We start from the raw sequence: 51,919 nt of genomic DNA, 5'->3' as shown, positions 1-51,919 counted from the left end.
GCCAAGAAGCTCCAGAAGCTCCCCTCGGAGTACTTCCGCGACAACTGGTACGCGACCTTCTGGTTCGAGACCGGCCGTGGGCACCTGCAGCACCTCGTCGACCAGGTCGGCGAGGACAACATCATGTTCGAGACGGACTTCCCGCACCCGACCAGCCTGCACCCGGACCCCATCGGGATGGTGAGCGAGAAGATCTCCACCCTGCGTCCCGAGACCCAGCGCAAGGTCATGGGCGAGAACGCGGCGAAGCTCTACCGGATCTGATCCGGTCGACGGCGCCTGGTCGCCTTTCCTGAACCGCGACAACCGCGACAACCGCTATAGCCGCTGTCCGGACCGGTGCCGTCCCACGGTCCGGATCGCGGTGTCGGCGCGCCGGTCAAGGCCGCGGGTGCCCAACGGGCCGGCGGCCAGCCGCCGGCTGTCCGGAGGCGCCGGCCGGATCCGGCGCGCGGCCGGCCGCGCGCCGGCTCAGAGCGTGATCTCCCAGATCTGGCCGACGAGGTCGTGGCCGAAGGACCGGTGGGGTTCCGAGGCGGTGAGGGTGAATCCGGCGCGTTCGTAGAGGCGACGGGCGTCGGTGAGGACGCTGTTCGTCCACAGGCGCATCCGGCGGTAGCCGGCCTGGCGGGCGAAGCGGAGGCATTCGTCGACCAGGCGCGCGCCGATGCCGAGGCCGCGGGCGGCCGGGTCCACCAGGAGAAGGCGTAGCTGGGCGGTGTCCTCGGCGTGCCGGACGCAGAAGACACAGCCGGCCGGCTCGCCGTCGAGCTCGGCGATCCAGGCGGCCTCGCGCCGGGGGTCGGCCCCGGCGGCGTAGTCGCTCACGATTCTGGCGACGAGCGCCTCGTAGCTGGCGTCCCAGCCGAACTCCTCGGCGTAGATCTCGGCGTTGGCGCGGATCACCCAGCCCAGGTCGCCGGGGCGCGGTGCCCGGATCACGACGAGGTCGGTCCGGCGGCGGCCGCCCAGGACGTCCTGGACGGTCCGCATGGCGCCCAGCAGGCGAAGCTGGTCGGCCTCGCCGAGCGCGTCCAGGAAACCATGGGCGCGCTGTTCGGAACGCCGGTCCAGCTCGGCGAACGCCGCCCGGCCGCGCGCGCTCAGCCGGATGTCGCGACGTCGGCCGTCCCGCGCCGAGGGTGCCGTCTCGGTGAGGCCGTCGGCGGCGAACCGGCGCAGGATGCGGCTGAGGTAGCTGGCGTCCACGTCCAGCTCGCGGCGCAGCTCGGCGGCCGAGCCGCCGTCGCGCTGGGCCAGCTCGTAGAGGACGCGCGCCTCGGTCAGGTTGTACGGGGTGTCGAGCAGCCCGCCGCGCAGCACACCCACGGCGTCCGTGTAGAAGCGGTCGAACCGGCGTAACGCGGCGACGCGCTCGGCCGCGCCACCGGGCCGGTCGGCACCGGGTTCGGTGATCGTCGTCATGGACTGAGGCTAACAAATAGTGGACTGGGTCCACTATCGGGATGCCCGTCGCGTGAGCCGCGGAGTCTCAGGGCAGCAGGAGGCAGCTGTCGCCGAACTCGTGCCAGAGGTAGCGCTCGCGCACGGCCTCGCGGTAGGCGGTGGCGACGAGGTCCTGGCCGGCGACGGCCTCGAGAAGGTCGAGGTGGGAGGCGCCGGGGGCATGCCAACCGGTGATGAGCCCGGTGACGACGCGGGCGGGGCGGTCCGGGCCGAGGACGAGGTCGGTCCAGCCCGAGACGGGCCACACCGTCCCGTCCGGGCCGGCGGCCGACTCCAGGGCGCGGGTGACGGTCGTGCCGACCGCGACCACCCGGCCGCCCCAGCGGCGGGTCGCGTTCACCAGCCGCGCGGTGGCGGCGCCCACGTGGAAGCGTTCCGCCTGCGGCGGCTCGCCCGGCTCCTGCGACGAGACGCCGGTGTGCAGCAGAACCGGCGCGACGAGGACGCCGCGCGTGACCAGGTCGGTCACCAGGTCCGTGGAGAACGGCCGCCCGGCGCTGGGCATCTCCGCGCTGCCGGGGTCGCGGCCGAACACGGTGCGGTACGCCTCGATCGGCTGTGACTCGGGCACGTACGCGTAGCGGATCGGCCTTCCCACGTGCCACAGATACGGCACGACCCCGCCGTCGACCGGCACGCTCGCCCGCCACAGCCGGCGCTGCCCGGCGGGAAACGGCTCGCGGACCGTCAGCCGGACGCCATGCGGCAGCCAGATCCGTTCGCCCGGCCGCAGGTTGGCGACGGGGCCCGTGGCGGTCGCGCCCGCGGCCCGGACCTCCACGACCCAGTCGCCGTCGTCGAGGGCGGTCGCGAAGTGGACGACCACCGCCGGGTCGCCGTCGTCGCCGCCGGGCCCGTCGGACCCGCCAGGCCCGTCGGCGGGGAGGCTCCCATCGGCACGCGTGCCGTCCACGGCCGCCGGGAGCGCGCCGGAGGTGTTGACGACCACCAGGTCGCCGGGCGCCAGGTGCTTGCCGAGGTCGGTGAACCGGGCGTGCCGGACGCCGTCCGGGCGCGCCACGAGCAGGCGTACGCCATCGCGGCGCTCCGGCGGCGCCGAGGCTGACAGGTCGGCCGGCAGTTCGAACGCGACGGCGCTCATCGCGCGGTCCCCGCGGTCTCCTGGGCCGCCGCCGTCGCGAGGTCGGCGGCGCGGTGGCGGCCCCCGTCGAGGCGCAGGTCGAGCAGCCGCAGGATCGCCGGCACGACCTGCTCGGGCGGAGGCCGGTCGGAGATGTCCTCGCCGGGGAACGCTCGCTGGTGCATCTCGGTCCGCATGTCACCGGGATCGAGGGCGTACGCGCGCACACTGGGCTCCTCGGTGGCGAGAACGGCCGTGAGATGGTCGAGCGCGGCCTTCGACGGCCCATACACGCCCCAGCCGGCGTAGGCCTCGACCGCGGCGTCCGAGCTGATCGTGAGCACCGTGCCGCCGCTCGCGCGCAGCGGCGGGAGCAGGAGTTGGAGCAGCGCCAGCGGCGCGATCACGTTCGTCTCGTACACGGCGCGCACCGCGTCGAGTGGCGCGTCGGCCAGCCGGGGCAGCGGGCTCGGGCCGAGTTCGCTGGCATTGGCGACGAACAGGTCCAGACGGCCGAGGTCCGCCGCCGCGTCGGCGAGTGCCCGCCGGTGGTCCGGGTCGGTGACGTCCCCGGCGACCGGGAGAAGGGATGGGGTCGCCGCGGCCGCGGCGGCCAGCCGCGCCGCGTCCCGGCCGTCGACGACGACCCGCCAGCCGCGTTCGGCCAGCGCGCGGGCCAACGCGAGGCCCAGCCCGCGCGAGCCGCCAGTGATCAGTGCTACGGGGTGTGAGGTCATGCGGCGATCGTCATAGCTGAAGCTCGCTTGAGGTCAAGAACTCAGCGTCAAGAATGAGGCCGAGAAGTGGATCATCGTGCGGGCCGGATGCCCCGCGACACCGAGTGCCGCCTTTGAGGGATGGGTGGCGAGGCTGGTGCTGACCAGCCCGGTTGTCGACGCAACATCGATCGCACTCGCCGTGGCAGGTTCTCGGGATTGGCTACTCGCGGTCAGGCTCGTGACGATCGGGGCGATGGGCGGATCGGATCGATGACCGTTACGCGGTAACTGATTGCTATCGTGCTGGATGATCTGTTCGGGCATAATTTGTCTTTTTAGCTCGTTCCGTGCTACCTATTGCCTGCCGGTGAGTCCTGAGATGGGAGAATGGTGATCACAGCGGAGATGGCGCATGAACACGCGCATCACGACGTCCTGTTCGTGGCCCTCTCCCTGGGGCTTGCGCTCGTCGGCTCGTTCGCGGCGTTGGTCAGCGCCATCCGAATTCCGCGCGCCAGCGGCGGGAGCCGCCGGCTCTGGGTTGCCGCGTCGGCCGTCTCCCTCGGCGGCGGCGCCATCTGGGCCATGCACTTCATGGGGATGCTCGGCTACCACGTCGCCGACCGGAAAATCGCCTACGACCTCCCGCTGACCGCCTTCTCGCTGCTGCTCGCCATCGGCGTCTCGGCTGTCGGTATGAAGATCGTCGGAAATGACCCGGGCAGCCGGCCGCGGCTTGTCTTCAGCGGCGCCCTGGCCGGTCTCGGGGTCGGCGCGATGCACTACACCGGCATGGCGGCGATGCGGGTGGGCAGCACCGTCCGCTACGACCCGCTGCTGGTCGGCGCGTCGATCGCGATCGCCGTCGTGGCCGCGACCGCCGCGTTCTGGATCCTTTTTCGGGTGCGCACCGGCGCGCATGTCGTCGTGGCGTCGGTCGTGATGGCCGCCGCGGTGTGCGGAATGCACTACACCGGGATGGCCGCGACCACGGTCCCGGTCACCGAGAACGTGTCGCCAGTCAGCGGCGCCGATCCGATCGCGCTCACCTTCTTCGTGTGCGTGCTCGCCTTCTCCGTGCTGGCGCTCATCATCTTCGCCGCTTTCGGCGGCCTGGCCGACTCCGGCGGCGCGTTCGCGCCTTCGGCGCGTCCGGACGCGGACCAGCGGCCGGACACGCCGAAGGCGGGCTCCGTGTTCACCTCGGCCAACACGAACTCGCACCGCGCCGCGCGTCGCTCCTCGCCCATCCTCTGAACTGGGATCTCTCCGGCTCCGGTTTGTTTCCGTTCCTGTCGGCGCGCATTACCGCGGCCGGCGGGCTCAGCCGGGCGGCGCGGCCGTGGAGGGCGCCAGGGCCGGCTCGGAACCGGCGGGAACAGCGACGGGACCGGCGAGAACAGCGGCGGAACCCGGAGGAGCGGTGGCGGGCTCGGCGGGGACAGCGGGAGCCTCGGCCGCCTCGCGCGCCGCGTTTTCCAGGTTCTTGGCGACGTTGGGGAGCAGATTCTCGCGCGCGGAGGCGATCCGCTCGAGAACCCAGTAGATCCCGGTGGCGGCGACCACGGCGAGCGTCACATGCAGCAGCAGTGCCACGGCGACCCCGGTGATCGCCGCGATCCGCCAGCGTCGTCCCCAGCCGGCCGCCAGCGCGGCCGGGACCCCGACCGCGCACGCCGCGCCCAGCCCGAGCTCGGCCCACCACGGCCGGTCGCCCATCCAGGGCAGGACGTCCCAGACGTCGAGCAGGTCCAGCGTGGCGAGGCCACCCAGCCCGACCACCACCGTGCCGGTGAGCACCATCAGCGCCCGCCACCACGCGCGCCGCCGCGGCGCGACCCACATGGTCGCCAGCGCGACCGCCGTCCAGATCAGCCAGCGGCGGACGAACGGCGTCCCCAGATGCTTCATGGCGTCCCGGAAGATCCGGTCCGCCTCCTCCCGGGTGACCGACGGGCCGTCGTGGGTCGCCGCCTCGCCGTCGGTCACGATGAGCCCGTCGTGCAGCAGCACCGCCGGCAGGTGCGAGCCGAGGCCGGGCACGAGCCAGGCGAACATCGGCGGGATCGACGCCAGGTCGGTGCGGAACGCCGCCGGATCCCTGGGCACGATGAACGGCTTGTCGTATGCCGGATCCCAGTAGCCGAACCGGCGCGCGATCTGGAACTCGTTCCCGACCTGCCGCAGCACCAGCACGATCTCGCCGGTGGGCGTCGCGGCGGCCGTCGCGCCGTGCACGTCGCGCGCCGCCGCGTCCACTTCCGCGTCGGCGTCGAAGAAGCCAATCCACCCGTCCATGGATGCTCCCCGTAGCAGACCTGCGCCAGCCGCCCACCGGATGCCGATCATGCCATGGCGGTGGGGCCCCGCGGGAACGGTGTCGGCCACCGGCCAGCGCGTGGCCCGGGGCGCCGACGCTTACCGCGATCCGTGTCACACCGCGTATCCGCGCTCGTGGCTCACGACCACGGAGCGGACACCTGCCGCGGGCCCGGAGCGGGCCCGGAGGAGGAACCGCCAACTCGTGATCCAAAGACCGCGCCTCGGCCGTCAGGCCGCCCGGCGAGACGGCGACGAGGCCTCCCCGGGAATCCGGGGAGGCCTCGCGGTTCTGTCAGTCGCCGGTCGGCGTGGGTCAGCCGCCGACGGCGTGGCCGCGGCTGAGGAACTTCTTGTAGGCGCCGTTGGTGTAGGTCGACCAGGCCTTCGGGCCCTGCATCTGGCAGACCTTCTTGGCGGCCCAGGCGTTGGTGCTGATGTCGTACAGGTTGCGCTTGCCGACCCAGTCGCCGTGGGCCCAGAGGTTGACCTGCCACAGGCCGCGCGAGTCCTCGATGCCGGTGGCCCGGGCATGGGTGTTGCCGTTCGACTCGGCGAGCGCGATGGCGACCCAGGTCGCGGTGGAGACGCCGCGGCAGCCGGACAGACCGGCGTTCTTCGCCGCGTTGGCGATGGTCCGGTCGGAGACCGTGGCGGCGCTAGCCGGAGAGGCAGCCATCAGACCACCGGTGGTGGCGAGGGCGCCCGCGGTCGCGATCGCGGCGACCCGGCGGCGGAGGCTGCTCTTGCGGTTGCGTCGGATGGACAAGAAGAAACTTTCCCGCTGTGCCTACGGAATGGCGCTCGGTGATGGGGCGTGAACCTCCGGTGATGCGGCTGCCGTGCCTTGCCGCGCCACCTCGGCGAATGAGCGCGCATGACCCAGGCCGGCTGGCCTGGGTTACCCGGGGAACGCCGGCAGGCATTCGCCCGGCGGAACCCGGATGGGTTCCTCCGCTTCTGCCTCGCGATGGTGAGAGGACATGGACCGGGGACGTGGGCAGAACTCGGCGTCGTCCCCGGCGATTCACCCGGCCGGCTTCTTTCGTCCGACCGAGGTGGCATCAACCTAGGTCGGGCTCCGGCTCGCTGGCAAGCACTCTCCGTATCGAAAGATGAAGCAGAGCGTTCACCTTGCGCATCTTCTGCTGCCCCACAGTGGCTCAGTCGCTCACCCTATGTCCGACGTCACGTTTGAGAGGGCGAGTTAGTGGCCATGCGAGTGGCCAGCCGGATGCGCAAAGTGCTGAAGAGGGCGAGATCGTGAATCTCCTGGAGCCTGGCTGGGCCTCAGGAGACGCGCGGGCCGGACCGGACTGGACCAGGCCAGAGCCGTGCTGGCGGCGGCGCCGTCGATCTCCGTCCGAGGGGGCGGTCAGCCCGGTCCGTATCGCCTGCGGCGGGAGAGCGGCTGTGATTCGCTGGCGGGCGGTGAGCGTGGCCCGGCCGGCGCCGGGTGTCCGGCCGCGTGTGACGGAGGGTGGCCGAATGTCCGCAGACCCCCAGCCGCTGACGATCGGCGGGCTGCTGCTGCGCGCGGCGCGGGAGCGCGCAGAGCACGAGTACGTGGTGACGCCGACCGACCGGCTCACCTATGCCGAGGCCGAGCGCCGCTCGGCGGTCGCCGCCCGGCGGCTGCTGGGCGCCGGGGTGGGCAAGGGCGCGCGGGTCGGCCTGTTCTTCACGAACGACACCGAGTGGATCACCTGGTGGCTGGCCGTCTCCCGGATCGGCGCGCTGGCCGTGCCGCTGTCCACGCTCTACGCCCCGGCCGAGATCGGCAAGGTGCTCAGGCTCGCGGACGTCGGCCTGCTGGTCGCCCCCACCAGGGTGCTCAGGATCGACGTCGCCGAGCGGCTCGAAGCCGCTCTCGGCGGCCTCGCGGGCCAGCGGGCCGGCCGGCTCGCGCTGCCGGCGGCGCCCTACCTGCGTCGCGTCGCGCTCACTGGCCCATCCGACCGCCCCTGGGCGACCAGCTGGGACGTGCCCGGCGAGGACGACGTGCCCGGCCAGGACGGGGAAGGCGCCGGCCTGGTGCCCCCGGAGGTGCTCGCCGCCGTCGAGAACGAGGTCACGCCGGCCGATCTGGCCATCATGATCCACACTTCCGGCTCGACGGCCGACCCGAAGGGTGTGCTGCACACCCACGGCACCATCGTCCGCCAGACGTCGACCTGGCCGGCGGCCGTCCGCTCGATCGCGGGCACCGGTATGGCGCCCCGGATCCTGTGCGCCATGCCGTTCTTCTGGATCGGCGGCATCCTCGCCGCGACGGGCGCCCTGCACGAGCCGGCCACGCTGCTCGTCCTCCCCCGGCTGGAGGCCGGCGGCGGGCTGGACCTGGCCGAGCGCGAACGGGCGAACGGCGTCGTCGGCTGGCCGGCCTTCACCCAGCAGCTGCGCGAGCACCCGACGTTCCCGAGCCGGGACCTGTCCAGCGCCCCGATGCTCACCGACGGCCCGCTCGACCTCGCGATGAAGGACGTTCCCGACAGCTTCCCCATCCACCGCAGCCTCACCGAGAGCGGCGGCGGCTTCGCCTTCACCGACATCGCCATCGTCGACGAGGCCGGTAACCCGGTGCCGGCCGGGGAGACCGGCGAGCTGCTCATCCGCGGGGTGGGCGCGATGGCCGGCTACAACAAGCGCGAGCGCGCCGACGTCTTCGACGCCGATGGCTGGTACCACACCGGCGACCGCGTCTACCGCCTGGCCGGCGACCCGCGGCTGTTCTACGTGGGCCGCGCCACCGAACTGATCAAGGCCGCCGGCGCCAACGTGTCCCCGCTCGAGGTCCAGGCCGTCGTCGAGTCGTTCGACGACGTCGCCCAGTGCGTCGTCCTCGGCCTCGAGCATCCCTCCCGCGGCGAGGAGGTCTGCGCCGTCGTCGTCGCCGCCGGCGGCCTCGACCTGGAGTCCCTGGCCTCCCGCGCCCGCGAGCAGCTCTCCAGCTACAAGGTCCCCACCCGCTGGATCCTCGCCACCAGCGCCCAGATCCCCACCCTCCCCTCCGGCAAGCTCAACCGCCGCCTCCTCCAGTCCTTGATCACCGACGGCACCCTGAAGTGACGTCGTGTTAAGGAATTCCCGCCTCTCCTCGTCCAACGAGACGCTCGGAGCGGATCCAACAGCCGGCGACTTCGGAGTTCGAGTCCTCGTTGCCACACTGGTGCCGTCAGGCGATCTGGCTGATTACTCGAAGTGACAGGTTGCTGGCTACCGAAGTGACGACTGGTGGCGTCGCGAGGCCGGGCCCTACCGAAGGTGTCGATGTACCTCGGCGGCGAAGCGGGGAAGGCCGGTGCGTTCGAGGAGAGGGAGCAGGCCGGCGATGGTGGTGGGCTCGCGGCGGTACGAGGCTGCCTGGTCTTCGAGGACCTCGACGGTGAGAGCGGGGTGGAGGTCCAGTTGGTCGAGGAGGAAGTCGTCGGGATGGATGGCGACGACGTCGTACGGCTTGAGCGCGGGCTCAGGGAAGTCTCGGAGGTTGAAGGTGACGATGATCTCTGCTTTGGCGCGGACGGCGGCGGCCAGGACGTGGCGGTCCTTGGGATCGTTGGTCATCCCGTCGACGAGGTGCTCATAACCGGTCACAGCCGCGTCGGGAAAGTAGCGGCGCATGTTGCCGATGCGCCGGTCGACACGCTCAGCGGGGAGCCCGGCGTCGATGACGTTGCGCCGCAGCTCGTCGAGGATGTCGGCCGACCACAGGGGCCGGTAGGCGTCGGCCTCGGCGAGGCGGAGCAGGGTGTCGCAGAGGTAGGCCGGGTAGAGCACGCAGGTGTCGAGTAGTGCTGGCAGGGTCACGGCCGTCTTCTCTCACCGGGTGTGTTTTGGTGTGGCGGTCAGGTTGTAGAGATCATCCTCCTCGGCGTCGGTGGCCATCTGGTTGAGGGCCTGACGGCGTTCGCGGCGGGTGCGATCGCGGTAGTCGAGGATGTCGCGGAGCATGACGCGGCGGTGGCGACCGCGCATCGTGTAGGAGATCTCGCCGTCGGTTAGCAGCCGGACGAGGGTAGGCCTGGAGATGTTGAGCAGGTCGGCGGCTTCCTGGGTGGTGAGCATGGTGTTGTGCGGGGCAATCGTGATCGCCAGCCCCTGCGACAACGCCGTCACGACGTCGCGCAGCACGCCGTAGAGCTCATCGGGGATGTCCATGTCCGAGCCGTCCGGGCCGACGAGCCGTGCCCGCGCGGGCTCCTCCACGCGGGCCAGCCGGCGGGCGAACCGGGCAAGATCGGAATCATCCGTGGGCGGCAGCACGGTTCTCTCGCGAATCATGGCGACCATGACCTCAGGTTACGTCTAATCGAAAAAATCGCAAGCCGATGGTAGGGGGCGGTTGGGGATCCGCCGTCCTACCCGACCGAGGCCGACGCCTGGCGGCGGGTGCGGGGCTATCTCCTCGACGGATCGCGGACGCGACCAGACCGTTGGCGGGATCTCGCCGGGTTGGCGCAGGTCTCACGCGACTCGCGATCAAGGCGGGAGGGTGGGAGGGCGCGCTGGGTAGGATGGTCGGCCGCGGGCCGTCCGCGACGCCGCGGGCGGCATACCGGATAACAGGCGCACCGGGCGACCCCGGCGCCGGGCGACAACCCTGGCGCTGGGCAACCCTGACACCGGGCAACCCTGCGACGAACGGCGGACATTGAAGACCTACGGAGACATAGCCGCGCTCACCGGTCCGGGCCGTCGGCGGCTGCTGGCCCGGCTGCGGGCGGTGGAGCCGAGCGTCACGGACGTGGCCGCCGAGTACATCCACTTCGTCGACCTCGACGGCGAGCTCGCCCAGGACGACGAGGACCGCCTGCGTGGCCTGCTCACCTACGGCGAGCCGTTCGACGGCGAGCGGTCCGGTTGGACGCTGGTCGTGCTGCCCCGGCCGGGCACGATCTCACCCTGGTCGTCGAAGGCGTCCGACATCGCCGCCTCCGCGGGACTCACGACCGTCCGCCGGATCGAGCGGGGCACCATTTACTATCTGACCGCCACCGGCCCGATCGACGAGAAGACGGTCGCCGCGCCGCTGCACGACCGGATGACCGAGATCGTCGCCGGCTCGGTCGCCGCCGCGGACGCGCTGTTCGCCGCGGGGCAGGCCCGGCCGCAGGCCGACGTGGACCTGCTCGGCGCGGGCGTCGACGCGCTGGCGGAGGCCAACCGCGCGCTCGGCCTCGCGCTCAGTCCTGCGGACATGACCTACCTGGCGGAGCAGTATGGCCGGCTCGGGCGCAACCCGACCGACGTCGAGCTGATGATGTTCGCGCAGGTCAACAGCGAGCACTGCCGGCACAAGGTCTTCAACGCCGACTGGGTGATCGACGGGGAGCCGCGCGAGCGGAGCCTCTTCTCGATGATCAAGAACACGTGCGCGAGGTCCGGCGAGAACGTCCTGTCGGCCTACTCCGACAACTCCGCCGTGCTGCGCGGCGACGTGGCGTCGTGGTTCTTCCCGGACCCGCGCACCCGCGAGTACCGGCGCCACAGCGAGCCGGCCCACATCCTGGTGAAGGTCGAGACCCACAACCACCCGACCGCGATCGCCCCCGGCCCGGGCTCCGCGACCGGCGTGGGCGGCGAGATCCGCGACGAGGGCGCCACCGGCCGCGGCGCGACGCCCAAGATGGGCCTTTCCGGCTACACGGTCTCGCACCTGCGCATCCCCGGCGACGAGGGTTCCCCGTGGGAAGGCCCGGAGCACCGCCCGAACCGGATCTCCTCCCCGCTGGACATCATGATCGAGGCGCCGCTCGGTGCCTCCGGCTACAACAACGAGTTCGGCCGGCCGAACCTCGTCGGCTACTTCCGCGCCTACGAGGCCGACGGCGGCCCGGCCGATGGGCGCTGGGGCTACCACAAGCCGATCATGATCGCGGGCGGTGCCGGCAACGTCCGCGCGGCGCTGGTGAGCAAGCGGCGGCTGGAACCGGGTGACCTGGTCGTCGTCCTGGGTGGCCCGGCGATGCTGATCGGCCTGGGCGGCGGCGCGGCGTCGAGCATGCAGACCGGCGCCGGCGACGAGGACCTCGACTTCGCCTCCGTGCAGCGCGGCAACGCCGAGATGCAGCGGCGCGCGCAGGAGGTCATCAACGCCTGCTGGGCGCGGGACGACGCCAACCCGATCATCTCGATCCACGACGTCGGCGCCGGCGGCTGGTCGAACGCGCTGCCCGAGCTGGTGCACGACGCCGGCCGGGGCGCCGTCTTCGAGCTGCGGGACCTGCCGAACGCCGACACCGGCATGTCGAGCCTGGAGATCTGGTGCAACGAGGCGCAGGAGCGCTACGTGCTCGGCATCGCCGCCGCGGACCTGGACCTGTTCCGCGAGCTCTGTGAACGGGAGCGCTGCCCGTTCGCCGTCGTCGGGACGGTCACCGAGGAAGCGCGGCTCGTCGTGCGCGACCGGCTGTTCGACCGTGCGCTCGGCCGCGCGCCGGTCGACGTCCCGATGTCGCTGCTGTTCGGCGAGGCCTCCCGGCAGACCCGCCACGCCCGGCGCGGCGCGGTGCCGGTCGCCGGCTTCGACGAGTCCGGCATCGAGCTCGCCGAGGCCGCCACGCGGGTGCTGCGGATGCCGGCCGTCGGCAGCAAGAAGTTCCTGATCACGATCGGTGACCGGACCGTCGGCGGCCACACGGTGCGCGACCAGCTGGTCGGGCCGTGGCAGGTCCCCGTCAGCGACGTCGCCGTCACCGCGTCGGCCTACGGCAGCCGTACCGGCGAGGCACTGGCGATGGGTGAGCGCACCCCGCTGGCCACGGTCAGCGCGCCGGCGGCGGCGCGGATGGCGGTCGGCGAGGCCGTCACGAACCTGGCCTGCGCGGCCGTCGCCGACCTGTCGAAGGTGGCGCTGTCGGCCAACTGGATGGCGGCCGTCCAGGTCGACGGCGAGCAGGCCGCGCTGTTCGACGCGGTCCAGGCGCTGGGGGAGGAGTTCTGCCCGGCGCTCGGCGTGCCGATCCCGGTCGGCAAGGACTCGACCAGCATGCGCACCGTCTGGTCGGACGACGCGGGCGACCACGCGGTCACCTCGCCGGTGTCGCTGATCGTCACGGCGGCGGCGCCGGTCGCCGACGTGTCCCGGGTGCTCACGCCGCGGCTCGCCCGCGACGAGGCGAGCACGCTGATCCTCGTCGACCTGTCCGGCGGCCAGGCCAGGCTGGGTGGCTCCGCGCTGGCCCAGGCGTACGGGCGGCCGGGAGCGGCCGTCCCCGACGCCGACGCGGCGACGCTCGCGGCGTTCTTCGCCGCGACGCGCCCGCTGGTCGCCGACCCCGACGTGCTCGCCTACCACGACCGCTCCGACGGCGGCCTGTTCGCGACGCTGGCGGAGATGGCGTTCGCCGGCCGGGCCGGCGTCGACGTCGACCTCACCGGACTGCCCGGGACGCTGCTCGGCAAGCTGTTCACCGAGGAGCTGGGCGCCGTCCTGCAGGTCGCCGACGCCGCCGTCACCCGGGTGACCGCGGCCCTCGCGGCGGCGGTCGGCGAGGAGAACGTCCACGTGCTCGGCCGGCCGACCACGCGGCAGCGGGTCGTGCTGCGCCACGGCGGCGAGGTCGTCCACGAGGCCGGCCGCGCCGACCTGGAGCGGACCTGGGCGACGACGAGCTACCTCATCCAGCGGCTGCGCGACAATCCCGACACGGCCGACGCGGAGTTCGCCGCGATCCTCGACGACGAGGACCCGGGGATCGGCGAACGGGTCACGTTCACGCTCGACCGGCGGTCGTACCCGCGCCGGCCGCGGGTCGCGGTGCTGCGCGACGAGGGGGTCAACGGCCAGGTCGAGATGGCGGCCGCGTTCGACGCGGCCGGCTTCGACGCCGTCGACGTCCACATGACGGACCTGCTCGCGGGCAGGGTCTCGCTGGACGCGTTCAACCTGCTCGCCGCCTGCGGGGGCTTCTCCTACGGAGACGTGCTCGGCGCCGGCGCCGGCTGGGCGAAGTCGATCCTGGCGCACCCGGATCTCGCCGCCGCGTTCAGGGCGTTCTTCCACCGGCCGGACACGCTGACACTCGGGATCTGCAACGGCTGCCAGCTGGTCGCGGGCCTCGGCTCGCTGATCGAAGGCGCGACCGGGTGGCCCACGCTGCTGCCGAACCTGTCCGAGCGGTTCGAGGCGCGGGTGTCGAGCGTGCTCATCGAGGCGTCGCCGTCGGTCCTGCTCGCCGGGATGGAGGGCTCGGTGCTCGCCGTGCCGGTCGCGCACGCCGAGGGCCGGATGGAGTTCGGCCAGGGCCCCGGCGCGGTGGCGGCCCGCTACGTCGACAACCACGGCAAGCCGACGCAGGACTACCCGGCGAACCCGAACGGTACCCAGGGCGCGGTCGCCGCCGTCACGTCCGACGACGGCCGCGTCACGATCATGATGCCGCACCCTGAGCGGGCCTTCCTCACCCAGCAGCGTTCCTGGCTCCCGGTGGGCGCCGGCGCCGCCGGCGGGGACGGCGAGCTCGGCCCCTGGTCGCGCCTCTTCCAGAACGCCCGCGCCTGGCTCGGCTGACATCGGCCCGCATCTGGCCTGGCTGACATCGCCCCGCGCCGCCGCCCGACGCGGCCGGGCGGCGGCTGGCGGCTCCTCGGCCCACGGATCCAGCCGCGCGGTGCCGGGTGCCGTACCGGGGCGTCCTAGCCGGCGTCGGCGGTCGTCACGTGCCGGCTGGAACGGTCGGCCGGTCTGACGGCGCCTGGCCAGGCGATGGCCACCGCCACCGCGGCGGCCAGTGCTCCCAGGGCGAAGGGCGCGCGCACTCCCGCGGCCGCGGCGAGGGCCGAGGCGATCGGCCCGCCGAGGGCGGTGCCGCCTAGCAGGACGAGCGCGAACAGCGACATGACCCGGCCCATCATCGCGGGCTCGGCGGTCTGCAGCAGGGCGATCACGGACATGAGGAGGAACGACCACGCGACGCCGGCGACCGTGAGGCTGATGAGCGCGACCAGCACCGTCGGAGCCGCCGCCGTCACGATCATCGCGGTCGCCATGACCAGGTTCGCCCGCGCCACGGTGTGCCGGCCGGGCAGGCCCCGGGCGGCGGCGACCAGGGTGCCGACGAGGCTGCCCGCCATCGACACCGTGAAGGCGGTGCCGATGAGGGAGGCCCCGCCGTCGAAGGAAGCCCGCATGAAGATCGGCACGCTGACCTGGAAGGTGAAGGCGAAGGTGGCGACCACGGACAGGGCGAGCAACGGCGTGCGGAGGCGAGGCGTGTGCCACAGATAGCGGAAGCCGTCGCGGATCTGCCGAGGCGCCCTCGCCAGCCGGGGTGAGGGTCCGACCCGGATCGTGGCGAGCAGCGCGACGTCGGCCAGGAAGGACGCCGCGTTCAGCGTGAACGTGGCGGTGACGCCGACCTGGGTCACCATCAGCGCGCCGAGTCCGGACCCGGCCGTCATGCCGATCAACATGACGGTTCCGCTCAGCGCCGCCGCGCCCGGTGCCTGGGCCGGCGGCACCAGCATCGGCACCAGGGCCCGCCGGGCCGGCGTGTCCAGCGCGTTGATCACACCCCAGAGCGCGCTGAGCAGACAGACGACCGGCAGCGTCAGGCCGCCCGTGAGGGAGACGGCGGCGTACGCCAGCGCCGTCAGGCCGAGCCCGGCCTCGGCGGCCATCAGCAGCCAGCGGCGGTCGTACCGGTCGGCGATCGCTCCGAACCACGGTCCGAGCAGCAGGCTGGGCAGGAACTGCAGGGCCACCACCCAGCCCATGGCCGCCGGGGCGAGCTCCACCACCACCCAGGCGAGCGCGACCACCTGTGCCCAGGAACAGGGCACCGACACCAGCTGGCCGAGCAGGTAGCGCCGGAATGGGGACGAGCGCAGCGGGAGCAGCACGGACGGTCCGGCCATCAGAGGGTGAAAAGAGCCGCGACGGCGAGGGCGACGCCGAAGACATAGGTACCGATCGCGGAGAACAGATGAATCGGTGTGGGGCGCCCGTGGCCCTTGTGGGTGAGCATGTTGTAGGCGTGCAGCACCCGCACGACCGTGGCGCCGACGATCAGTGGAATGGCCACGGCGGCCGGGCCGCGGGCGCCGACGAGCAGGAACAGGACGATCAGGGTCGGCACGTACTCGGCCTGGTTGGCGTGCGACCGGACCGCGATGAAAAGCGGGCTCGTCGGGTCGGTTGGCAACTGTGAGCCGCCGGCTTTCGCGGTCGCGCCCCGCAGCCGGGAGACGTTGAACCCGAGGGCGAACACCATCGCGCCCAGGATCGCCGTGCAGATGATCGCGGTGGTCATGCGACTCCCCTTTGTTCGCGCGTGCCCAGCACGCTGTCGACGAGGTCGGCGCAGAGGGTCCAGCCGAGCAGGGCGTCGGCCTTTCGCAGCGCGCCAACGCTGGTGACGTTCACCTCGATGAGGTGGGGTCCGATCACGTCCAGCCCGGCGAGATGGATGCCGTGGAGGCGAAGGTCCGGCGCGAGCCGTGAGCAGATCTCACGGTCGCGGCCGGTGATCGGCGCCTGCGCGGCCGGGGCGCCGATCCGGAAGTCGCCGGCCTCCGGGTAGCGGTAGACCGCGCCCACCGGTTCCCCCGCCACCACGAAGATCCGCTTGTTGCCGGCCGAGACCTCGGGCAGATACCGCTGCGCTACGACGGCCTGGCGGCCGTCATGAGTGGACATCTCCAGCAGGGACGCGAGGTTGGGGTCGTCGCGGCGCAGCCGCAGGACGCCCCGGCCGCCGAAGCCGTCCACCGGCTTGACCACGATCGCGGCGTGCTCGGCGAGGAACGACCGGATGGCGCGCGGGTCGGCGGTGACGATGGTCGGCGGGACCAGGTCGGGGAAGTGCAGCGGCAGGACGTGCTCGCCGCAGGCCCGCAGGCCGCGCGGGTCGTTGACCATGACGGTCCCGGCCGGGTCGACCAGATCCAGGATCATGGTCGCGGTGAGGAACGTCGCGTCGAGCGGCGGCTCGGTGCGCATGAAGACGGCGGCCGCGTCGTCGAGCCAGAGGTGCCGCGACTCGCGGGCGGTGTACCAGGCCTCGGCGACCGTCCACCGGTGACCGCCGCCTGGCCGGGACGGGGCGAGCAATAGCCGGCGGGCCAGTGCGCGGGCCCGGCCGTCCACGGCTTCGAGCAGGCGCGCTTCGGTGACCCACACCTGCGCGCCCCGGTCCTGCGCCGCGTGCATGAGGCCGACGCTGGTGTCGGTCGACGGGTCGAGAGCCTCGAGTGGATCGGCGACGAACACGATCTTCATGACGCCGCTCCGGTGAGCGAGGCCGCTTCGGTGAGCGTGGCCGCCGCGCCCCCGAGCGCCGGCTCGGCCGCGTGGGCGATCGAGAGGAGGTCGGCGGACTCGGGCGAGTGGCCGGCCGCCGCCTCGTCCCACGCCCGCGCCTGATCTCCGATGCGCGGCAGGAGCAGGTCGAGCGCGTCTCGCCGGGCCCGCGGGTCATGGAGCAGCGCCGCGATGGTCGCGATCGCCACACCCGCCCGTTCGATCGGCTGCGCGTCGAGATAGCGCACCTCGAGATAGCCGCCTCGCGGGCGTACCGGCGGGAAGAGCGTCGACAGGTGACAGGCCGGGTCGGCCGTCTCCCGGATCGGCAGCCGCGCCGCCGCGCTGGCGAAAGCGCCATACGCGCCCACCGGGTCCACGGGGTCCAGGTGGCGGCCGTCGTAACCGGTCCGCGTGAGGTCGACGCCCTGCCAGATCCGGGTGCGCGCGCCCCTGATACCGGCGGGCCGGCCGTCCAGCGTCGGCGAGTTGGCGAAGGCGGCGGCAAGTGGCGGGCCCGCGAGATTGGCGACGAGCCACTGCTCGCGTCCGGCCTGGCCCGCGCGCAGGTCGACGGTGACCTGCAGCGAGGCGGTGAGGCGCATCATGCGACGGCCATCAGGCCCGGTCGCGTCGAACAGCCGCTGCATGGCGAGGTAACGCGGCGACGCCACGCGAAGCGGCACCTCGTGGCAACAGTGGTACGGGTTGGTGCCGGCGGCGACGAGGCGGATTCCGTTACGCGCCGCGATGGCCTCGGCCCGCGCCACCAGCCGCCGGACGTCGTGGACGAGCGCGCCGACCGTCGGCCGGGGCGCCGGGCTCAGCTCCAGCTGCCCGCCCGGCTCGAATGTCGGGACGGCCTCGCGCACGAAGGACGGGTCGAACGCGGCCGCCAGAACGGCGGGATCCACCGGCCGTGGCCGCGCGCCGTCCGTCACCGGAATCAGCTCGATTTCGGCGCCGACCCGTCCGGGGTGACGCGCCGGGGCGAACATCGCCTGGACGGCTGCCTTCAGCTCCATGCGGTCACCCTCGCGTGACCTGGCGGTCTCGACCTCAGTACGAGTACGGAACCGAGCACTGCATGTCCGCCGGGCGGCCGCGACGCGACGCCGTACCCGTGGCGACGGGCCGCCTCGCCGGCGAACTCGCCGCCGGCGCGCACCGCGGTCCGGCTGTTCGTCATGCCCTGATCGACCGGTCCGGCGACCTCGGCTCTCGGGAAAGCGCGCGGGCGGCAGACTTGGAGCGGAGGCGGACCCGACGAGCCGCGCTGTCGGCCGCATTCTCGGCCGGAATGCTCGTGACGTCCTGGAGAGGAGCGAGGGTGGGGGAACCGGGGCTGGTGGGCCGCCGGCGCGAGCGGGTCGCCATGTCCGGCTGGCTTGACGCGGCCTTCGGTGGGGCTCCCGCGCTGGTGCTGTGCGGGGGTGAGCCGGGCATCGGCAAGACCCGGCTGGCCACGGAGGCGGCCGACCTGGCGGCGGCGGCCGGCGCGCTCACCCGATGGGCGCGGGCGCACGAAGGCGTCGGTACCCCTCCTTTCTGGTTGTGGAGGCAGTTGTTGCGTTCCGACTTGGCGGGGGAGGGGAGCGGCCCGCCCGATCTGCCGACGATGATCGAGGCGTACTCGGAGGCGGATCGGTTCGCGCTGTTCGACGCCGTCGTCCGCCGGGTGTTCGCGCTCGCCGAGCGTCGCGGCCTGCTGCTGGTGGTCGAGGACGCGCAGTGGGCGGACGAACCCTCGCTCCTGCTGTTGCGCTACCTGGCCCGCGAGCTGCGGGGCGCCCGGCTGCTCGTCCTGGTCACCTACCGGACCGTGGGCGCCGGTGACGCGGCGGCGTGGCGCGGCGTTCTCCCGGACCTGGGCCGGGAGCCGGTGACCATGCAGGTGCCGCTGGCCGGGCTGGACGAGGCCGAGACCGCCCACCTGGTCCGGGCCGTCACCGGCGCGGCCGTGGCCGACGACGTGGCGAGTGACGTGCACCGGCGGACCAGTGGCAACCCGTTCTTCGTCCGGGAACTGGCCCGGATGCTGACGACGGACGTGACCCTGTCCGGCCGGCGGCTGCCGGCCTCACTCGTCGACGTGGTGGGGCAGCGCGCGGCCGGCCTGTCCGAGCCGGCCCGCCGGATGCTGGGGGCGGCCGCGGTGCTGGGAGAGCAGTTCTCCGTGGCGACGATCGCGGCGATGGTCGCGACGTCACCGCTGGGCTGCCTGCCTCCGCTGGAGGAGGCCGCGGGCGCGGGCCTGGTGGTCGCCGCTGACACTCCAGGGGACTGGCGATTCGCCCACGCGCTGGTGTGCGAGGCGATCGAGGCCGACACGCCCGCCCAGGAGCGGGTGCGGCTGCACCGGTCCGCGGCCGAGGCGCTCGAGCGCGTCTACGCCGAGCAGATCGACGACCGGCTGGCGGACATCGCGCGGCACTGGGCCGCGGCCGCGCTCGATGACCCGGCGCCGGCGGTGGCCTGGGCGCGGCGGGCGGCGGCCGCGGCCCTGCGCTCGCTCGCGTACGAGGAGAGCGCCCGGCTCTACCAGGTCGCGCTTGACGCGGGTGGGCCGACGATCGACCAGCGGCTGCGGTGCGACCTGCTGATCGGCCTAGCCGGCGCCCGCTGGCGGGCCAGGGACATGGAGCTGTGCCGGGCGACGACCACGGAGGCCATCGCGCTGGCCCGCCGGATCGGCCGCGCGGACCTGATCGCCGAGGCCGCCCTCGGTGTCGAGCCCGTCGGCACGATGACCTGGGACCTGGAGGTGCGCCGGTGGTGTGACGAGGCGCTCGCCGGGCTCGACCCGGCTGACCTCGCCCGCAGGGCGCGCCTGCTCGCCAGGTCGGCCGAGGCCTCCGTGTACCTGAACGACAGCGCCGCGGCGGAGGAGGCCAGCCGCGAGGCGCTGGCCCTCGCCGACGGCGTCGACGATCCCATCGTGGTGATCGCGGCGCTGAGGTCGCGCCAGCTGTGCCGCAGCGGCCCGGAACATGTGGACGAGCGCGGCGGGATCGCCGACCGGATGACCGAGATCGGGCGCGCGCTGCGCCGCCCCCGGGAGGAGATGTGGGGCCGGCTGTGGCGGATCGACACCTTCTGGGAGCGCGGCGACCTGGCGGCCGTCACGGCCGAGCTGCCCCGGCTCGGCTGGTGCGTTGACCAGGTCGGCGGGCCGATCGCCCGCTGGCACCTGCTCGTCACGCGCGCGGCGCTCGCTGGCGCGTTGGGCCGTTACGACGAGGCACTCGAGGTCAGCCGCGTAGCGTACGAAACGCTCCCGGCAGCCAACCACCCGACCGCGTTCGGCGTGTACTCCGCGCTGCTGGTTGTGGTCGCCGCGCACGTTGGCCACGAACGGGTGGCCGCCAGCCAGCCGCCGGACCTACCGACCTATCTGACCCCTGCCCGGGGCGAGGCCCGAAATGCGCCCTTTCGCGGTCACCTCGGGACGGCGTACCAGCTCGTCCTCGCCGGCCGGCGGGAGGACGCCCTCGCCGTCTACCTGCGCGCCGGGCCAGTGGACAGCTGGCCGCCGCCGGCGCCCTACTGGCGGGTGCCGATCCGGGTCCTTGGTTCGCGGGTCGCGGTCGCGCTCGGCCGGCGGCCCGACGTCGAACGCCTCTACGACCCGCTGCTCGCCGAGCGCGGGCGGTTCGCCGTCGGGGGCGCTGGGACGGCCAACTACCTGGGTCCTGTGGAGCTGCACCTGGGCCAGTCCGCCGCCTTCCTCGGCCGGCTCGACGACGCCGTCGTGGACCTCGACGCCGCTCTCGCCTACTGCCGCGCCGCGGGCGCGGCCGGCTTCGCCGTCGAGACCGCGTGCGAGCTCGCCGCCGCCCTGACCCGCCGGGCCCATCCTGGCGACCTCGACCGAGCCCGCCAGCTCCTCGACGAGGCAGAGCAGGCCGCCGGCCAGCTCGGCATGGACCCCTGGGCAAGCCGGGCCCGCGACCTGCTCGCCGCCATGCCCAGGGCGGCGGACGCCCGGCCGCCGGCCGCCAGCCCGCTGTCGCCCCGGGAGGCCGAGGTCGCCGAGCTGGTCGCAGGGGGCCTGACGAACCGGCAGATCGCCGCGAAGCTGTTCATCTCCGAGCGCACGGCGCAGACCCACGTCCAGCACATCCTGACCAGGCTCGGCTTCTCCTCGCGAACCCAGATCGCGACCTGGGTCTCCACCCGGCACCAGCCTCCGGGGCCCTGAGGCCCACGTCGACCGCCGCGCCGCCGGGACCCAAGCCGACATCACGACGACGGCCCGACCCCGGCCCGGGTGGTGACGCCTTCCGCGTCGGCTCAGCCATCGACGAGGCCATCGGCGAGGTCATCGTCGTCGGAACAAGCCTCGGCCCGGGCTCGTGTTCGCGACGGAGCGAGCTCACGGCTGATAGCCGGACGCCGGTGTGCCGGGAGGGTTGTGGACGCCCGGCCGGCCCGCCGGGTTCGGGACGCAGACCTCGGCCTCGAGCCCGTCGGGGTCACGGAAGAACAGGCTGAGGGTCGGACCGAAGTCGGTGACGAAGCCGTCGGAGGCTCCACGGGCGACGAGCCGTTCCCGGATGACGCCGAACGCCTGGGGCGAGGCGGCCCGCAGGCCCAGATGATCGAGACGGCCGCGGCCGAACATCGGTGTCTGACGCCCAGCCTCCGTGTTGCCGGGTATCTCGTAGATGTTAAGTCCGGTGGTCGGGCCGACCTGGAGGAAGGAGATCCGGCCTCCGCCAGGCCCGGGGACCTCATAGCGGACGGTGGCGTCGAACACCTCGCGATAGAAGGCGTGCAGCCGCTCGGTGTCCCGCGTGAGGACCGCCACGTGGTCCACACCGTTCAGCAAAGCCCCTGGGTTTCCCTCGGATTCTTCCTGAAGCTGTTCCGGCGCCATGTCGCGCCTCCTTCGAGTTTGGTGAGAAACGACACCCGGTGACGCGGATCGCTTTCCCGGGGTTTACCTGGACCAGGCGTGAAAGCCCGCCCCGTCGCCGGGTCCGGCTTCTTGTGGCCGGGGCGCACCCGTCTGCCGGCCGGGGCTAGCCGCTGACGGACGCGCCGAGGGAAGCCGTGCTGGCGGCGGGTTGCGCGCCCGGCGTCGCCGTGGGCGCGGTCGGGTCGGGGAGGCCGGCGCGCAGGATGCGCGCGGCGCAGGCGCCGAAGCCGACGAGGAGCAGGACGGTGGAGATGACGCCGGTGACGGGTGCCCCGAACGGTCCGCCCACGAGGTAGCCGACGGGGAGCGCGACCGCGAACGGCCAGGCGACGACCTTCGCGCGGATCAGCGCGATCGCGAGCAGGACGAAGGCCGCCAGGCCGCCCGCCAGACCGACGACCAGGTAGACGATCATGACTGGCGGCTCGAAGAAGGCGTCCAGAAGGTCGACGGCGGCCTGGCGGTCGGCGGCGCGCGCGGCGGCGGCGTACACGGCGTCGGTGGCCACCACCATGCCGGTCGCCGCGCCGACCATCGTTCCCAGCCAGCCGGCCCAGGTGGACAGCGCCCGGGCGCCGGGCCGGGCCAGCAAGGCGATGAGGACGATCGCGACGGGGAAGAGCAGGGCGCCGAGGTTGAGGACGAGCAGGGCGTCCGTCCGTCCGGGGTGGGCGGCGAACTTCTCGACGGCGTCGAGGTCGGAGTCACCGCCGGCAGGCGCCGGGTGGACCGCTATCGACATTCCATAGCAGACGGCGACGATGACCAGGCAGGCCACGGCGAGGTAGCGGCCCGTGGTGCGGGTAGGCATGGGGTCTCCTTCGGGTGGGATCGGTGGTGACGGCGTCGGCTCAGCGGACGTCGAACTCGACGGCGGCGAAGCCTCCGGCGAAGTCCGGCGGGCTGCCGAGCGGGCTGACGACGAGGTAGCGCCCGGCGGGCAGGTCCGCCAGGCCATAGCCGGGCGAGCGACCCTGTGGCTGAACCGCGGAGATGATGTCGGTGCTCGACTCCAGGTCGGTGGTCCCGTCCGCGAGGCCGGCCGCGGTCGCGGTGGCCCCGTCCTTGACCTTGGCGAACAGCAGGACGAAGCCAGCCTTCGCGGGCTCACCCTGGTTGGCGAACGTGATGGAGACTGGCCCGGCGGGAACGGACGCCGGCAGGCCGGTGAGTGTCCCGGCGTCGTTGGTCACGGCGAGCGTGGGGTAGCCGCAGTTGTCGGCCATCCAGGCGTCGACGACCTGGCCCGCGGCGAAGAGCCCACTGCCTTCGTAGTCGATGGGTTGACCCCGCCTGGCGGTGGCCAGCACGGAGTCCAGGACATCGACCTCGTTGATCAGCTCGGCGGGGACGTTCGCGCGCAGCGTGGCGGCCAGCGGCTCGGCGTCCGCCGCGAAGTCCTGGAGCTTGCGGGCGGTCGGGGCCGGGGCCCCGGGGTCGGACCCCGGGAACTCGAGGGCGTTGAGCGCGATTTCCGCGGTGCAGGCGGCCTGCACGTCGCCTCCGGCCGCGGTCGTGGCGGCCGGGCTGGCGGTCGTGGCGGTGTCCGGCTCGCCGGAGGCCGAGGAGCAGGCGGTGGCCGCGGCGAGGGCCACGGCGCTGAGCACGGCGGTGAGCACGGCGGTCGCGCCGCGGCGGCGGGCGATGGGAGACATCAGGGGTGCGCTCCTGAACTGGTGGGGCAGCGGGGCGTCGGATCTGGATTTCTTCGGAGCTTCGGTCTTTCCTGCCGCCGCCCATGACCTCGCGAGGGTCACACGGGGACGGGGCGCGGCGTTCGGGAGGATCATGGCCGTCGCCGTGTGGAGCGGGCATCCGCCGAACTACGTATCGGGCCTACGTATTGCCGGCGTCCGCGGTGTTCGTCACCGGAATCAGCCCGATCTCGGCGCCAACCCATCCGGCCGCCGTGCCGGGGCAAAGATTGGCGGGACAGCCGCCGTCAGGTTCATACCGCCACATTGGTGCGACCTCGGCGCGCCGGCCTCAGTATGAGTACGCAATCGAGCACTGAATCCGGGTCGCGGCGCGGGGCGCCGTCATCGTGGCCGTGAACGGACCGTCAGGCGGACTCGTATCCTCAGGCAGGAATCTGAGGCAGCCACGCGTCCGACCGGCTGACCGAGGCACACGCTGGCGGAGACACACGCTGGCGGGGCACACGGCGGCCGAGGCACACGGCGGCGCCGCCCGGTCTGGTGTCAGCCCGCCCTGGCGTCATGAACGGTCCGGGCCGGAACGGCAGGCCGTCCCCGGTGGAAGAGCCTGCTCCCGCGAGGCTGGTGTCAGGGCCGCCAACGCGCGACGAGCTCGGTCCGGTTGACGCAGCCGAGCTTGGCGAGGATGGAGCGGACGTGGCTCTCGACGGTGCGTTCGCTGAGGACCAGCCGCGCCGCGATCTCCCGGTTGGGCAGGGCCTGGACGACGAGGGCGGCCACCTCGTGCTCCCGCGGGGTCAGCGGGTCGGTGGCTCGGCGGGCGGCCGCCAGGTCCGCGAGCAGCCGGTCGGCGCGGGCCAGCGGGCCGGGCATGTCCAGCCGGCGCGCCTCGGCCGCCGCCGCGACCGCCAGCGTCGCCGCGGCCTCGGGCTCCTCGAGACGGCGCAGCACGTCGGCGAGGGCCAGCCGGCCCAGCACGACGTGGGGGCGCGCGCCGAGCGCGGTGTCCCGCGCGATCGCCTCCCGCAGGGCCGACTCGGCCTCGCGCGGCTGCCCCGCGTGGCTCAGCGCGCGTCCGTACAGGCCCTGCACGGAGCCGGTGAAGAAGACCGTGGGCATTCCGATCGCCCCGGGGTAGGCGGCGTAAGGCTTCAGGTGGGTGGCGAGGGCCTCGGCGGCCGGAGGGTCCCCGAAGGCCTCGACCAGGTCGATCAGCAGCACCAGGACGCCGCCCCAGCGGACATCGACCACCGGGTCGTCGAGCAGCCAGCGCAGGCGCTCATACCAGGCCATGGCTTCCTCGCGGCGTCCGTCGAGCAGGAGGAGGTTGGCCCGGAAGGCCGTCATCAGCGGGGAGGGCGGGACTGCCTCCAACGCCGGCCAGAAGTCGTCCGCCAGCTCGGAGGTGTCCGCGCGCAGCATGGCCAGATAGGCGGCGAAGGCGTGGCTCAGGCCGGCCGCCTGGGCGTCTCCGGCCCGCGAGCCCAGCCGGTGCGCCTCGAGGTTGGCCGATCTCGCGGTGGCGAACCTTCCCTCGAGCACGGCTCGGGCCGCCACGCCGCGCAGCCGGTGCCAGCTCGCCAGCGGGAGGCCGCTGCGGTCCGCCAGCGCCGCGACGGCGGCCATCGACTCGTCCACGAGGTCGAGGCGGCCGAGCTGGTAGGCGGCCCGGATCCGCCACTGCTGCCCGAACAGGGCGGACAGCGGCTGGCCGAGCCGCTCGGCCTGCTCGATGGCGGTCGCGGCCAGCCGCAGCCGCTCCTGGGCGTCGTCCGGACCGGTCAGCAGCATCTCGCGGGCGCGGGCCGCGTCCAGCAGCGCCTGGGCGTCGCCGCTCGCCCGCGCGAGCTCCAACGCGTCGTCGACGTGCTGGCGGGCCGCCTCTCCCGACGCGGTCTCGCTCAGGATCGCCGCGAGCTGGGACAGCAACTGGGCCCGTACCGCCGGCGGCTGCGGCGTGGCGAGCGCCATCCGGCACAGCCGGGGAACCGCCTCGGTGACCAGCGGGAAGTTCACCCAACGCACCACCAGCGCCGCCGCGGCCATCAGGTCGCCCCGGCCCGCCCGCTGGGCCGCCTCGGCGGCCTGTTCGCAATGCCGGAGCGCCTCGGCCAACGCTCCGGCCAGGTAGTAGGCGCGGGCCAGCTCCAGCGTCGTCTCCGCGAGTTCCGGGTCGCCGGCGCCGGCCTGTCGCGCCGCCTCCACCGCGGCGAGCAGGTGCGTCGCCGCGTCGTCGTAGGCCAATGCCCTGACCGACTCGGCGGCGGCCCGCCTGGCCCACTGGGCCGCGCGCCGCCGCGCCTCCTCGTCGCGGCCGGCCCGGCGCCAGTGGCCGGCGACCTCGGCGGCGAGCCCGGGAACCGTTGACGGCCGCGCCTGCAACGCGACGGCGGCCCGCCGGTGGATCTCGCGCCGCTCCGCCGCGCCGAGGAGGTCCGCCAGCCCGTCGGCCAGCAGCCCGTGGGCAAACTCGAATCCCCGCGCCTCGGCGCCGGCCGGCGAGGCCGTCCGGGTCAGCAGGCCGGCCCGGTACGCGGCGTCCAGTGCCCGGGCGGCCGTCGACCCGTCGACACCGGCGACCTGGCCGACGAGTTCGGCGTCCGTCGCCTCGCGCAGCAGCGCGGCGACCTGGGCGACGCGCCGGGCGGGCTCCGGTAGCTGAGCCAGCAGCGCCTCGACGAGATCACGTATCGCGACCGTCCCAGGGGCACCGGCGTCGCGGGCCGCGGCGTCGAGCAGGAGGGGCAGCCCGCCGCTGCGGCGCGCGACCTCCTCGGCCCGCGCGGTGGAGGAGGCCAGAGGGCCGAGCGAGGCGAGGTAGTCGCGGACCGCGGCGGTTGTCAGCGGACGCAACGGCACGGGCTGGACACTGTCCAGCCTGGACAGCTCACGCGCGGCGTCGCCCGCCTCATCCGGCAGGGCGCGTAGCGTCGTGATCAGCAGGAGGCGGCTGTCGACGATTCCGCCGGCGACCTGCCGCAGCAGCTCGACGCTGTTCGTGTCGGCCCAGTGCAGGTCCTCCAGCACGATCACCAGCGGTTCGGCGGCGGCGCTCAGCACCGCGTCGGCGGCCCCGGCGAGGGCGGCGAACCGCATCGCGGCGGCGCTCGCCGCGTCGTCGGGCGCGTGGCGAGTGCCGGCGCTCTCGAGCAGATCCAGCGCGGCGGTGAATCCCGCGGGCCGGCCGCTGTGGCGGGCGAGGGCGCGCAGCGCCTGCTGCCAGGGCCACAGCGCGGGCGCGGCATGGTCGGCCGGGCAGTAGCCACGGCCGACCGGCACCCGCGCCGGCGCGCCCGCCGGACCGGCCTGTGCCCGGGCGTCCGGCGGCGCGTCCGGCCGCAACGCCTCCTCGACCAGCCGGGTCTTGCCGATACCGGCGGGGCCGGTCACCAGCACGACTTGGCCCCGGCCCTCCGCCGCCGTCCGGGAACATGAACGCAGCAGCGTCAGCTCGTCCTGCCGCCCGACGAACGGGCGGTCCTGATTCCGCACATCCCAAGAATGAGGCAATGCCGGCCGGTTCAGCGCCACGATCCCACGCTGGGCACCGTGGACGAGGGGCACCCTAGCGAACGTTCCACAGGCGCACGGTCCTGTCGTTGCCGCCGCTGGCGAGTATGCGCCCGTCGGGGGAGAAGGCCAGGGTCTTCACCCAGGTGGTGTGGCCGGTGAGCGGGGGCCCCGCCGGGCGGCTCGCGGCCGGGTCGGTGACGTCCCACACGCGGACGGTCTTGTCGACGCCCGCGCTGGCCAGCCGCCGGCCGTCCGGGGAGAACGCCAGGGCGGACACGCTGCCGCTGTGGCCGACCAGCCGTGGCTCGACCAGCTGGGGGCGCGGCGTGACCGCGCCGCGCGCCGGCCCGGCCAGCCGGAACCGGCGGTTCGCGCCCAGCTCCCACAGGCACACCGTCCGGTCGACACCGCCGGTCGCGGCCAGCAGGCAGTTCGGCGCGAACGCGACCGACCAGACAGCGCCGTCGTGCGCGTCCAGCGTCGGCTCCAGCGGGCGCGGCCGGCTGGTGGAGACGTCCCACAGCCGCACGGCCTTGCTGGCGACGCCCCCGGCGGTCCGCCCGGCGTCGTCGCACGCCGCGATGATCTGCCCGTTCGGCAGGAAGCCGACCGCCCGCGCCTGCCCGAGCCCGCCACCGAGCGCCGGGCGGAACTCCTTCGGCGCGGCCCGGCCGTCGACCTCCCACAGCCGGATGACGCCGTCCTCGCCGCTGCTGGTCAGGATCCGCCCGTCGGGGGAGAAGTCGAGTGTCCACACCCGACCGGTGGAGCCGTGCAGCGGCGGGCACAGCGGCCGTGGCTTCGCGGCGGCGAGATTCCACAGGCAGATGGTCCGGTCCGCGCCGGCGCTGGCCAGGACCGTGCCGTCCGGGGAGAACGCCACCGCCTCGACGCGGTCCGCGTGGCCGGAGAGCGGTCTGCCGAGCGGCTGGACTTTGGCGGGGTCGGATGTGTCCCACAGCCGGACCCGCTGGTCCGTGCCGCCGCTGGCCAGGACCCGTCCGTCCCGGGAGAAGGCCACGGCGACCACCCATCCGGTGTGACCGCGCAGTGGCTGGCCGAGAGCCGCGCCGCCCCGCGCCGGTTGCGCCTGGCCAGGGGGCTGCTTCGCCGGTGTCGCCTTCGCGTCCGGCGGCCTGGCGGCTTGTGGCTTGTCCTGGGGCGCGGCGGGTGTGGCCGGCGTGATCGGTGTGACTGGCGTGATCGGCTGTCTGGGCGGCGCGGCGTCGGCGGGCCGCGGCTGCCCCCCGGCCGGCGGCTTCGCGTCCGCCACCACTCGTGGCCGGGCCGGCGCGGCGTGTGGCGTCGGCCCGGCCGCCGGCGCGTCCCGGACGCAGGCCCACAGGCGGACGAGGTGATCGTTGCCGGCGGTGGCCAGCAGGGAGCCGTCCAGGGAGAAGGCGACCTGGAAGACGAAGCTGGTGTGCGCCTCCACCGGAGGGCCGGACCGCGGCGCCGCCGGGTCGGTGAGGTCCCAGAGCCACACCGCGTGGTCGTCGCCGCAGGCCAGCACCGACCCGTCAGGGGAGAAGGCGACCGTGCGGGCGCCGCCGTCGTGGCCGACCAGGGGCGGGCACGCCGGTCGCGGCGCGGCCGGGTAGGCGACGTCCCACAGCATGACGAGCCCGTCTTCCGCGGCCGTGGCCAGCAGGGTCCCATCCGGGGAGAAGGCCAACGCGTGCACCCGCCTGCCATGGGCCGTGAAGGGCAGCCCGAGCCGGCGCGTGGCCGGCTGGTTCGTCGGGCCGAACAGGCAGACGGTCCCGGCCTTGCTGGCGCAGGCGACCATGCGGCCGTCGGCGCTGACCGCGACGGCCGTCAGCTGGCCGATGGCACTGGAGTCGATCGGCACGGCGACGGGGGCCGCGGGCAGCGTGACGTCCCACAGTTCGAGCTGGCTTCCCTTGCCTGCCACCAGGCGGCGCCCGTCCGGGCAGAAGACGAGGGACGCGACCTTGCCGGTGGTGCGCGGCGGCGTGCCGACCGGGCGCGGCCTGCTCCGGTCGGTCAGGTCCCACAGCCGCGTCGTCCGGTCGTCGCCACCGCTGGCGAGCAACCGGCCGTTGGCGGTGACGGCGAGCGAGCGGATCGCCCCGGTGTGGCCGGTGAGCGGCGGGCCCAGCGGGGCCGGGGCGGCCGGGTTGCCGAGGTCCCACAGCCGCACGACCTGGTCGTGGCCGGCGGCGGCCAGCGTCCGCCCGTCGGGGGTGAACACCACCGTGTGCGGATTGGTCAGCCCCTTCAACGGCTGGCCGAGCGGGCGCAGCGTGGGCGCTCCGGGCCGCGTCGCGGCCGTGGGGCGAGGGGGCGAGGGCTGGGTGGGCTGGTCGGCGGCGCGCCGGCCGTCCTGGTCGGCGGCCGGCGGACGTGGGGACGCGTGCGCGGGCGGGATGGTGGGCGCCAGGGCGCCGGCCGGCACGGCGGCGGTCTCGCCCGCCGGGCCCGCCTTCGACGAGGGCCCTGCCTTGGCCGCGGCCGGAGCCGCCGGTGTGGCGGTGGCCGCCGGTGTCGGCGCTGGCTTCGCCGCCGGCTCCGGCCGCGGGCCTGGGCCAGGTGGCTCGGGCTGGCTCGGCTGGCGCGCGGCCGTGGGGCTCGTCGCGGCGTCCCTGACGGGGTCGGACAGGCGCAGGCCGATGCCGGAGCGGGCCAGCCATCGAGGGCCGTACACCCGGCCCGAGGCGGCGGCGAGCTCGAGGGCGAAGGCGCGGGCGGACGGCTGGCGCGCGGCGGGGTCCTTGGCCAGCGCGCGCAGGATGACCTCGGCGACCGGCACCGCCACGCCCGGCGGCGCGGTGGGCGCCGTGTGGATGTGGTGGTACTGGTAGGCGTACGTCGGCAGCGCCCCGAACAGCCGCGCGCCGGACAGCAGCTCGTACAGCATGCCGCCGAGGGCGTACAGGTCGGTCGCGGGGCTCAGCCGGCCCTGGATGATCTGTTCCGGCGCCATGTACGGCACCGTTCCGACGAGCGCGCTCGCGGTCGCTGCGGAGCCGTCGAGGATCTTCGCGATGCCGAAGTCGGCGACCTTCACCACACCGTCGCCGTCGAAGAGGACGTTGGCCGGCTTGATGTCGCGGTGCAGCACGCCCTTGGTGTGCGCGTGGTGGAGCGCCTCGGCCACCGCGAGGCCGACCGCGCACGCGGCCTCGCCGGACAGGCCGGCGCGCCGGCTGGTCAGCGTCCCGCCGGCGAGCATCTCCAGGATGATCAGGCACAGGTCGTTCTTCTCGAAGGCCTCGTACACGCGGACGACGTGCGGATGGTCGAGGCCCGCGAGCAGCCGCCCCTCGGCCAGGAAGGCCGTCTTGGCCTCCGCGCTCGTCTCGGAGCGGACCTTGATCGCCACGGGGCGTTCCAGGACGCGTTGCCGCCCGGCTATGACCACTCCGAACCCGCCGGCGCCAAGCTGCTCGCCGAGCTCGTAGTTCGGCAGTGCCTCCGCCAGGAGGGCGCGGTCGACCAGGACGGACTGCACGATCACGCCCGGATGGTCGCCGCGCGCGCGTCGACCGGTGACTCGCCGCGCTTCGGCGACGCGTGCGCCCAGGCGTCGGCGGTCTCGTTCGGGAAGATCTGACCGCTGCGGGTGAGCACGACGCCATCGGTGAGCTCGACCTCGTCGCCGGGGTGGAACCGGTAGTCGACGCCCGGGACGAGGGCGGTCCAGTCGCCGAGCCGGAAGTCGCGGCGCGCCAGGCGCATCCGGGTGCCGAACGAGCTGACGTCGCGCACCAGCACGGTCTCGGTCCGCAGCGACACCACCACGTGCGCGCGGCTGACCCGCGCGGCGACGTCCGGGTCCAGCAGCCCGTAGAGCCCGATGCCGGGCTCGGGGTGGCGGCCTATGGCCGTCTCGGAACCCTCCGACAGGGTGTGGCGCTCCACGACGCGGCCGGCGACGACGACCTTGAGCTGCGCGGCGCCGGGGCGGGGCCCGTCGTCGAGCAGCGGCGCGCGGTGCAGGTCACAGGTGGGCACACCCCGGCGCATCCGGGGCAGCAGCACCCGCCCACCCGCCTCGCGAAGGTCGTAGAGCGTGCACCGCTGGTCAGGGCAGCGCCAGGCGCGGCTGAGCACGTCGAGCCGCGGCCGTCGCCGGTGATCCAGCAGGCCGCGCGCCTTGAACGCGTCCTGCTCCTTGCGCGCGGAGATGTCGTGCGCCGGGCGTACGCCCATGTCCCGCGCCTCCAGCCGCACCGCGGTGCCCTCCGGGTCGCCAGGGTCGACAGGCACGGGCTTGAGGAACCGCGAGGTGTCGCCCTGGATCCAGCCGTGCTCGTCGCGGTAGCCGACGTAGAAGTCGCCGGTGATCACCGGGATGCCGGTGATGGCCGCGAGTTCGAGGATCCGCTCGTCGGCGTCGCCGACCTCCTCGACGAGGCTGCCGCTCACCCAGCCGCGCAGTCGCCGGGCGTCGGCCCTGCCGGTGAACTTCCGCTCCTCGCCCAGCAGGCTGCGGTCGGCGACGAGGTAGACGCGCACAGCCGGGTCGCCTGTCAGATCCGCGAGGGCGTCGAGGACCAGGCGCAGCCGGCGCAGGTTCCGGTCACCCGGGCCGCCGAATGACTTCTCCCGCGCGACGTTGGACAGGTCGACGATGTAGTCGGCGTCCTTGGCCGACCGGACCAGCTGCGCTTCCATCCCCACGGAGTCCGGCGTCTCCCCCCGCCCTGCATACCTACGCGGCCGCGATACCTACGCGGTCGCGGCCCGCGATGCCGAAGACCCTATCCGACAGCGCTTGTCACCTTCGTGGCCGGGTCTGCCACCCCACGCGCCGGCGCTGTCCGCTCCCGCGCGGCCGGGCCAGGCCGGGAGCTGGCCAGGGGGCCGCCTACCGTGGTCGGTCGGAGTCGCCGAGACGGTCGACCGTGCGTTGGGAGCAGGCATGAACACGAGGCCGCGCGGGCTGGTGCTGGTGGTGATGGGGGTTTCGGGATCCGGGAAGTCGACTGTCGCCGAGCTGGTGGCCGGCCGGCTGGGGTGGGTGGTCGCGGAGGGCGACGCGATGCACCCGCGGGCGAACGTCGAGAAGATGGCGGCCGGACGGCCGCTGGATGACGCCGACCGCTGGCCGTGGCTCGCCGCGGTCCGCGCGTGGATCCGCGGCCAGCTCGAGGCCGGAGAGCCGGGCGTCGTCACCTGCTCGGCGCTGCGCCGGTCCTACCGCGACGCGCTGCGCGGTGAGACCGTCGCCGGGTCGGGGCTGGCCGCGGACCCGGCGCTCGCGGCGAGGGCGCGCGAGGGCGCGGTGATGTTCGTCCACCTGCACGGGGCACCGGAGGTCCTCGCCGGTCGGCTCGCGGGCCGTCGTGGGCACTTCATGCCGGCGGGCCTGCTCGCCTCGCAACTGGCGGCCCTGGAGGAGCCGGGGCCGGACGAGCGGGCGCTCACCGTCGACATCGGCCCGGCGCCGGCGGCCGTCGCCCAGACGATCGTCGACAGGCTCGGCCTCGCCGCCGCCGGTTCGTAGACCCGCCCGCCAGGATCTGCTCGCGCCCGTGGCGGGCGGCGGCTACCGGCCGCTTGCGTGGCGATGCGCCGGGTACAGGGGCAGTCGATGGACGAGGGGCCGGACAGGCGGGCGTTCCGGGCGGGCCAGGGCACCGTCGACAGGGACAACGTTGACCTGGACGCCAACGGTCTGTACCGGGCGTTCTCGGGCGTCGGGATCGGGCTGTGGGACTGGGATGTCGCCAGCGGGCGGGTGCTCACGGACCGCGCGGCCGCCAGGCTGCTCGGGCTCGGGGATGACCCGGGGCCGGTGGCGATGGACGACGTCCTGGCGAGGGTGCACCCGGACGAGCGGGAAATGGTCCAGCGGGCCAGGGACAGGGCGCTGCGTACCCAGAGCACCTTCCTGGAGGAGTACCGGGTGCTGCGCCCGGACGGCTCGGTCGGCTGGGTCCAGACCCGGGCGGGCGTGCTCGTCGACGCCGCGGACGGCACGCTGCGTGTCATCGGCTTCAGCTCCGACCGGACCTCGGTTCGCACGGTCCGGGAGCGGGTCGCCCGGGCGCTCGACCACGTGGGCGACATCGTGCTCGTGCTCGACGAGGCCGACACGATCGTGTACGCCAACATCGAGGCGGTGCGGCAGTTCGGCCTGGCGCCCCAGGAGATCATCGGCCGGCCCGCCGCCGAGGTGCTGCTCGCTCCGGTCCGGGAGCGGGTGGCGGAGCTGCGCCGCCGCCGGGCCGAACCGGCGGCTCCGGGGAAGCCAGGCGCGGCCACGGTGCTCGAGATCGAGGAGACCGACCGGGACGGTGTGTGGTGGGCCGTCCGCATGTTCACCATCCCCGACGGCCTGGTCGTCACGATGCGCAACGCCGACGCGCGCCACCACGCCGACACGGAGCGTGCGGAGCTGATCGGGTCGCTGTCGTCGGCCCTGCGCCGGTCCCGGCAGCTGCTGGATGTCACCGTCGAGCTCGACCAGGCGCTGACGGTGGACGAGCTGTGCGACGCCGCCGCCCGGTCGGCCGCGGCCGACCTGGGCGTGCTGTTCACCGGCGTCACGCTGATGGAGGACGACGGCCCGCCGCGGGTCATCACCCGGCCGCACTCGGCGTTCCTCACCCGGGCCTGGGCGCGGATGCCCGATTTCGGCCCGGCCGTCACCGCCGAGCTGCTGCGTACCGGCCAGCCCCGGTTCGACCAGAACCGGGCGAGCTACCTGCGCGACTTCCCGGAGCGGGCGCCCAATCTCGACGCGATGAGCATCGACGCGATCGCCAGCCTGCCGCTGGTCGTGTCCGGGCGCCCGATCGGCGTGCTGCTGCTGGGCTGGCCGGGCCCGCACACCTTCACCGAGGAGGAGCGCCGTTTCCTGCGCACCCTCGTCGGCCCGTTCGCCCAGGCGCTCGAACGGGCCCGGCTCTACGAGCGGCAGATGTCCAACGTCGAGATGCTGCAGCGCGCCGTCCTGCCGCGCACCCTGCCCGACGTCGACGGCGTCCGCCTGTCGGCGCGTTACCTGCCGGCCGGCCGGGACATCGGGATCGGCGGCGACTGGTACGACGCGACCGTGCTCGCCGACGGGACGCTGAGCCTCGTGGTCGGCGACGTCGGTGGCCACGGCCTGCCGGCGGTGTCGACGATGGCCGAGCTGCGCCATGCCGCCAGGGCCTACGCGCTGCAGCTGCAGGCGCCGGCGGACATCACCACCCAGCTGTCGGCCAACCTCGGCGACCAGGGCGACGAGCTGCTCGCGACCGCCGTGGTCGCGCACCTGGACCCCACCACGGGCCGGCTGATCTGGTCGTGCGCCGGGCACCCGCCACCACTCCTGCTCGCCGCCCCACCGGGGGTGGGCGAGCCGGCGGACGGCGCCGGGCCGCGCTACCTGGAGGAGGTGCACGGCCCGATCCTCGGCGTCGACACGGCGGCCGCCTACGGCCAGAGCAGCGTGCGGCTCGCGCCGGGGGCGCGGCTGCTGCTCTACAGCGACGGCCTGGTCGAACGCCGGGGGCGCTCGCTGACGGACCGGCTCGTGGCGCTCGCCGAGGCGGCGATGGCGCCGACGCCCCACGCAGACCCCGCCGACCCCGCCGACCCGGATTTGCTCTGTGACCACATCCTGCGCGCGGTCGCGCCGTCGGAACGGGAGGACGACCTCTGCCTTCTCGCGGTCGCCACCGGCTGACCGGCGACGGCCGGCCCAGCCCGGGCCAGCGCCGCCCGCCGACGGGTTCAGACCACGAGAAGCGCGCGTGCGTCGGCGGGTCGAACGACCCCACCACGGTCGTTCATGGGAAGGACCTCAGAGCTGGCCGGATCAGCTGGCCGAATGCCCGACCTGTCCCCGGACTGATCGCTGGGACTACGCTTGGTGGCGAGTTCGATGCCCTGGCCACCATGTCGCGACCTTGCGGGGGGACTCGTGACCGCCCTCAGCCCAGCCGGGCCGATGACAGCCTGCCTCGGATCGAGCGGCTGGAGCCGTCCCGCCGCCTGGCGGGCCTGGGTCAAGAGCGGATGGACGTAGCGTGTCGGCGTCACCTTCCGATGACGAGTGGGACGACTCGAACGAGATTTCACTGGGCCGGCAGGAACGCCTCGAGCTACTGGACGTGGTCTCGACGCTGTACGTCGACAGCGTGGCGGCCAACGTCGTGTTGCGGACGATCCACTACCCCGGAAACCAGTCACCGAGCTGGTACGGGCTGACCGCGCACCAGTGGTGGACGCTGGTCTTCAACGAGTTCGAGAAAGGCATACTCGCCAGTCCCTATAGCCGTCTTCTGGCCGCTGCCCTGAATGACTATCCACACAATCTCCGCCTGCGACGGCTCGCCGAGCCGAACCCCTCCATCCAGGACCCCGACGCATCGTCGGCTGGCGCCGACGGCAGCACATCCATGGCGTTTTACCTCCCGGTGCTGGCCGATCAGGCGCTGCCGCTCGAGACGCTGGGGCTGATGGCCCGTTCCCGCGACTGTCTCCGGCAGGCGGGTATCCACACGGTCGGCGACCTGGTCTCGCGCAGCGAGGCGGATCTTCTCAGTATCCAGGGCTTTGGCGAGGACTCGCTGGACGAGGTGACGGAAAGGTTGCAAAACCTGGCGCTGCCGATCGAGGAGCTGGACCCGACCATCCGCACCTACAACCTTCTCAAGCGGGAGGGCATCCACACGACCGGCGACCTGGTGGCGCGCACCGAGGGTGCCCTGCTCGGCATCCGCAACCTCGGCCCGAAGTCGGTTGACGAGGTACGGAGCAAGCTGGGTGGCCTTGGCCTGCGGCTGAAGGTCGCCCAACGGGCGGAAAGGATCGTTCCGTCCCGTGATCTTCTCCCGTCGCTACCCGCGACGTATGTCTCGGTGGACCCTGAGCTGGAGGCGATCCGCGCCCTGCTGACGCCCGAGGAGGGCGCTGCCGTCGTCGGGCTGACCGGAATAGCGGGCGTCGGAAAGAGCGCGCTCGCCCGCGCGTTGGTCCATGACGCGGCGGTGGCGGCGGCATTTCTGGACGGGATCGTGTGGGTGACCGCCGGCCAGACCCGGGATCCGCGGGAACTGCTCGCGGAGGTGTTGGCCGCGTTCGGGGACACGGAGACTGTCGCCAGCGTGGCCGAGGGAGCCCGCCGGCTGCTGGATCTGCTCGAGGGGACCAGATGTCTCCTGGTACTCGATGATGTCTGGTCCGCCGATGCTCTCCATGCGGTGGTGACGGGCGGCAGCGCTCTGACAGTGCTTTTCACAACACGCGTCAAGACGCTGGCGTTAGACGCCGGCTATACCTACTTCGGTATGGGGCGGCTACCGGCCGAACCGGCGAGGGTGGTGCTTTCCAGCCACGCCGGTTGTCTTGCCGCGGACCTGCCGCCCGAGGCGGACAGGTTGCTCGCTCGCTGTTCCGGCTGGCCGCTTGCGCTCGCGGCGGCCGGGGCGGCGGTTCGTCGCGGGCACCGATGGGCGGACGTCGCGCAGGAGTTCGAGGAGGAGAACCCCCTCGTGCCGACGGTCTTCGACGACTACTCGTACACGAGCCTGTGGGAGGCGCTCGCGCCGAGCCTGGCGTGGCTGTCCGAAGACCAGGCGCGACGGTTCGGCGAGCTGGCGACCTTCGAGGGGTGCACGCAGGTACCGGCGGAAGTCGTCGTGCGCCTGTGGGGTCTGACATCCGGTATGGATCTGAGTAGCGCTCGCGACCTGTTGGCGACGTTTGAACAGATGTCGCTGCTGTGGCACCGCGGGATGGGGGAGCAGGTCGGCTTTCACTCCCTGGTCCTGTCGCTGATCGGCGGTCCTCCCGGCGAGTCCGGCCGCAGCTATGAGAACCACCGGAAGGCCCGGGTCGAAACCCTGAACGGTCGGCTGGCGGCCGACTTCCTGGACCGCTGGGGTGGGCTGCCGGAGCTGCCGCACCTGCCCGCCCCGGCCGAGGACGCGCCGGACCCGGCTGACCGGTACCGCCTCGAGGAGGTGGTACGCCATCTCGGAAAGGCGCGCCGGCCGCACGAGGCGATGCAGGTTCTCACGGCATATCGCGCCCGCTTCGGAGAGGAGAACCCACTTACCCGCCGGGCGGCGGCGCAGTTCAGTGCCGCGGCCGGCGGGACGGCGGCGCGGGACGCCTTCGACCCGGATGCACGGGTGGTGGCGATCCGGCGGCGGCTGCTGGCGGCGGACTGGGAGCGGGACGCCGCGGCGGTTCGAGACGATCTCGCGCAGGTCGTCGCCGGACTTGAGGGTGACCGGCGCGACCGCCTGGTGGCGGAGTTCGGGTTCCTGCTGGACGACGAGCTCCGGGACGTGGTGTGGGCCGAGCCCCAGCGACGACGGTGGATCCTGGGTGTCTGGGCAGCGCTTGCGACGGGTAACGACTTCTCGCTGGATTCCACCGCCATCCCCGTCGCGGCCACGGGTGTGTCGTCACCGCCCGGCGAGCGGGTGGCGCCCGAGCGAACGCCGTCGGTAGGTGATTCGGAGCCGCGGGACGGCCGCGAGGGCGACTCCGTCGAGGAGCGGCTGCTGGCTCTGCTGCAACTGGTCTTCACGATGGTGCCGGCGGAGGGAGAGGCCGTCCTCAACCTGCTGCGGCGGCAGGACGCGGGAACGCCGCAGTGGCACGACGCCCGGTTCGACAGCGTGGCCGCGGGGCGATTGCACCGGAGATGGGCGACCTGCCATGCGGAGATCAGCGATGTTCCGGGTCCGCTGACGCTGCGCGACGTCGCCGGACGGCTGGCCGAGAGCGAGGAAGGCGCGGCCGGCGCCGGAGTCGACCAGTTTGTCATCCTCGCGCCGCGGGCGGACCCGACCGACGAGCTGCGAGCCCGGGTGCGTCGCTGGAACGAGGGCCACAGCTATCCGTTCGAGGTCCAGATCTGGAGCCCGGAGAACGGCCTGCGGGAGCTCTTCGCCCTGGACCCCGCCGTCTACGAGGCCATCTACGGCGAGCCATACCCCGGGCCGACGCCCTCGCGTGCCGAGGTCGTCGGCCGGTGGCGCGCGCTGCTGAGGAAGCCGGTCAGATTCCCGGCGGCCTGGCGCGGCTATCTCGTCGACGACGCCCTGCACTGCATCTCCGGTGAGGACCGTGCCCGGTTCCGGGAACTGCTGGGTGACTTCGTCGAGCCCGAGGCGGCCGACGAGAACGGGATCCGGCTCGGGTGCCCCCTGGAGACCGAGGTCCGGGCCTGGCTGCGCGACGGGAGCAGGGAGGCCGGCTCGCTGCTGCTGCTCGCCGAGTTCGGCGAGGGCAAGAGCTTCTTCACCTACCTGCTGAGCAGGCGGCTCTCCGCCGAGGCGCTGCGTGAGCCTGACATCGGCTGGATCCCGCTGCGGCTCGCGCTGAAGGATCTGCGCAACGTCCGGGACGGCCGCGAGCTGTTGGAACGACGCCTCGCGGAGATCGGCGCCACTGTCGCCGAGTGGTGGGCGCTGTGCGACAGGTACCGGACCCTGGTGATCCTCGACGGATTCGACGAGATGTCGGTGCGACTGGATCCCGCCTCGCTCCGCGACAACATCAACAAGCTCGCGGACTGTCATGAGCTGTTCTCGCGTTCCAAGCTGCTCATCACGTCGCGGACCCAGTTCTTCGAGCGTCAACGCGACCAGCAGCGGTTCCTCGACCGGGTGGGTGGCCCGCGGATTCTCCGGCTGGCGCACGCCGCGCGTGGTCAGGTGCTGGAGCACCTCTCGTCATACGCGCGGAAGGTCGACGCGGAGAAGAAGCTCAGCCGGCTCGCGAACCTCTACGACCCGATCGGGCTCGCGCGGAAGCCGCTGTTCCTGGACATGATCAAGGAGGCTCTGCCCGAGCTGCCGGACGACCACTTCGACGAGCTGGTGCTCTACCGGACATATGTGGAACGCAGCATTCGCCGCAAGATCGAGTTTCTCGCGGACGACCAGGCGGAGGTGACGCGCACAGAGACCATCGACAACCTGCAGGCGATCCTCGAGGAGATCGCGACCCATCTCTATCTCGAGGAGAGGACCTATATCGAGCTCAGATCGCTGCGGCTGCCGGACGGCGGGCTTGCCGAGAAGCTGTGGCGGATGAGCGACGGAACCGTCGCCCCGGTCGACACCGACGCCGCGGACGACGCGCGGGCGCGGATCGGGATCAGGTCGTTGCTCAAGCCGGTGCACGGCGTCGACCAGGACTGCTGGCCGGTCGACTTCTTCCACCGGTCGATGCGTGAGTACTTCTTCGCCCGCGCGGTCCTGCGCGCGTTGCGGCAGGGCGACGCCCGGCGGATGCTCGCGCTCGCGCCGCTGCAGCCGGAGGTCACGGATTTTCTCAAGCTCATGATCGGGGACCTTCCCGAGCCGGACCGGGATCGGGTCCTCGCGCATCTGCTGGGGCTGGCCCGTGGGGCGGTTCGAGGTGGCAACCCGGGCAGCCTTGGCGGTAACGCGATCTCGCTCCTGCACGCCGTTCGGCTCGATCTCCCACGCGCGGACTGGTCGGGCCTCGACCTTGACTATGCCTACCTCGCCGGCGCCAACCTGCGCGGGATGGACTTCCGCGGCTCGTCATTGCGCTATGCCAACCTCGACAACGCGGACCTGCGGGACGTGGACCTGCGCGACGCCGACCTGACAGGCGTGCGGCTCGAGGAGACCGCCCGGGTACTGACGCTGTCGCGGACAGCCGAGGGCGAGACCGATGGCAGCGGCGCGGTCTACGCGTTCTACAGCGACAACAAGCTCCGCAGGTGGCGGCTTGTCCTCAAGAGCCGGCTGGACGTCGACTCGTTCGCCCGGGAGCTGCCGAACGACATCCAGGGCGTAGCGGTCGGCCCGACCGGCGAGCTGGTCGTGCTCGCCGCCGCTGGTCTGGAGATCCATCTGCCCGTCCACGACAGGCTGCTCCTGGCGTCACGCTTCCGTCCGCGTATGGACCTGCGCAGCCTGCGCGACGCCGGTGCGGACCTGCTGCTCAGCCTGGAACGGCCAGCCGGGCCCCACGTGCTGCGGTATGACCCGGTCGGCAGGTCGATCGTGCTCGCGCTGGCGAGCAAGGGGGTGGGCTGTGGCGCACTTGTCGACGGTGACACGACGGCCGTGGTGCCCTGGGGGGACGGCCGTCTCGCGCTCGTCCGCCGGGTGAATGGTGGTTCGGCGCAGCACGTCACCCTGCTGCCGACCGAGCGGGTCACCAGCTTCGACGTGCTGCCCGTCCAGGGAACCAGGCCGAGTTTGATCACCACCGGTCACGCCGACGGCACGGTCGCGCTGTGGAGGATCAGTACCCAGCCGGGCGGTGACCTCCTGGAAGCGGTCTGGTCCGAACGGCCGCACCAGGCCGCGGTGACGGCTGTGCTGTTCTGCGGTGACCGCTACCTGGTCACCGCGGGTGCCGACCGCACCATGACACTGTTCGGGCTGTCCGGCCGTGCCGCGCTCGTCGGCAGCCGTCCTCTCGCCCTCACACTCCAGTGTGCCGGCGCCAGGATCGACGGCGTCACCGGCGAGCGCGAGCGCAGGATCCTCGCCGCGGCCCTCGCCAAGACCGTCTCCTGACCGGTGGGCGCGCGGTGTCGGGCGTCGCCGCGCGCCGGCTACCGGCGGCGGGCGACCCGGGGGTCGAGGCGGCGCAGCAGCAGGCCGGTGGCGACGATGCTGACCACGCTGATGCCGACGAGGCCGCCGAGGTCGAGCAGATAGGCCGAGGTGGTGGGCTCGAAGAACGGGTCGGCGACGGTGCCGGGATTCAGTCGTTCGTTGCCGAGCATCTGGATGCGGATGATGTCGGTGACCGAGGCGCAGGCGGCATAGCCCCAGCGCGCGGGGAAGATGAAGCTCAGCTGGTTGAGACCGACCTTGTCGGCCAGCGGCATGAAGGCGCCGGTGAACAGCAGCTGCGACATCGCGAGCAGCACCAGCATCGGCATCGTCTTGTCCGCGTTGTCGACCAGCGCCGAGATGACCAGGCCCATCATCGCCGACGCGACGGTCGCCAGCGCGACGACGATCATGATCTCCAGCAGGGGGACGCCGGTCAGCACGCCATCCGGTGGGGTGCGCCCGGCGACGCCGACCATCGTGAAGATCACGGCCTGCGCCGTGACGATCAGCGTCAGCACCGCCACCTTGGAGCCGAGGTAGGCGGTGATGGACAGGCCGATCCCACGTTCTCGGCGATAGATCTCCCGTTCCTTGACGATCTCGCGGACGGAGCTGGATGCCCCCAGGAAGATCCCGCAGAGCACGAGTACCAGCAGTACCAGCGCCGCGTTCCGGTTCGGCTGACCGTCGGCCATCGCGGTCAGCTTCATCGATGGGTCGATGATTCGGGGGATCACACCGAGGACGAACGGATAGGCGATCAGCAGCCGCAGGTAGGACCGGTCGGAAGCGATCACCCGCAGGTAGCGGCGGGAGAGCGTGAGCATCTGCGACAGCACCGACTGCTGGCGCAGGCCGGGCATCTCCGGGGGAACCGCCTGCGGCACCCGGGCCGAGCTGTGGACGTAGTAGGGCGAGGCCCGGTAGCGGCGGGCGAACGCCGCGGCGCCGCGGACCGTCCCGAGGGCGCGGAACGCCTGCGACCAGGTGGACGCGCCGAGGAACGGCAGGGCGTGCTGGGGCGGCCCGAAGTAGGCGACGCGCCCGCCCTTGGCGAGCACGAGCACGTAGTCGCACAGGTCGAGCTGGGCGACGCTGTGCGTGGTGACGACGACCGTCCGGCCGCCGTCGGCGAGCCGGCGCAGCGACTCCATGACCTCGAGGTCCAGACCCGGGTCGAGGCCGGAGGTGGGCTCGTCGAGGTAGAGCAGCGTCGGCTGGGTCAGCAGCTCCAGGGCGACGCTGGTGCGCTTGCGCTGCCCGCCGGACAGCGTCTTGACCTGCCGGTCGGCGAGGTCGACGACCGGGCCGCCCTGGCCGTCCGGCGCGGCCGGCGGCCCTTCCGGCGGCCCCAGCTCGGCGTCGGTGAACCCGTCGCCGGCCAGGCCGGCGAGCAGGTCGAGGCCGAGGTCGCCGCTCCCGGTGAGGCCGAGCTCGGCGAGCACCGCCTCGATCCGGGTGCGCCGTTCGTCCTTGGTGGTCTCGGCGGGGAAACGCAGCTGGGCACCGTACTCGAGGGCCTGGCGGACGGTCAGGGTGGTGTGCAGGATGTCGTCCTGCGGGACGTAGCCGATCCGGCGGCGCAGCTCGTCGTACTGGGCGTACAGGTCGCGTCCCGCGTAGCGCACGGTGCCCTCGGTCGCGGGCCGGAAGCCGGTGAGCGCGTTCAGCAACGTCGACTTGCCGGCGCCGCTGGGGCCGATGACCGCGAGCAGGGCGCTGCCGGGCAGCCGGAACGAGATGTCGTGCAGCAGCCGGGTCCCGCCGATGTCGACGCACAGGCCGTCGACCTCGAACTTGACGTCGCCGGTGTCGAGGTACTCGACGAGCCGGTCCAGCTCGACGGAGAAGATGTGGTGCCCGATGGCGATCAGGTCGCCGGGCCGCAACGGAGTCCGGTCGACGCGCCGGCCGTTGACGAACGTGCCGTTCGCCGAGCCGAGGTCGACGATCTCCAGGCCGCTGCGGCCGAAGAACAGCTCGGCGTGCTCGCGCGAGGCCAGCAGGTCGCCGACGATGATGTCGTTCGACAGCGCCCGCCCGATCAGCATGCGCCCCGGGCGCAGCGCGTGGGTCCGGCCGGCCTCCGGCCCCGTGGGCGGCAGGCCCGGCCCACTGGCCGGCTGGTGAGGCGGCATCATCGGCCCGGTCTTCGGCCGGTGGTCGCCCACCCGCAGCGTCATCTGGTCGTGGTGCTCGCTCGCGTCCGCCGGGTCCGGCGGCGGCTGGGCCTGGGGCTGGTCCCAGCCGGGAGGCCCGACCGGCGCCGGCGCCATCGGGGGGCCGGGCGCCACCGGGGGGCCGGGCACCATCGGAGGCACCGAGACGACGGTGGACGCCGGGGGGCCGACGGGAGGCCGGATGGCGGGAGGAACCGGGGGGACCGACGGCGCCGGTGAGGCCTGAGGGGCGGCCACCGGGACGGGCGGGTTGGCGGCCGGGACGGGCAGGGGCGTCGGGTTCGCCTGGCCGGGGAGAAGGGTGATCTGCGGGCCGTTCGCCGCGCCGAGGCTGAGCAGGACCGTCCGGTTCAGGGCGACCCGCTGCACCCGCCGGCCCTCGGCCCACGTCCCGTTGGCGCTGATGTCCACCGCCGCCCAGCCGTCCTCCGTCGGCTCGAGCATCAGATGGCGCCGGGACACCCGCGGGTCACCCAGCCGCAGGTCGGCGCCGGTGCCGCGGCCGACGACGAACGGCCGGTCCGGTGGCACGATGACCACCTCTATGCCGTTGCTGATCCTCAGCTCCGCCCGCATCGCGTCCCTGGCTCCGCCCGCATCGCGCTCCGATCCTGCCGTCGCGATTAGGAAGGCTATTAGGCGGCGGGATCAGATGCGGCGGTTTATCGGTAAATCCGAAAGTCTCCTTCTGTCACAAATCCGACTAACGTCACACGGCCCGGACGGGGGCCGCCGGCCGGGGTGCGCGGGCCGGCGACCCTACCTGTCCTGCGTCTCGGACGCGTCAGCGCTCCCAGGACGGGACGGCATACCGGGGCTTGAAACCGAACCTCGCGGCCCTGTTCAGGAAGTCCGGGGAGTACGACAGGCTGGTGGTCGCCAGCCGGTCGATGTGCCGCTGGACCGTGCGGTCCTGCACATCGGCATACATGTCGATGGTCAGCTTGGCGACACCGAGGACCTCGGCCGGGATGGTCGTCAGCTCGCGGCAGAACGCGTAGACGTCGTCCATGAAGGTTTCAGCCGGAAAGACCTCATGCACAAGCCCGATCTGCTTGGCCTGCTCGGCTCCGACCCGCTTGCCAGCCATTGCCATCCACTTGCCCCACGCCGGCCCAACCAGCCTGGTCAGCCGGCTGGTGCCGCCGCTGCCGGCGATGATCCCGATGTGGACCTCGGGGACGCCGAACTCGGCCTGGGGCGTACAGAAGCGAAAGTCGCAGGACACCGCCATCTCCACCCCGGCGCCGAGGCAGGTCCCGTTCGCGGCGATGATGATCGGCTTCTCGACCGACTCCAACTCGTCGTAGAGCAGGTGGTGGCTGCGGTAGTCGCGCCGCAGGTTCCAGCCGGGGTGCACATGCTGGGTCTCCGGATTTCCCGGCCGGTTGCCCACCGGCTGGGACAGGTCCATGCCGGCGGTGAAGTACGGCCCGACCCCGGTGATCACCAGGCAGCGCAGGTCGTCGCGGTCGGCGAGCAGGTCGACCGCCTTCCAGAGCAGCTCGGTGACCTGCGCGCTGATCGCGTTGCGCTTGTGCTGCCGGTCGATCGTGAGGGTGAGGATGCCGTCCTGCTCGGTCAGCCGGGCGTCCTCCTCGCCGGTCGCGGGCGTCGGCTGAGGCTGGCTGTCCTGGGGCTGGCTGTCCTGAGGGCTCACGGCTCTCCTTGGCGCATTCGGTGTTCCTGGACCGGAGGCGCGCTACCTGTCGAGCGCCTCCGGGGGCACGGGGCTTCGCTGCTGTCCTGCCGCCGCCGGCCTGGGGTGTTCGTAACGCGTCACCGCAGGTCGGATCAAGTATTTCGTATACAGAACGGCTAGCCGACGGCCGGCGGCGGGTTCGTCAGCGTGGTCAGCGTTCCCCGCGCCAGGTCCGCGAGCGCCCTCGGCGCGGCGGCGCTCTGGGCGTCGGCGACCTCGAGCGTGATCCGCACGTCCTTCTCGAGCAGGGCCGCGGCCCCGCGCAGCCCGGTGGTGTCGAAGCCGGACGCCGCCAGGATCGCGGCCGCCCGCGAGCCGCCGCTGCCACCCGCCAGCACCGCGGCCGCCGCCGCCCGGTCGATGCCGAGCCGGTCGGCGAACGCGAACGTGTCGAGCGCGAGTCCCACCTGCGCGGTGAACACGAAGTTGTTCAGCAGCTTGGCCAGCTGCCCGCTGCCGAGCGGGCCCAGATGCAGCAGCGGATTGGCGAAGGTCTCCAGCACCGGGCGGGCGCGCTCGACGTCCTCGGCGGCGCCGCCGGCCATGACGAGCAGCCCACGCGCGGCCGCCGCGCCGCCCCCGCCGCTGACCGGCGCGTCGATGACCGCCACCCCACGCTCGCCGGCCGCTTCGGCGAGCCGCCGGCAGGTGTCCGGGTGGATCGTCGAATGGATCGCGACCAGCCCGCCCGGCGCCATCCCGGCGAGCACCCCGTCCGGGCGCAGCAGCACGTCCTCGACGTCGGCGTCCGCGACGACACAGATCCCGACCACGTCGCTGGCCTCGCCGAGCTCGGCGGGCGTCCGGGCGACCTTGGCCGCGGTGTCCGCGAACGGCTCCGCGGAGGCGGCGCGGCGAGCCCAGATCGTCAGCGGGTAGCCCTCGTCCACGATGCGGCGGGCCATCGGACCACCCTGACTGCCCAACCCGATGAACCCGACTCTCGTCACCGGTCACGTCCCTTCAGCTCGCGTGACGGCGCGCGGGGGCGGCGCCGGACTTCTATGCCTGCCTACCGCTCCGGCCCCGGCCGCGCATCCGAACGGCCCGGCGCGACCGGTGCCAGCCGGCCAGGGCCGTCGCCGCCGGCCCCGCGGCGGGGTCAGCCGGTGCTGAGGGTCGCGCGGACGGTCGCGAGCAACACGCGCTCGGAGAACGGCTTCTCCAGCAGGACGACGCCCGGGTCCAGCCGGCCCTGGGTGGTCAGCACCGGGTGGGCGTAGCCGGACATGTAGGCGACCCGGATGCCCGGGAGCAGCGCGCGGATGTGGTTCGCCAGCTCCCGGCCCTGCATCCCAGGCATGATCACGTCGGTGACCAGCAGGTCGACCGGCTCCCTGGCCCGCTGCCGGCTGGCGACCAGCGCGATCGCCTCGGCCGCGCCCGGCGCGGTCAGCACCCGGTAGCCGTTGCGGACCAGGATGCGCCTGGTCACCTCACGCATCGCGTCCTCGTCCTCGACGAGCAGGATCGTCTCGCCGCCCCGGCCGCCACCGTCCTCCACCGGAACCGGCGTGTCGACCCGCGCCGCCTTCTCGTCGGTGGCGGGCAGCAGGCAGGTGACAGTGGTGCCGACCCCCTGCTCGGAGGCGATCTCGGTGTGCCCGCCGGCCTGGATGATGATGCCGTACACGGTCGCGAGCCCGAGGCCCGAGCCCTCGCCCTTCGGCTTGGTGGTGAAGAACGGCTCGAAGACCCGGCCGATCAGGTCCTCCGGGATGCCGACCCCGCTGTCGCCCACCCGCAGCCGCACATGCGGGCCCGGCGTGAGCCCCACCCGGGTCGCCGCGGCCTCCTCGTCGACATCGACGTTGGTGGTGTCGATGGTCAGGACGCCGCCGCGCGGCATCGCGTCGCGCGCGTTGACCGCCAGGTTCACCAGCACCTGCTCCAGCTGACCGCGGTCGGCGAGCACCGGGGCCAGGTCGGGCGCCAGGCGGATCCGCAGCCGCACGTGCTCGCCGACCGCGCGCAGCAGCAGCTGCTCCAGGTCGACGACCACCTCGTTGAGACCGAGCACCGTGGGCTGCACGGTCTCCCGCTGGCCGAAGGCGAGCAGTTGGTGGGTGAGCGCGGTCGCCCGGTCGGCCGCGCGCTGGATCTGCTCGACGTCGGCCAGCACGGCCTTCCACCGGGCGCCGTCGTACTCCGCCGCGGCCGCCGCGACCTCCTCGGCGACGAACGAGGCGTAGTTGATGACAACAGCCAGCAGGTTGTTGAAGTCGTGCGCGACGCCACCGGCGAGCTGGCCAAGGCTTTCCAGCCGGCGCGCCTCGTGTAACTGCTCCTCGAACCGGCGCCGCTGGGCGTGGGCGCGCCACCGTTCGCCTTCGGCCTGTTCCTTGAGCCGTTCGGCGACGTCGCGGATCGCCGCGGAGACGACCGGGCTCTCGCCGGCCCGCGGCGGGCCCGGGGTGATCCCGGCCGGAAACCCGCCGTCGTCGTCAGCTGACTGGGCGATCGCGGCGAGTAAGTCCTGCGTCTCCGCCGTTGGTCTTCGCTTTGCCGCGCGCCGCATTCCTACCCCGTGTCGCCGCATTCTGACGCGTCCCGCGAACGGCCGCCGGGAACCAGGCGACCTCCGGTGTCACCGAGCTCCCGCGGGGTCCGACGCGAGTCATCCGGAATCTTAGTAGGGCCTTTTTTCCGGCCACACCGGCTCCGGTTGCCCGGGCGTCGCCGCGGGCGGGGCGCCGGCGGACGGCCGGCCCGTGCCGGTTTGTTGCCGGTTCGTGGCCGATTCGGCATTCCCAGGGCGACGCGGGCGGTCAATGATGGTGTGGTCCAGACGTCGATCGACAGGTGTGCCGTGTCCGAGCCCAGCTGGCCCAAGCCCGAGCAGCGGTTCCCGTCCGAGGGGACGCCGTCGTCGCCTCCTCTCGCGGACGTCGACGACTTCGACGACGCCGACCAGACGGTGCTGCTCCCGCCCCCGGCGGTCTCGCAACCGGCGTCCCCGCCGTCGGTGGAGTCGTTCACCGGCCCGCACCGCGTGGTGCCGTCCCCAGGCCCCGCGCCATCCCCGAGCCCAGCGGCTCCTGGCCCGCCGCCGCGGCCCGGACCGCCCCCGTCGCCGTCGCCCTCGCCGACCCCGTGGCCTGCGCCGCCGGGGCCGCCCGCGGCGGCGCCGCCGGCCCATCCCGGCGCCGCCGCGCAACCGTCACCGGGCTATCCCGGTTCCGCGGCGCGGCCGCCGGCGCCGCCGACCTTCCCCGGTTCGACCGCGCAGCCGTCACCGCCGCCGGGCTACCAGGTTTCAGCCGCGCAGCCCACGCCGGCGCCCGGCTACCCCGGTTTCGCCGCGCAGCCGCCGGTGCCACCGGGCGTCTCGGGTTATGCCACGCAGCCGTCGCTGCCGCCGGGCCTTTCCGGTCCCGCGGCGCAGCCGTCGCCGCCACGCGGCTATCCCGGTACCGCGCCCCAGTTCCCCGCCCTGACGCCGGCGCCGACTCCCTCCCAGCCCTGGGCGCAGCCGCCCACCGGCCCCATACCCCTGACGGGACCGGTTCCCCCACCGCCGCCCCGCCGCGGGTGGGGGGAGCTGCCCCTCGTCGACCAGGTCGTCGCCGCGCTGGCCGCGGCGCTGGTGCTCGCGGCGGTGATCCTCACCGCGCTCGCCCCGGTCTACCCCCCTCGGGGACAGACGGCCAAGGACTTCGCGACCGGCAACCCACCGCCCGCCGCCGCCGTGCCCTCCGCGGCGCCGCCGGCCGGGCCCACCGCCGTCCCCTGGCGGGGGCCGGGGGCGGGCCCCACGTCGTCGGCCGGCGCCGCCGCGCTGCCGAGCGGCATGGTGGGCACCTGGTCGGGCACCCTGACCCAGTCCGCCACCGCCGACCGGGCCGAGGAGAAGTACAACGTCACGCTTACCCTGCGGGGCGGCGAGGTCGGTGACGTGGTCGGCACGTCGAACTACCCGACGATTCCCTGCGGCGGTGACCTGGTTCTGGAACAGACAGGCACCAGGGTCCAGGTGACCGAGCAGATCACCACCGGAACGGAGAACTGCGCGGACGAGGTGACGGTCTTCCTCGAGCTCGAATCCACCGGCACCCTGCTCTACCACTTCGACGACGCCGGCTTCGGCGCGGGCGACGCCGTGCTGACCAAGCAGCGGTAGCGCCGTTCCCGCGGTGGCCGCCCACGGTGGCGGGCCCACCGTGGGCGCAGGCCCGCTGTGGCCAGCGGGTGGCGTCAGCCCCGCGCGGTGAGGCCGCCGTCGACCGGGATCACGGCGCCGTTGACGTAGGAGGCTTCGGGGGCGGTGAGCGCGACGATCAGGTGGGCGACCTCGTCGGGCCGGCCGTAGCGGCCGACCGGGACATGCCGGCGCGCGTACGCCGCGCGGTCCGGTTCGGGGATGCGTTCGGTCATCCCGGTGAGGATCGGCCCCGGGCAGACCGCGTTCGCGGTGACGCCGAGGCGGCCGTAGTCGACGGCCAGCGAGCGGGTGAACCCGATGACCGCGTGCTTGGTGACGCTGTACGGGCCGAGCCCGCGGCTGGCGGCGAGCCCCTCGACGGAGGCGATGTTCACGATCCGGCCGGCGCCGCCGGCGACGAGGTCGTCGAGGCAGGCGCGCACGACGAGCATCGTGCCGGTCAGGTTGACGTCCAGCGCCCGCCGCCAGGTCCGCACGTACTCGTCGTCGGTCGGCAGCCCGCGGGCCGAGACGCCCGCCGCGTTGATGACGACGTCGACGCGGCCGAGGGCCGCCCGCGCCCGCGCGACGGCGGATCGCACCGCGGCCTCGTCGGTGACGTCGACCGGGCCCAGGTCGGCCTCGCCGACGCCCTCGGCGCCCGCGCGGTCGATCGCGGCGACCCGCGCGCCCTGGGCCGCCAGCAGTTCGGCGGTGGCCCGGCCGATTCCGCTGGCCGCGCCGGTGACGATCGCGACGCGCGTCACGCCGCCACCCCGTGACCGGCCCCGCCGACGAGCGCCACAACCATCCTGGCCGTACTCACCGCGCCTCCGCCCGGGGGTCCTGGCCGCGGCCGGTCGTCGCCCGCGTCGCTCGCGCCCGAACCGCGGATGCTCTCGGGCACGCGCCTTTCGTCTGGATGAAGCGTCTGGACGAAGGTAGTGGGCCGGCCCGGACGGCACCACTGATGCCGATGCCCCGCGTCGAGGCCGGCGCTCAGCCGTCGGTGGGCTCCTGGCGGCTGGCGCGGGCCTTCTCGAGCCCGGCCTGGATGCCCGCGACGAAGATGTCGGTCACGACGCGGTGCTGTTCGTCGAGGTCGTAGACCCTCATCAGGGCGGACGCCGGGTCGGCATCCGAGGTCGCCTGGTGGGCGGCGTCCGTGCCGGGCGGGTCGGGCTTGACCCGGTAGACCAGGCCGGTCGCGCCCGGGACCGGCTCCATCCGGTTGACCGTGCGGATCGTGGCCTCGGCGCGGGCGTAGCCAAGGATGTGGAACAGGGTGGCCTTCGTGTAGGCGGCGGCGTCGGCGTCGGCGAACCCTGCCTGCCGCATGATGGCGAGCGCCTCTCTCGTCCAGCGGCTGACGGCGCGCGACGGAATCGGGGAGATCAGGTCCAGCACGTGCGGATGCGCGAGGAGCTGCTCGCGCGCGGCCGTCATGAACAGCCGCAGCCGACGCTCCCAGGTCTCGCCCTCGTCGGTGTCGATCATCATGCTCGACAGCACCCGGTCGACGACGCCGGCGAACAGCGCCGCCTTCGACCCGACGTGCCAGTAGATGGTCGGCGCGCTCACGCCAAGCTGCTCCCCGAGCCTGCGGATGGTGAAGCCGGAGACACCGTGCTCGTCGATGAGGGCCAGCGCCGCGGTCAGGACCGCCTCCGCGTCCAGGCCGACGGGCAGGCGGGAGACCGGCTGGCGCTCCCCGGCGGCTTGACGATGTGACACACGCCGCACTATAACGTCCGTAGACCTATAGCGTTAATAGAGAGCTCGCCGCGTCTCGAGCCGTCCGCCCTCGTTCCACCGGCCGGCACGTTGACTGACGCGCCGGCCGGGCGATCGCACGCGTTCACGGACAGTCAACGACACCTGCTCCCGCCCGGCCTCGCGCGGCCTCCCGGTCCCGCCCGGTCCGGCCGAGGCAGGCTCTCAGGGAGGCACACATGCGACGCGCCAGCCGCGTTGTCACGGTCTTAGGAATGGCCGCCGTGCTCGGGATCGCCGCCTGTAGCAGCGGTGATGACGGAAGTACCGGCGCCGGCGGCGCCGGCGTGGTCTCGGCCGACCCCGCCCTCTCCAAGGAGGGCCCGGACCACGGCTGGAGCCAGACGAACGTCGAACTCGACCCAGCGTCGCTCAAGTGCCAGGGGGCGGCGAAGAACCCCACCCGCGGCGTGACCGACACCTCGGTCAAGATCGGCGGGCTGGCGTCGCTGACCAGCCCGGCGGGCACAGCGTTCGGCGACGTCGACAAGGGCGCGAAGGCCCGCTTCGACCGGGCCAACGCCGAGGGTGGCGTCGCCGGACGGAAGATCGACTTCATCGGCGCCCGGGACGACGGCACCGACTCCGCCCGCACCCTCGCCCAGGCCAAGGCCCTCGTCGAGCAGGACGAGGTGTTCGCGGTGGTCCCGGTCTCGACCACGGGCGGGAACTACCTCGACGTCTTCTGCGCCGACGTGGTCCCCTTCTTCGGCTGGGGCACCACTCCCGCGTACTGCGGCAACGTCATCGGCTTCGGGATCACCGGCTGCCAGGCTCCGCCGCAGGGCGGGCAGCGCACGGTGAACACCGGTACGGCGGCCTCGGTCGCCAAGCTGCTCCCCGCGGGGGCCGCGAAGACGCTCGCGCTGGTCGGCACCGACAACGAGGCCGCCCGCCAGGGCAACATCACCGTCGGTCAGGGCTTCGAGTCCGGGGGCTTCAAGGTCGTCTACCAGGAGTCGCCGATCCCGGTCTCCGGCCTGACCGACGCGACCGCGATCGTGAACGGGATCATGACCGCCGACGCCGGGAAGCCACCGGCCGTGGTCTTCGCCGTCGCCCAGTTCGCCGACGACGTGAAGCTCCTCTCCGCGCTCAAGGCGGCCGGCTACGAGGGCGTCCTCATCACGCCGATCTACGACCCGCGCCTCTCCGGACTGCCTGACATGGACGACACCTACGCTCTCGCGCAGTTCGAGCCGGGCATCGACACGAAGGTCCCGGCTGTCGCGCAGATGGCCAAGGACTTCGAGACCTACGCTTCCGGCACCGCGATGAGCCTGCCCGCCACGTCCGGCTACTGGGCCGCCGACATGTTCATCAAGGCGCTGGAGAAGACCGGCCGCGACCTCACCGTCGACAGCCTGTTGAAGACGCTCAACGGCGGCGACTACGTCAACTACGTCGAAGGCGCGGTGGCCGAGACCCGCTGGCCGCTCAACCACATCGCCTCCGCCCCCTGCGGGACGCTGGCGCATCTGAAGGACAAGACCTGGACGGCGCCGCCCCTGAGCTGCGGCGTCATCACCAAGGCGCCCTGACCAGGCCGAACCTGGTCGAGGCGCTCCGCCCCGCGCCCGTGAAGCCGCCGTCGGCCCTGTGCCTGTCACTTATACACATCACCGAGCCCACCAGACAGGCAGAAATAACCAAAGCCCACTTCTGCATGCAAAAAAA

General features: G+C 73.2%; 34 protein-coding genes and 2 pseudogenes. 12 read left to right on the top strand and 24 right to left on the bottom strand.

Features of this window, described 5'->3' with window-relative positions:
- On the top strand, positions 1–264 hold a 264-nt coding region (locus tag I6A81_RS34580), incomplete at its 5' end, for an amidohydrolase family protein (RefSeq protein WP_203010414.1).
- Between the two features lie 207 nt (positions 265–471).
- Here the strand turns inward: I6A81_RS34580 and I6A81_RS34575 are convergent.
- From I6A81_RS34575 to I6A81_RS34560, 4 genes are all read right to left on the bottom strand, one after another.
- A complete protein-coding gene (locus I6A81_RS34575) occupies positions 472–1,425 on the bottom strand; it encodes a bifunctional helix-turn-helix transcriptional regulator/GNAT family N-acetyltransferase (protein ID WP_203001752.1) in 954 nt (317 codons plus the stop codon).
- A 67-nt stretch (positions 1,426–1,492) separates the two neighbouring features.
- Complete coding sequence (locus I6A81_RS34570; protein ID WP_203001751.1) at positions 1,493–2,569, bottom strand: S-adenosylmethionine:tRNA ribosyltransferase-isomerase; 1,077 nt, start codon at positions 2,567–2,569, stop codon at positions 1,493–1,495.
- Entirely contained in the window at positions 2,566–3,285 is a 720-nt protein-coding gene (locus I6A81_RS34565; RefSeq protein ID WP_203001750.1) for an SDR family NAD(P)-dependent oxidoreductase, read from the bottom strand. Before I6A81_RS34565 ends, I6A81_RS34570 begins: the two co-directional genes overlap by 4 nt.
- Before the next feature lie 33 nt (positions 3,286–3,318).
- Positions 3,319–3,591, bottom strand: coding sequence for a hypothetical protein (locus tag I6A81_RS34560; protein WP_203001749.1), 273 nt, complete (start codon positions 3,589–3,591; stop codon positions 3,319–3,321).
- A 63-nt stretch (positions 3,592–3,654) separates the two neighbouring features.
- Between I6A81_RS34560 and I6A81_RS34555 the strand changes: the two genes are divergently transcribed.
- On the top strand, positions 3,655–4,524 hold the full coding sequence (locus I6A81_RS34555; RefSeq protein ID WP_203001748.1) for an MHYT domain-containing protein: 870 nt from the start codon (positions 3,655–3,657) through the stop codon (positions 4,522–4,524).
- Between the two features lie 66 nt (positions 4,525–4,590).
- Here I6A81_RS34555 and I6A81_RS34550 read toward each other — a convergent pair whose 3' ends face one another.
- Positions 4,591–5,565, bottom strand: a complete 975-nt coding sequence (locus I6A81_RS34550; RefSeq protein WP_203001747.1) for a DUF1353 domain-containing protein — start codon at positions 5,563–5,565, stop codon at positions 4,591–4,593.
- Positions 5,566–5,902: 337 nt separating this feature from the next.
- Positions 5,903–6,355 (bottom strand): transglycosylase, encoded by a 453-nt coding sequence (locus tag I6A81_RS34545; RefSeq protein WP_203001746.1) that lies wholly within the window; start codon positions 6,353–6,355, stop codon positions 5,903–5,905.
- Between the two features lie 719 nt (positions 6,356–7,074).
- Here I6A81_RS34545 and I6A81_RS34540 point away from each other — a divergent pair.
- On the top strand, positions 7,075–8,655 hold the full coding sequence (locus I6A81_RS34540; RefSeq protein WP_203001745.1) for a class I adenylate-forming enzyme family protein: 1,581 nt from the start codon (positions 7,075–7,077) through the stop codon (positions 8,653–8,655).
- A gap of 186 nt (positions 8,656–8,841) precedes the next feature.
- On the opposite strand, the gene I6A81_RS34535 is transcribed toward I6A81_RS34540, so the two are convergent.
- Positions 8,842–9,393, bottom strand: coding sequence for a PIN domain-containing protein (locus I6A81_RS34535; RefSeq protein WP_203001744.1), 552 nt, complete (start codon positions 9,391–9,393; stop codon positions 8,842–8,844).
- A gap of 12 nt (positions 9,394–9,405) precedes the next feature.
- A complete protein-coding gene (locus I6A81_RS34530; protein ID WP_203001743.1) occupies positions 9,406–9,876 on the bottom strand; it encodes a helix-turn-helix domain-containing protein in 471 nt (156 codons plus the stop codon).
- A 361-nt stretch (positions 9,877–10,237) separates the two neighbouring features.
- On the opposite strand from I6A81_RS34530, the gene purL reads away from it, so the two are divergent.
- Complete coding sequence (gene purL / locus I6A81_RS34525) at positions 10,238–14,098, top strand: phosphoribosylformylglycinamidine synthase (protein ID WP_203001742.1); 3,861 nt, start codon at positions 10,238–10,240, stop codon at positions 14,096–14,098.
- 125 nt (positions 14,099–14,223) lie between these two features.
- Here purL and I6A81_RS34520 read toward each other — a convergent pair whose 3' ends face one another.
- Genes I6A81_RS34520 through I6A81_RS34505 form a run of 4 tightly spaced genes read right to left on the bottom strand, consistent with a single transcriptional unit; the run spans position 14,224 to position 17,853 of the window.
- A complete protein-coding gene (locus tag I6A81_RS34520; protein WP_203001741.1) occupies positions 14,224–15,444 on the bottom strand; it encodes an MFS transporter in 1,221 nt (406 codons plus the stop codon).
- On the bottom strand, positions 15,444–15,839 hold the full coding sequence (locus I6A81_RS34515) for an MAPEG family protein (protein ID WP_203001740.1): 396 nt from the start codon (positions 15,837–15,839) through the stop codon (positions 15,444–15,446). Before I6A81_RS34515 ends, I6A81_RS34520 begins: the two co-directional genes overlap by 1 nt.
- A complete protein-coding gene (gene gshB, locus I6A81_RS34510) occupies positions 15,836–16,807 on the bottom strand; it encodes a glutathione synthase (RefSeq protein WP_203001739.1) in 972 nt (323 codons plus the stop codon). Before gshB ends, I6A81_RS34515 begins: the two co-directional genes overlap by 4 nt.
- Positions 16,804–17,853, bottom strand: coding sequence for a glutamate-cysteine ligase family protein (locus tag I6A81_RS34505; protein ID WP_203001738.1), 1,050 nt, complete (start codon positions 17,851–17,853; stop codon positions 16,804–16,806). The genes gshB and I6A81_RS34505 overlap by 4 nt, the downstream gene beginning before the upstream one ends.
- A 305-nt stretch (positions 17,854–18,158) precedes the next feature.
- Between I6A81_RS34505 and I6A81_RS34500 the strand changes: the two genes are divergently transcribed.
- Complete coding sequence (locus I6A81_RS34500; protein WP_203001737.1) at positions 18,159–21,029, top strand: helix-turn-helix transcriptional regulator; 2,871 nt, start codon at positions 18,159–18,161, stop codon at positions 21,027–21,029.
- 174 nt (positions 21,030–21,203) lie between these two features.
- Here the strand turns inward: I6A81_RS34500 and I6A81_RS34495 are convergent, their stop codons facing one another.
- From I6A81_RS34495 to I6A81_RS34470, 6 genes are all read right to left on the bottom strand, one after another.
- Positions 21,204–21,707 carry a VOC family protein gene (locus I6A81_RS34495; protein WP_203001736.1) on the bottom strand — a complete coding sequence of 168 codons (504 nt, stop codon included), beginning with the start codon at positions 21,705–21,707 and terminating at the stop codon, positions 21,204–21,206.
- Positions 21,708–21,852: 145 nt separating this feature from the next.
- Positions 21,853–22,560, bottom strand: a complete 708-nt coding sequence (locus I6A81_RS34490; protein ID WP_203001735.1) for a hypothetical protein — start codon at positions 22,558–22,560, stop codon at positions 21,853–21,855.
- Positions 22,561–22,600: 40 nt separating this feature from the next.
- Complete coding sequence (locus I6A81_RS34485; RefSeq protein WP_203001734.1) at positions 22,601–23,404, bottom strand: hypothetical protein; 804 nt, start codon at positions 23,402–23,404, stop codon at positions 22,601–22,603.
- A 630-nt stretch (positions 23,405–24,034) separates the two neighbouring features.
- A complete protein-coding gene (locus I6A81_RS34480) occupies positions 24,035–26,899 on the bottom strand; it encodes an ATP-binding protein (protein ID WP_203001733.1) in 2,865 nt (954 codons plus the stop codon).
- 73 nt (positions 26,900–26,972) lie between these two features.
- Positions 26,973–30,401 (bottom strand): WD40 repeat domain-containing serine/threonine protein kinase, encoded by a 3,429-nt coding sequence (locus I6A81_RS34475; protein ID WP_203010413.1) that lies wholly within the window; start codon positions 30,399–30,401, stop codon positions 26,973–26,975.
- Positions 30,398–31,561 carry an FHA domain-containing protein gene (locus tag I6A81_RS34470; protein ID WP_203001731.1) on the bottom strand — a complete coding sequence of 388 codons (1,164 nt, stop codon included), beginning with the start codon at positions 31,559–31,561 and terminating at the stop codon, positions 30,398–30,400. The genes I6A81_RS34475 and I6A81_RS34470 overlap by 4 nt, the downstream gene beginning before the upstream one ends.
- Before the next feature lie 247 nt (positions 31,562–31,808).
- Here I6A81_RS34470 and I6A81_RS34465 point away from each other — a divergent pair, with 247 nt between their 5' ends.
- The 5 genes and pseudogenes from I6A81_RS34465 to I6A81_RS34455 all read left to right on the top strand — a co-directional run bounded on the left by I6A81_RS34465 (position 31,809) and on the right by I6A81_RS34455 (position 40,401).
- Positions 31,809–32,393 (top strand): gluconokinase, encoded by a 585-nt coding sequence (locus I6A81_RS34465; protein ID WP_203001730.1) that lies wholly within the window; start codon positions 31,809–31,811, stop codon positions 32,391–32,393.
- 87 nt (positions 32,394–32,480) lie between these two features.
- A complete protein-coding gene (locus tag I6A81_RS34460; RefSeq protein WP_203001729.1) occupies positions 32,481–34,565 on the top strand; it encodes a SpoIIE family protein phosphatase in 2,085 nt (694 codons plus the stop codon).
- Between the two features lie 343 nt (positions 34,566–34,908).
- A pseudogene (locus tag I6A81_RS44300) lies at positions 34,909–35,466 on the top strand (DNA-directed RNA polymerase subunit alpha C-terminal domain-containing protein); the annotation flags it as partial.
- A gap of 12 nt (positions 35,467–35,478) precedes the next feature.
- Positions 35,479–35,670 (top strand): annotated as a pseudogene (locus I6A81_RS44295) (DNA-directed RNA polymerase subunit alpha C-terminal domain-containing protein); the annotation flags it as partial.
- A 72-nt stretch (positions 35,671–35,742) separates the two neighbouring features.
- Positions 35,743–40,401, top strand: coding sequence for an NB-ARC domain-containing protein (locus I6A81_RS34455; RefSeq protein ID WP_307875119.1), 4,659 nt, complete (start codon positions 35,743–35,745; stop codon positions 40,399–40,401).
- Between the two features lie 38 nt (positions 40,402–40,439).
- On the opposite strand, the gene I6A81_RS34450 is transcribed toward I6A81_RS34455, so the two are convergent.
- The 4 genes from I6A81_RS34450 to I6A81_RS34435 form a co-directional block, all read right to left on the bottom strand.
- Positions 40,440–43,202, bottom strand: coding sequence for an FHA domain-containing protein (locus tag I6A81_RS34450; RefSeq protein WP_203001715.1), 2,763 nt, complete (start codon positions 43,200–43,202; stop codon positions 40,440–40,442).
- A 208-nt stretch (positions 43,203–43,410) separates the two neighbouring features.
- Positions 43,411–44,286, bottom strand: coding sequence for an enoyl-CoA hydratase/isomerase family protein (locus I6A81_RS34445; RefSeq protein WP_203001704.1), 876 nt, complete (start codon positions 44,284–44,286; stop codon positions 43,411–43,413).
- A 158-nt stretch (positions 44,287–44,444) separates the two neighbouring features.
- Positions 44,445–45,278 carry an NAD(P)-dependent oxidoreductase gene (locus tag I6A81_RS45875; protein ID WP_203001702.1) on the bottom strand — a complete coding sequence of 278 codons (834 nt, stop codon included), beginning with the start codon at positions 45,276–45,278 and terminating at the stop codon, positions 44,445–44,447.
- Between the two features lie 152 nt (positions 45,279–45,430).
- Positions 45,431–46,846, bottom strand: coding sequence for an ATP-binding protein (locus I6A81_RS34435; protein ID WP_307875117.1), 1,416 nt, complete (start codon positions 46,844–46,846; stop codon positions 45,431–45,433).
- A 291-nt stretch (positions 46,847–47,137) separates the two neighbouring features.
- Between I6A81_RS34435 and I6A81_RS34430 the strand changes: the two genes are divergently transcribed.
- A complete protein-coding gene (locus I6A81_RS34430) occupies positions 47,138–48,448 on the top strand; it encodes a hypothetical protein (protein WP_203010412.1) in 1,311 nt (436 codons plus the stop codon).
- 74 nt (positions 48,449–48,522) lie between these two features.
- Here the strand turns inward: I6A81_RS34430 and I6A81_RS34425 are convergent, their stop codons facing one another.
- On the bottom strand, positions 48,523–49,236 hold the full coding sequence (locus I6A81_RS34425) for an SDR family NAD(P)-dependent oxidoreductase (protein WP_203003128.1): 714 nt from the start codon (positions 49,234–49,236) through the stop codon (positions 48,523–48,525).
- Positions 49,237–49,468: 232 nt separating this feature from the next.
- Positions 49,469–50,203, bottom strand: coding sequence for a TetR/AcrR family transcriptional regulator (locus I6A81_RS34420; RefSeq protein WP_203003127.1), 735 nt, complete (start codon positions 50,201–50,203; stop codon positions 49,469–49,471).
- 218 nt (positions 50,204–50,421) lie between these two features.
- Between I6A81_RS34420 and I6A81_RS34415 the strand changes: the two genes are divergently transcribed.
- Positions 50,422–51,783: an ABC transporter substrate-binding protein gene (locus tag I6A81_RS34415; protein WP_203003126.1), complete on the top strand. Its 1,362-nt coding sequence runs from the start codon at positions 50,422–50,424 to the stop codon at positions 51,781–51,783.
- The last annotated feature ends 136 nt before the right edge of the window (positions 51,784–51,919 follow it).

Source organism: Frankia nepalensis, from assembly GCF_016786325.1.
GTDB classification, from domain to species: Bacteria; Actinomycetota; Actinomycetes; order Frankiales; family Frankiaceae; genus Pseudofrankia; species Pseudofrankia nepalensis.
This window is presented reverse-complemented; position numbering and strand designations above follow the sequence as displayed.

Excerpts from the sequence above, each read along its gene's own strand:
- I6A81_RS34575 (WP_203001752.1), bottom strand. The coding sequence starts at position 1,425 with ATGACGACGATCACCGAACCCGGTGCCGACCGGCCCGGTGGCGCGGCC.
- I6A81_RS34570 (WP_203001751.1), bottom strand. The coding sequence starts at position 2,569 with ATGAGCGCCGTCGCGTTCGAACTGCCGGCCGACCTGTCAGCCTCGGCG.
- I6A81_RS34565 (WP_203001750.1), bottom strand. The coding sequence starts at position 3,285 with ATGACCTCACACCCCGTAGCACTGATCACTGGCGGCTCGCGCGGGCTG.
- I6A81_RS34560 (WP_203001749.1), bottom strand. The coding sequence starts at position 3,591 with ATGCCCGAACAGATCATCCAGCACGATAGCAATCAGTTACCGCGTAAC.
- I6A81_RS34555 (WP_203001748.1), top strand. The coding sequence starts at position 3,655 with ATGGTGATCACAGCGGAGATGGCGCATGAACACGCGCATCACGACGTC.
- I6A81_RS34550 (WP_203001747.1), bottom strand. The coding sequence starts at position 5,565 with ATGGACGGGTGGATTGGCTTCTTCGACGCCGACGCGGAAGTGGACGCG.
- I6A81_RS34540 (WP_203001745.1), top strand. The coding sequence starts at position 7,075 with ATGTCCGCAGACCCCCAGCCGCTGACGATCGGCGGGCTGCTGCTGCGC.
- I6A81_RS34530 (WP_203001743.1), bottom strand. The coding sequence starts at position 9,876 with ATGGTCGCCATGATTCGCGAGAGAACCGTGCTGCCGCCCACGGATGAT.
- I6A81_RS34520 (WP_203001741.1), bottom strand. The coding sequence starts at position 15,444 with ATGGCCGGACCGTCCGTGCTGCTCCCGCTGCGCTCGTCCCCATTCCGG.
- I6A81_RS34515 (WP_203001740.1), bottom strand. The coding sequence starts at position 15,839 with ATGACCACCGCGATCATCTGCACGGCGATCCTGGGCGCGATGGTGTTC.
- gshB (WP_203001739.1), bottom strand. The coding sequence starts at position 16,807 with ATGAAGATCGTGTTCGTCGCCGATCCACTCGAGGCTCTCGACCCGTCG.
- I6A81_RS34505 (WP_203001738.1), bottom strand. The coding sequence starts at position 17,853 with ATGGAGCTGAAGGCAGCCGTCCAGGCGATGTTCGCCCCGGCGCGTCAC.
- I6A81_RS34495 (WP_203001736.1), bottom strand. The coding sequence starts at position 21,707 with ATGGCGCCGGAACAGCTTCAGGAAGAATCCGAGGGAAACCCAGGGGCT.
- I6A81_RS34490 (WP_203001735.1), bottom strand. The coding sequence starts at position 22,560 with ATGCCTACCCGCACCACGGGCCGCTACCTCGCCGTGGCCTGCCTGGTC.
- I6A81_RS34485 (WP_203001734.1), bottom strand. The coding sequence starts at position 23,404 with ATGTCTCCCATCGCCCGCCGCCGCGGCGCGACCGCCGTGCTCACCGCC.
- I6A81_RS34470 (WP_203001731.1), bottom strand. The coding sequence starts at position 31,561 with ATGGAAGCGCAGCTGGTCCGGTCGGCCAAGGACGCCGACTACATCGTC.
- I6A81_RS34465 (WP_203001730.1), top strand. The coding sequence starts at position 31,809 with ATGAACACGAGGCCGCGCGGGCTGGTGCTGGTGGTGATGGGGGTTTCG.
- I6A81_RS34460 (WP_203001729.1), top strand. The coding sequence starts at position 32,481 with ATGGACGAGGGGCCGGACAGGCGGGCGTTCCGGGCGGGCCAGGGCACC.
- I6A81_RS34450 (WP_203001715.1), bottom strand. The coding sequence starts at position 43,202 with ATGCGGGCGGAGCTGAGGATCAGCAACGGCATAGAGGTGGTCATCGTG.
- I6A81_RS34435 (WP_307875117.1), bottom strand. The coding sequence starts at position 46,846 with ATGCGGCGCGCGGCAAAGCGAAGACCAACGGCGGAGACGCAGGACTTA.
- I6A81_RS34415 (WP_203003126.1), top strand. The coding sequence starts at position 50,422 with ATGCGACGCGCCAGCCGCGTTGTCACGGTCTTAGGAATGGCCGCCGTG.